Origin of the sequence: Halalkalibacter urbisdiaboli (assembly GCF_002156385.1) — a bacterium.
GTDB lineage: Bacteria > Bacillota > Bacilli > Bacillales > Bacillaceae_D > Halalkalibacter_A > Halalkalibacter_A urbisdiaboli.
This window is the reverse complement of sequence record NZ_MVJM01000001.1, coordinates 1042182-1099828: the sequence shown is the minus strand read 5'-3', so window position 1 is coordinate 1099828 and position 57647 is coordinate 1042182. Positions and strand designations below refer to the sequence as shown.

At 35.7% G+C, this 57647-nt stretch carries 65 protein-coding genes and 1 riboswitch; of the genes, 51 read left to right on the top strand and 14 right to left on the bottom strand.

The features are described 5' to 3' along the window. The first annotated feature begins 12 nt into the window (after window positions 1-12). The 15 genes from B1R93_RS05575 to B1R93_RS05510 all read left to right on the top strand — a co-directional run bounded on the left by B1R93_RS05575 (window position 13) and on the right by B1R93_RS05510 (window position 10578). Entirely contained in the window at window positions 13-717 is a 705-nt protein-coding gene (locus B1R93_RS05575) for an SAM-dependent methyltransferase (RefSeq protein ID WP_088102957.1), read from the top strand. A 195-nt stretch (window positions 718-912) separates the two neighbouring features. Then, on the top strand, window positions 913-1074 hold the full coding sequence (locus B1R93_RS22660; RefSeq protein ID WP_133058606.1) for a DUF4083 family protein: 162 nt from the start codon (window positions 913-915) through the stop codon (window positions 1072-1074). Between the two features lie 538 nt (window positions 1075-1612). Next, complete coding sequence (locus B1R93_RS05570) at window positions 1613-2116, top strand: hypothetical protein (RefSeq protein WP_088102956.1); 504 nt, start codon at window positions 1613-1615, stop codon at window positions 2114-2116. Window positions 2117-2303: 187 nt separating this feature from the next. Continuing rightward, complete coding sequence (locus tag B1R93_RS05565; RefSeq protein WP_088102955.1) at window positions 2304-2741, top strand: VOC family protein; 438 nt, start codon at window positions 2304-2306, stop codon at window positions 2739-2741. A 611-nt stretch (window positions 2742-3352) separates the two neighbouring features. Continuing rightward, window positions 3353-3730 (top strand): hypothetical protein, encoded by a 378-nt coding sequence (locus B1R93_RS05555; RefSeq protein WP_088102953.1) that lies wholly within the window; start codon window positions 3353-3355, stop codon window positions 3728-3730. 577 nt (window positions 3731-4307) lie between these two features. Next, complete coding sequence (locus tag B1R93_RS05550) at window positions 4308-4868, top strand: cysteine hydrolase family protein (RefSeq protein WP_088102952.1); 561 nt, start codon at window positions 4308-4310, stop codon at window positions 4866-4868. 132 nt (window positions 4869-5000) lie between these two features. Continuing rightward, window positions 5001-5372 carry a DUF4181 domain-containing protein gene (locus tag B1R93_RS05545; protein ID WP_088102951.1) on the top strand — a complete coding sequence of 124 codons (372 nt, stop codon included), beginning with the start codon at window positions 5001-5003 and terminating at the stop codon, window positions 5370-5372. A gap of 178 nt (window positions 5373-5550) precedes the next feature. Continuing rightward, entirely contained in the window at window positions 5551-5712 is a 162-nt protein-coding gene (locus B1R93_RS22655) for a DUF4083 family protein (protein ID WP_133058605.1), read from the top strand. 115 nt (window positions 5713-5827) lie between these two features. Next, a complete protein-coding gene (locus B1R93_RS05540; RefSeq protein WP_088102950.1) occupies window positions 5828-6442 on the top strand; it encodes a Type 1 glutamine amidotransferase-like domain-containing protein in 615 nt (204 codons plus the stop codon). 479 nt (window positions 6443-6921) lie between these two features. Continuing rightward, complete coding sequence (locus tag B1R93_RS23185; RefSeq protein ID WP_207634119.1) at window positions 6922-7152, top strand: hypothetical protein; 231 nt, start codon at window positions 6922-6924, stop codon at window positions 7150-7152. A gap of 137 nt (window positions 7153-7289) precedes the next feature. Continuing rightward, the gene (locus tag B1R93_RS05530; protein ID WP_088102948.1) at window positions 7290-7775 is read left to right on the top strand and encodes a peptide ABC transporter substrate-binding protein; all 486 of its coding nucleotides are present in this window, start codon (window positions 7290-7292) and stop codon (window positions 7773-7775) included. Window positions 7776-8228: 453 nt separating this feature from the next. Continuing rightward, a complete protein-coding gene (locus B1R93_RS05525) occupies window positions 8229-8765 on the top strand; it encodes an RNA polymerase sigma factor (RefSeq protein ID WP_088102947.1) in 537 nt (178 codons plus the stop codon). Beyond that, complete coding sequence (locus tag B1R93_RS05520) at window positions 8749-9483, top strand: hypothetical protein (protein WP_088102946.1); 735 nt, start codon at window positions 8749-8751, stop codon at window positions 9481-9483. Before B1R93_RS05525 ends, B1R93_RS05520 begins: the two co-directional genes overlap by 17 nt. A gap of 130 nt (window positions 9484-9613) precedes the next feature. Continuing rightward, window positions 9614-9931: a lipoprotein gene (locus tag B1R93_RS05515; protein ID WP_088102945.1), complete on the top strand. Its 318-nt coding sequence runs from the start codon at window positions 9614-9616 to the stop codon at window positions 9929-9931. Between the two features lie 83 nt (window positions 9932-10014). Then, the gene (locus tag B1R93_RS05510; protein WP_088102944.1) at window positions 10015-10578 is read left to right on the top strand and encodes a GNAT family N-acetyltransferase; all 564 of its coding nucleotides are present in this window, start codon (window positions 10015-10017) and stop codon (window positions 10576-10578) included. Between the two features lie 266 nt (window positions 10579-10844). Here B1R93_RS05510 and B1R93_RS05505 read toward each other — a convergent pair whose 3' ends face one another. After that, window positions 10845-11411: a TetR/AcrR family transcriptional regulator gene (locus B1R93_RS05505; RefSeq protein ID WP_088102943.1), complete on the bottom strand. Its 567-nt coding sequence runs from the start codon at window positions 11409-11411 to the stop codon at window positions 10845-10847. Between the two features lie 208 nt (window positions 11412-11619). Between B1R93_RS05505 and B1R93_RS05500 the strand changes: the two genes are divergently transcribed. The 7 genes from B1R93_RS05500 to B1R93_RS05470 all read left to right on the top strand — a co-directional run bounded on the left by B1R93_RS05500 (window position 11620) and on the right by B1R93_RS05470 (window position 21376). Then, window positions 11620-13620, top strand: a complete 2001-nt coding sequence (locus tag B1R93_RS05500) for an efflux RND transporter permease subunit (protein ID WP_088103415.1) — start codon at window positions 11620-11622, stop codon at window positions 13618-13620. 2 nt (window positions 13621-13622) lie between these two features. Beyond that, window positions 13623-15446, top strand: a complete 1824-nt coding sequence (locus B1R93_RS05495; protein WP_088102942.1) for a coiled-coil domain-containing protein — start codon at window positions 13623-13625, stop codon at window positions 15444-15446. A gap of 262 nt (window positions 15447-15708) precedes the next feature. Further along, the gene (locus tag B1R93_RS05490) at window positions 15709-16344 is read left to right on the top strand and encodes a TetR/AcrR family transcriptional regulator (RefSeq protein WP_088102941.1); all 636 of its coding nucleotides are present in this window, start codon (window positions 15709-15711) and stop codon (window positions 16342-16344) included. Between the two features lie 103 nt (window positions 16345-16447). After that, window positions 16448-17362: an ABC transporter ATP-binding protein gene (locus B1R93_RS05485; RefSeq protein ID WP_088102940.1), complete on the top strand. Its 915-nt coding sequence runs from the start codon at window positions 16448-16450 to the stop codon at window positions 17360-17362. A gap of 6 nt (window positions 17363-17368) precedes the next feature. Then, a complete protein-coding gene (locus B1R93_RS05480) occupies window positions 17369-18205 on the top strand; it encodes an ABC transporter permease (RefSeq protein ID WP_088102939.1) in 837 nt (278 codons plus the stop codon). 58 nt (window positions 18206-18263) lie between these two features. After that, window positions 18264-20597: an ABC transporter permease gene (locus B1R93_RS05475; RefSeq protein WP_088102938.1), complete on the top strand. Its 2334-nt coding sequence runs from the start codon at window positions 18264-18266 to the stop codon at window positions 20595-20597. 11 nt (window positions 20598-20608) lie between these two features. Further along, the gene (locus tag B1R93_RS05470; protein ID WP_088102937.1) at window positions 20609-21376 is read left to right on the top strand and encodes an ABC transporter ATP-binding protein; all 768 of its coding nucleotides are present in this window, start codon (window positions 20609-20611) and stop codon (window positions 21374-21376) included. Between the two features lie 63 nt (window positions 21377-21439). On the opposite strand, the gene B1R93_RS05465 is transcribed toward B1R93_RS05470, so the two are convergent. Next, the gene (locus B1R93_RS05465; protein ID WP_088102936.1) at window positions 21440-21568 is read right to left on the bottom strand and encodes an IS3 family transposase; all 129 of its coding nucleotides are present in this window, start codon (window positions 21566-21568) and stop codon (window positions 21440-21442) included. Between the two features lie 430 nt (window positions 21569-21998). Between B1R93_RS05465 and B1R93_RS05460 the strand changes: the two genes are divergently transcribed. From B1R93_RS05460 to B1R93_RS05425, 8 genes are all read left to right on the top strand, one after another. Next, entirely contained in the window at window positions 21999-22445 is a 447-nt protein-coding gene (locus B1R93_RS05460; RefSeq protein WP_088102935.1) for a hypothetical protein, read from the top strand. 1 nt (window position 22446) lies between these two features. Continuing rightward, window positions 22447-22671, top strand: a complete 225-nt coding sequence (locus B1R93_RS05455; RefSeq protein WP_088102934.1) for a helix-turn-helix transcriptional regulator — start codon at window positions 22447-22449, stop codon at window positions 22669-22671. 128 nt (window positions 22672-22799) lie between these two features. Beyond that, window positions 22800-23159: a hypothetical protein gene (locus tag B1R93_RS05450; protein WP_088102933.1), complete on the top strand. Its 360-nt coding sequence runs from the start codon at window positions 22800-22802 to the stop codon at window positions 23157-23159. Next, window positions 23156-23866 carry a DUF2306 domain-containing protein gene (locus B1R93_RS05445; protein WP_088102932.1) on the top strand — a complete coding sequence of 237 codons (711 nt, stop codon included), beginning with the start codon at window positions 23156-23158 and terminating at the stop codon, window positions 23864-23866. Before B1R93_RS05450 ends, B1R93_RS05445 begins: the two co-directional genes overlap by 4 nt. Before the next feature lie 537 nt (window positions 23867-24403). Continuing rightward, window positions 24404-24483: riboswitch (cyclic di-GMP riboswitch) on the top strand. Between the two features lie 165 nt (window positions 24484-24648). Beyond that, window positions 24649-26157: a GGDEF domain-containing protein gene (locus tag B1R93_RS05440; RefSeq protein WP_088102931.1), complete on the top strand. Its 1509-nt coding sequence runs from the start codon at window positions 24649-24651 to the stop codon at window positions 26155-26157. A 235-nt stretch (window positions 26158-26392) separates the two neighbouring features. Further along, window positions 26393-26719, top strand: a complete 327-nt coding sequence (locus B1R93_RS05435; RefSeq protein ID WP_088102930.1) for an antibiotic biosynthesis monooxygenase family protein — start codon at window positions 26393-26395, stop codon at window positions 26717-26719. A gap of 149 nt (window positions 26720-26868) precedes the next feature. Further along, entirely contained in the window at window positions 26869-27546 is a 678-nt protein-coding gene (locus tag B1R93_RS05430; RefSeq protein ID WP_207634136.1) for a GntR family transcriptional regulator, read from the top strand. 273 nt (window positions 27547-27819) lie between these two features. Continuing rightward, window positions 27820-28374 (top strand): hypothetical protein, encoded by a 555-nt coding sequence (locus tag B1R93_RS05425; protein ID WP_088102928.1) that lies wholly within the window; start codon window positions 27820-27822, stop codon window positions 28372-28374. A 40-nt stretch (window positions 28375-28414) separates the two neighbouring features. Here the strand turns inward: B1R93_RS05425 and B1R93_RS05420 are convergent, their stop codons facing one another. Then, window positions 28415-29020: a hypothetical protein gene (locus B1R93_RS05420; RefSeq protein WP_088102927.1), complete on the bottom strand. Its 606-nt coding sequence runs from the start codon at window positions 29018-29020 to the stop codon at window positions 28415-28417. 120 nt (window positions 29021-29140) lie between these two features. On the opposite strand from B1R93_RS05420, the gene B1R93_RS05415 reads away from it, so the two are divergent. After that, window positions 29141-29347 (top strand): DUF1657 domain-containing protein, encoded by a 207-nt coding sequence (locus B1R93_RS05415; RefSeq protein ID WP_088102926.1) that lies wholly within the window; start codon window positions 29141-29143, stop codon window positions 29345-29347. A gap of 226 nt (window positions 29348-29573) precedes the next feature. On the opposite strand, the gene B1R93_RS05410 is transcribed toward B1R93_RS05415, so the two are convergent. Further along, window positions 29574-29921, bottom strand: a complete 348-nt coding sequence (locus tag B1R93_RS05410; RefSeq protein ID WP_088102925.1) for a DUF4363 family protein — start codon at window positions 29919-29921, stop codon at window positions 29574-29576. Window positions 29922-30002: 81 nt separating this feature from the next. Here B1R93_RS05410 and B1R93_RS05405 point away from each other — a divergent pair, with 81 nt between their 5' ends. After that, a complete protein-coding gene (locus tag B1R93_RS05405; RefSeq protein WP_088102924.1) occupies window positions 30003-30866 on the top strand; it encodes a DUF421 domain-containing protein in 864 nt (287 codons plus the stop codon). A 23-nt stretch (window positions 30867-30889) separates the two neighbouring features. Here B1R93_RS05405 and B1R93_RS05400 read toward each other — a convergent pair whose 3' ends face one another. After that, window positions 30890-31681, bottom strand: a complete 792-nt coding sequence (locus B1R93_RS05400) for a potassium channel family protein (protein ID WP_088102923.1) — start codon at window positions 31679-31681, stop codon at window positions 30890-30892. Between the two features lie 38 nt (window positions 31682-31719). Next, window positions 31720-31941, bottom strand: coding sequence for a hypothetical protein (locus B1R93_RS05395; RefSeq protein WP_088102922.1), 222 nt, complete (start codon window positions 31939-31941; stop codon window positions 31720-31722). Between the two features lie 155 nt (window positions 31942-32096). Here B1R93_RS05395 and ilvD point away from each other — a divergent pair, with 155 nt between their 5' ends. From ilvD to B1R93_RS05360, 7 genes are all read left to right on the top strand, one after another. Then, window positions 32097-33788, top strand: coding sequence for a dihydroxy-acid dehydratase (ilvD, locus tag B1R93_RS05390; protein WP_088102921.1), 1692 nt, complete (start codon window positions 32097-32099; stop codon window positions 33786-33788). A gap of 401 nt (window positions 33789-34189) precedes the next feature. Next, entirely contained in the window at window positions 34190-35905 is a 1716-nt protein-coding gene (locus B1R93_RS05385) for an ABC transporter ATP-binding protein (protein ID WP_088102920.1), read from the top strand. A gap of 375 nt (window positions 35906-36280) precedes the next feature. Further along, entirely contained in the window at window positions 36281-37369 is a 1089-nt protein-coding gene (locus B1R93_RS05380) for a rhamnogalacturonan acetylesterase (protein ID WP_088102919.1), read from the top strand. A 233-nt stretch (window positions 37370-37602) separates the two neighbouring features. After that, window positions 37603-38127 (top strand): DinB family protein, encoded by a 525-nt coding sequence (locus B1R93_RS05375; RefSeq protein WP_088102918.1) that lies wholly within the window; start codon window positions 37603-37605, stop codon window positions 38125-38127. Between the two features lie 84 nt (window positions 38128-38211). Then, window positions 38212-38787, top strand: coding sequence for a nucleotidyltransferase family protein (locus B1R93_RS05370; RefSeq protein WP_088103414.1), 576 nt, complete (start codon window positions 38212-38214; stop codon window positions 38785-38787). Between the two features lie 380 nt (window positions 38788-39167). Then, window positions 39168-39698 (top strand): hypothetical protein, encoded by a 531-nt coding sequence (locus tag B1R93_RS05365; RefSeq protein WP_133058604.1) that lies wholly within the window; start codon window positions 39168-39170, stop codon window positions 39696-39698. A 114-nt stretch (window positions 39699-39812) separates the two neighbouring features. Beyond that, window positions 39813-40262 (top strand): hypothetical protein, encoded by a 450-nt coding sequence (locus B1R93_RS05360; protein WP_088102916.1) that lies wholly within the window; start codon window positions 39813-39815, stop codon window positions 40260-40262. Window positions 40263-40815: 553 nt separating this feature from the next. Here B1R93_RS05360 and B1R93_RS05355 read toward each other — a convergent pair. Genes B1R93_RS05355 through B1R93_RS05320 form a run of 8 tightly spaced genes read right to left on the bottom strand, consistent with a single transcriptional unit; the run spans window position 40816 to window position 46332 of the window. After that, a complete protein-coding gene (locus B1R93_RS05355; protein WP_088102915.1) occupies window positions 40816-42372 on the bottom strand; it encodes a proton-conducting transporter transmembrane domain-containing protein in 1557 nt (518 codons plus the stop codon). A 2-nt stretch (window positions 42373-42374) separates the two neighbouring features. After that, complete coding sequence (locus tag B1R93_RS05350) at window positions 42375-43841, bottom strand: complex I subunit 5 family protein (protein ID WP_088102914.1); 1467 nt, start codon at window positions 43839-43841, stop codon at window positions 42375-42377. Between the two features lie 22 nt (window positions 43842-43863). Further along, on the bottom strand, window positions 43864-44199 hold the full coding sequence (locus B1R93_RS05345) for a sodium:proton antiporter (RefSeq protein WP_088102913.1): 336 nt from the start codon (window positions 44197-44199) through the stop codon (window positions 43864-43866). Window positions 44200-44201: 2 nt separating this feature from the next. Next, on the bottom strand, window positions 44202-44924 hold the full coding sequence (mbhE, locus tag B1R93_RS05340; protein ID WP_088102912.1) for a hydrogen gas-evolving membrane-bound hydrogenase subunit E: 723 nt from the start codon (window positions 44922-44924) through the stop codon (window positions 44202-44204). A gap of 4 nt (window positions 44925-44928) precedes the next feature. Further along, entirely contained in the window at window positions 44929-45162 is a 234-nt protein-coding gene (locus B1R93_RS05335; RefSeq protein ID WP_088102911.1) for a Na(+)/H(+) antiporter subunit B, read from the bottom strand. A gap of 14 nt (window positions 45163-45176) precedes the next feature. Continuing rightward, window positions 45177-45512 carry a monovalent cation/H(+) antiporter subunit G gene (gene mnhG, locus B1R93_RS05330; protein WP_207634118.1) on the bottom strand — a complete coding sequence of 112 codons (336 nt, stop codon included), beginning with the start codon at window positions 45510-45512 and terminating at the stop codon, window positions 45177-45179. Beyond that, the gene (locus B1R93_RS05325; RefSeq protein ID WP_088102910.1) at window positions 45505-45768 is read right to left on the bottom strand and encodes a monovalent cation/H+ antiporter complex subunit F; all 264 of its coding nucleotides are present in this window, start codon (window positions 45766-45768) and stop codon (window positions 45505-45507) included. The genes mnhG and B1R93_RS05325 overlap by 8 nt, the downstream gene beginning before the upstream one ends. Window positions 45769-45825: 57 nt before the next feature. Next, window positions 45826-46332, bottom strand: coding sequence for a Na+/H+ antiporter subunit E (locus B1R93_RS05320; RefSeq protein WP_165763735.1), 507 nt, complete (start codon window positions 46330-46332; stop codon window positions 45826-45828). Window positions 46333-46848: 516 nt separating this feature from the next. Between B1R93_RS05320 and B1R93_RS05310 the strand changes: the two genes are divergently transcribed. From B1R93_RS05310 to B1R93_RS05260, 12 genes are all read left to right on the top strand, one after another. Next, window positions 46849-47844, top strand: a complete 996-nt coding sequence (locus B1R93_RS05310) for a hypothetical protein (RefSeq protein WP_245308196.1) — start codon at window positions 46849-46851, stop codon at window positions 47842-47844. Between the two features lie 309 nt (window positions 47845-48153). Then, window positions 48154-48639, top strand: coding sequence for an SMI1/KNR4 family protein (locus tag B1R93_RS05305; RefSeq protein ID WP_088102906.1), 486 nt, complete (start codon window positions 48154-48156; stop codon window positions 48637-48639). A gap of 148 nt (window positions 48640-48787) precedes the next feature. Next, entirely contained in the window at window positions 48788-49381 is a 594-nt protein-coding gene (sigZ, locus tag B1R93_RS05300; RefSeq protein WP_088102905.1) for an RNA polymerase sigma factor SigZ, read from the top strand. A 75-nt stretch (window positions 49382-49456) separates the two neighbouring features. Next, entirely contained in the window at window positions 49457-50056 is a 600-nt protein-coding gene (locus tag B1R93_RS05295; RefSeq protein WP_088102904.1) for a DUF2703 domain-containing protein, read from the top strand. A gap of 224 nt (window positions 50057-50280) precedes the next feature. Then, window positions 50281-50679 carry a hypothetical protein gene (locus B1R93_RS05290; RefSeq protein ID WP_088102903.1) on the top strand — a complete coding sequence of 133 codons (399 nt, stop codon included), beginning with the start codon at window positions 50281-50283 and terminating at the stop codon, window positions 50677-50679. Between the two features lie 367 nt (window positions 50680-51046). Continuing rightward, window positions 51047-51802, top strand: coding sequence for a DUF3891 family protein (locus tag B1R93_RS05285; RefSeq protein WP_088102902.1), 756 nt, complete (start codon window positions 51047-51049; stop codon window positions 51800-51802). A 605-nt stretch (window positions 51803-52407) separates the two neighbouring features. Continuing rightward, window positions 52408-54174, top strand: coding sequence for a methyl-accepting chemotaxis protein (locus tag B1R93_RS05280; RefSeq protein WP_133058603.1), 1767 nt, complete (start codon window positions 52408-52410; stop codon window positions 54172-54174). 279 nt (window positions 54175-54453) lie between these two features. Beyond that, a complete protein-coding gene (locus B1R93_RS23775) occupies window positions 54454-54918 on the top strand; it encodes a hypothetical protein (protein WP_342587503.1) in 465 nt (154 codons plus the stop codon). A 24-nt stretch (window positions 54919-54942) separates the two neighbouring features. Beyond that, window positions 54943-55311, top strand: coding sequence for a phosphotransferase (locus B1R93_RS23770; RefSeq protein WP_342587515.1), 369 nt, complete (start codon window positions 54943-54945; stop codon window positions 55309-55311). 274 nt (window positions 55312-55585) lie between these two features. After that, window positions 55586-55936, top strand: a complete 351-nt coding sequence (locus B1R93_RS05270) for a PadR family transcriptional regulator (RefSeq protein ID WP_088102900.1) — start codon at window positions 55586-55588, stop codon at window positions 55934-55936. Further along, window positions 55923-56747 carry a permease prefix domain 1-containing protein gene (locus B1R93_RS05265; protein WP_088102899.1) on the top strand — a complete coding sequence of 275 codons (825 nt, stop codon included), beginning with the start codon at window positions 55923-55925 and terminating at the stop codon, window positions 56745-56747. Before B1R93_RS05270 ends, B1R93_RS05265 begins: the two co-directional genes overlap by 14 nt. 235 nt (window positions 56748-56982) lie before the next feature. Next, on the top strand, window positions 56983-57647 hold a 665-nt coding region (locus tag B1R93_RS05260; RefSeq protein ID WP_133058622.1), incomplete at its 3' end, for an SAM-dependent methyltransferase.

The following is a 57647-nucleotide window of genomic DNA, read 5'->3' as shown; positions in this document are numbered from 1 at the left end:
AGGTGAGTATAGTTGAGTAGAGTTGAGAAGAGTACAAAGTTAGATTTAGAACGAATTGTTTTTATTGGGAGAACCTTTGAAGAGTATTTGGATATGTTCTCGCTTTCAGAGGAAGAACTACAAGGAAAGAAAATACTCGATTGTCCAGCAGGAGCTTGTTCATTTACTGCTGTTGGAAACGAATTAGGTTTAGATGTAACAGCATGTGATATTGCATATTATCATTCGGGTGAAGACTTAAAAAATAAAGGTCTTCAAGATATTGAACACGCAATGGAGCATATGGAAAAAGCGAAAAATAATTATAAATGGGATTATTTTAATAATGTAGAAGGTCTTAGAAAACATCGTTTAAGAGCCTTGCAAGATTGTACCAACGATATGAGGGAATCCAGCGAAAGATACATTCCCGTTACTTTACCTTCGTTACCATTTAAGAATGCAGAATTTGATATTCTTCTTTCGGCACATTTTTTATTTATGTATGCGGATAGATTAGATTATCAATTTCACATCGAAACGCTTAATGAGTTATTGAGGGTTACGAAAGAGGAAGTTCGTATTTTCCCTTTAGTTGATTTAGAGGGAAAAAGATACGAGCATTTAGATAAAATGATAAGTTATCTGGCTGACAACGGCTGTACAGTTGAAGAAGTGGAAGTACCATATGAATTTCAGACAAATGCTAACTCGATATTAAAAATTAAAAAAGGTTAGTAAAGAAAGGGGCAACGTGGAGGCGTTGCCCCTTTTTAAAAATACCTCTTAATTGAGCTAACGGGGGCGTTAGCAGAACAGAGTTGACGCTTCTTCAACTATTGAGGAAGGTTAAATTATTACAGAACTGAGGGTAATTATCCGAAATTCTTTAATAAAATATGTTAAAATTTAGGTCGTTACGGAGGTGATTATATGGGAACTGCGATTTATCAAATAATAGCTATTTTAATTCCTATTTCGATAATTCTTTTAGTTGCATGGTTTATTCGTTCATCCATAAGGAAGAGTAAACAGTTAAAGAGAATGGAACAAAAATTGAACGAAATCGCAAGCAGTAATACTAAAGAAAATTAGCATTATTCAGCAAACGGGTGCGCTACTTTAACAAAGACTAGCGCCTTTTTGTTTTTGTGCTAACGGGAATACTCTTACGATAGGGTTTGCCTTTACTTAAAAATGCTTTGACCTGACTTACACCTTTTGAAACATTCAGGCCTCTGAGAGGGCGCTGAAAAACCTTGGTTAAGTAACTCAAAGAAGAAGTAATGGCTTCGCACGTTGCACGCCTTGCTACGAAAAAAACACTCGTAGCAAGGCTCTAAAAATCGGGCAACGGCTACGCACATTTCATAAAGGTCACTGAAAAAGGAAAAACCACTCTTTTTCAGTGACCTCGCCAATGACTGGATTCATAACTAATTTCCTCGTAGATTCGACTTGCTGTACCCCTAAACCTTCTTGCAGTATCATAGCTTCGCTTGTTATACGAGATCCGAGTCCCAACCAGCCTTAAACGCAATTTTTACAGAAGTTATTCGATTAACGGGCAGAATACTTCAATAAGGAATATGGGCTTTTATGGTAAAATTCTCTTAACAAAGGGGGAATAAAATTGAATAAAAAAAGGAAATTACTATTCGGAATTTCAATAGGTTTTAATATAGTACTCGTCGCAATTGTAGCATGGGGAATTATAAAGATGAACTTCGTAAAGGAGCAAGTTCTTGTTACAGAAGTCCAAAATAATTTAGTAGAATTGGAAGGTTTAATTGCTAACCAGAGTGAGGATAATTGGTCTGAACCTAACTTGGTTACAACTGAATTAGGAGATGTGTTAAACGGAATTTGGCTTGGAATGACTACTGGAAAGCAGTTAGGAACGCTTTCTAAAAGTGACAAGGAAATTCTTGAACAGTTGTATTCCAAATTAAATCAATATCCTAATGATGAACTATATAATTTTGTTGATTTAACCGAAGAGGATAAAAAGAATTTTGAAGACCTACGGGAAACACTTCGTGAAGTTGGATTAGGATTAAATATTACTATAAGTGCCAATATGGATTCATTTATGAGACAAGCAGAGGCATTAAATGAAAAGATTGAACCCCATTAAATTAACATATACTTGATATTGTGCTAACAGGGTGCTTTAGTTTAACAAGCTAAAAATAGCAATCATAATCATTATCTTGCTTTTCCACAATCGAGCCAGTTTGTTGAAGAGGAAAACTATTAAGCAATCGAGAAGACATTTTAAGGAGATATAAGTGATAAACTTAGGAACATAGGAGGTATGGGATATGAAGATCCATCGAATAGATCATGTGGGTATAATCGTCAATGATCTTTCTGCCGCGAAAGCGTTTTTTCTTGACTTTGGCCTTGAAATGCTAGGGGAAGGAGAAGTGGAAGGCGAGTGGGTGGAGCGGATAATAGGGCTTCAAGACGTTAAAGTGGACGTTGTAATGTTACGAACGCCAGACGGTGACACGAATATAGAACTAGTAAAATTTCACACGCCATCAGATGAAAATGGCATACAGCGTCCGTTGGCAAATACTCTTGGTATCCGGCATATTGCCTTTGCTGTTGAAGATATTGAAGCCCTTGTTACCAAAATGAAAAAGAAAGGCGCAGGACTTATTGGTGAGATAGAAAACTACGAAAACGCTTATAAATTATGCTACGTGCGTGGGCCAGAAGGAATTATTTTGGAATTGGCGGAGCAAATCAAATAAATTAAGGGTAATTCATAGTATAGGGTAACTTGTAATCAAAGTTGTTCAACAATATTAATACTATCTAATAGATGTTCCATTAATGGAGTAAGACTTTCCAACAATACTGGATATATATGTTATTATTGTTTCAGATTGTGAAGAAATGTACTTAAGTAAACGGATGCTATTCTTCAAGAAGAGAATGGCTTTTTCTTATTGAAGTAACGGGGGCAGATTTGCACAAGAAGTCGCTGTTGCTCTGTAAAAAAAGGAAAATGATGGTAAGCTATAGGGGCGGGATAATAAAAAGGTTTAGGGGTGATAATTTGCTTTTGAAAAAAGCTACGAAATACGATGATTTAATTGCTTTAATGTTATCGCTTATATTTGCACGACTAATAGGAAGAGATATTTTAGGTTTGACAATCGATTTAGATAATATCTTTTTTTCAAGTTTATTGGTGTTGTTGTTTATAATTGTATTTTACTTTGTGACAAGAGTAATTATTTCATTGCTTATAAATTTTGCAATTAAATTTGTTAAACACTAAATCTTTTGTGTTGAACTATCGGGTGCAAGAATTGAAAAGACGATTATCAAACTGATCGTCTTTGTTTGGGGGGATTAGATGAAAAAATGGTTAATAATTATTGGTGTGTTGATTGTAATCTTAGGTATTGTTGCTGTTGATAGTAAGTTCTATTATCCTACATTACCTATTGAATCTGTGAGTAAAAAGGAAGTTTTAGAATCCTTGAATGATACATCACAAGATATTGTGAAAATAGCTGAAGAAAATGGTTATGAGTGGTATATAACACCAGAGAAACAAGGAAAAGCACATGAAAATTTAAAGAATATGATTAATAGCAATGGGTGGCAATTTCAACAACAAGAAGGTAGTGGCTATTTTTTTGAAAAAGGTGATAATACACTAATTGCAACAACACAAATGTGGACAGGAAATTATGTTATTGTAAAAATCCCAAAGGATTGGAAAGAGTAACTATTTATTGTTTGTGAAGGATTGTACCTAAACTAAAGGGTGCTTATATACAGTATCAGCAATAAAACGTTGATGCGGTGCGCGCTTTATCATTGTTTACATGTATCCATAGATAAGCGTTTAAGGACTTGACTTGGAGCCTCTATGGGTACGATTTGAAAGGCGGGAAGCCGTTGTTTCATCAGGCAACCATCCTATCATACCCACCTCTCCAAATAAAGTCCTGCCATTGTTAACGTTGAATACTATAAATACTTACTGAAGATAATGTTTCTACAAAGATAGTAAAATGACATTTTTGTTTCATTACTTACGTTAAATACGGTGGAAAATCATACTGTATATAAGGGTGCTTTGTTTCAATAAGGGAGCAAGGCTTTGTAAAGATAACTAAAGGTAATATAACAATAAAAAATAAAAGGGAGAAGGGGAGGTATGAATCAACACAGGTCTTATCTTATAGGTTCTTTGTTAATTTTGTCAGGTACAATTTTGTTAGGTATTATGCACTTAGTAATTGCAACGTACATTCCTAATATGAGAGGTTGGGGCAGCCCTAAATGCTAGGGGGAATCTTATGGAGGACAAGAAAAAGGCTTTAATTATAGTCGATGTACAAAAAGCTTTCGATGATAAGAAATGGGGAGAACGAAACAATCTAAATGCAGAAGGAAACATTAGTAAGATACTACAATTGTGGAGAGAAAAAGGATGGTTAGTAATACATATACAGCATACTTCTGATAATCCTAATTCAGTGTTTCATCCTAAGAATAAGGGGTTCACTATAAAAGAAGTCGTTGAACCTATTTATAAAGAAGTAATAATAAATAAAAAAGTAAACAGTAGTTTTATTGGTACAAATTTAGAAGAGCTTCTAAAAGTAAATGAAGTAACAACAGTTGTAATCACTGGTTTAACTACACCTCATTGTGTATCAACAACGACAAGGATGAGTGGTAATTTAGGGTTCGATACATACCTGATATCAGATGCAACAGCTGCCTTTGGCATGAAGGACCAAAATGATACATATTATGATGCAGCAACTATTCATAATATATCTCTAGCTACTTTGCACGAAGAATTTGCCACAATACTTACAACAGAGCAATTGATAGACGAGTTTTTTAAATAGATTTATGTTACTAAAGGGAGCATTCCTTCAACAAGGGATGCTCTTTTATCTGTTAATAAAAAGGAAATTAATGTTAAACTAAAAGAGCAGGTTAATTAAATTAAAACACTTAAGATAGCAAGGGGGAATTAGGTGAAGTATGTAGTATTTTTAATAGTTCTACTTATTCTGATGCTTTTAATAGAAAAATTAACAAACAAGATACTTGGAGTACAAAAGAAAAAGGTTTCGGAAACACCTGGTAAAATAATCGACAGATGGGGTAGAGGTATTATACTTGTCATCTTCTTAAGTGCATTATGGTTTGTGATTACCAACGATTCAGACAAAATTCTGAAGTTGTTTTGGATGACCTATCTAGCATTATTATTAGGTTTCCAGGCGATTATGGAATTTATCTATATAAAGGATTCAAAGCAATATATCAGTACAACTATATTACTAATATTAGGTCTCATTATAATTTACAATATAGAATTTTTATTAGGATGGATTAGTAGTTAGTAACTCAAGAAATGAAATATTGTGAACCATTGCACTTAAAGTAAAGGGGGCGTTAGCAGAACAGAGTTGACGCTTCTTCAACTATTGAGGCAGGTTAAAGTATTACAGAACTGAGGGTAATTCTCCGAAATTCTTCAATAAAATATGTTGAAATTCAGGTCATTACGGAGGTGATTATATGGGAACTGCGATCTATCAGATAATAGCTATTTTAATTCCTATTTCGATAATTCTTTTAGTTGCATGGTTTATTCGTTCATCCATAAGGAAGAGTAAACAGTTAAAGAGAATGGAACAAAAATTGAACGAAATCACAAGCAGTAATACTAAAGAAAATTAGCATTATTCAGCAAACGAGTGCGCTACTTTAACAAAGACTAGCGCCTTTTTGTTTTGTGCTAACGGGCGGGAATGTTGTAGTAGAGAAAATAAAAATATAAAAAGGGGTAAGTAAAATGGCTAATATTTTTTTGACTTCAAATGGTTTCTATACAGACATGATTAAAAATGAATTCTTAACGGTTCTTAATAAGCAATTGCCTAATCCTAAAGCTGCTATCATAACAACTGCTTCCCCACAGAAAGAAAATAATAGATATGCAGTCAAGGCTAAAAATGATTTATTTGGAATGGGAGTAAAACAGGTAGAATTTCTTGATATTGAATTTGAGGAAGTAAAAAAATTGAAACAGTATAATATCATTTATATTAACGGAGGAAACCCATTTAGTTTACTTTATCATATGAAAAAAAGTGGGGCTGACATAATATTAAAGGCGTTATCAAAGCAGAATACAATATTTATTGGAGTAAGTGCTGGTGCAGTTATTTTAGGACCAAATATTGAGGTGGCTAATCATTTTACCCCCCTGATGAATACAACTGAAGTGAAAGACTTAACAGCATTAAACAAAACAGAAAAGGTTATTTTTCCTCACTATGACAGAGAAGATATTTTTAAAGACAACTCTGGTAAAAGCATAGAAGATAGATTGATGGAATTTGAAATAACTAAGCAAAGTTCAGTTATCATACTAAAGGATGACCAATACTCATTGATAAACGTATAGGGTGCTTTTTCACTAGCGGGTGCGTTCCTTTAACAAGGGACGCATTTTTATGTCAGTGAAAAGGAAATTAATGTTAAACTAAAGAGGCAGTTTAATGGAAGAAGAGCTAAGGAATTTGTGGAATATTTGTATGAGAAGGGTGTTTATAGTTGAAATTATTATTTTCGATATTCTTCGTATTCTTAATGATTATTTCAGGTTGTAGTAACGTAGCTGATAATACAAAAACACAATTTAAAACTTTATAACAAGCAACATTAAAAAGTGATGTACCATTAGCTAATGTTTTTCATACTGAAGAAATGGATGAAACCGCATTCTCTCTTTACCAATCTCCAAATGGATATGGAGTTCTTCACTTTTCTAAAAAGGATGATGGTTGGGATTATCAAGGGAGTTCAGGTTTTATGTATGCTGTTGACACTGACATAAAGCCTTTTTCTTTTAGTCAATCAACGTCGCATAAAGGGGAAGCTTCTTTGGAAAATGAAAGTTTCTATACAACGGTATTTTTAGGAGAAGTAGCTGACCCTGAAATTAGTAAAATTACAGTTGAATATGACAACACTCAAAAGGACGCAATTTTAATACAAAATAAGGAGAGAAAGTTTTGGTATCTTTTATCTGAACAGGATGATGGTAATGAAAGGGTAGGCATGGTTTCTGCTTATTCTTCCGAAGGAGTATTGCTTTATCAGAAAGGAAAATAATTTATTACGCTAACGGGTGGAATTGCTCAATAAAGGGTAATCGCTTCTTGTGCTAAAGAGGCAGGATTAGTTCAAGAACAAGTATTTTAAAACGTAATTTTAAATAACATCGTCTATATAGTAAAGGATGGGTAAATTTGAAGTTTAAATATTTTAGCATTCTATTTATACTGTCGGTATTGCTTTCTGCTTGCGATACTGGAATAGAGCCAAAAGAACATTTAGGAGAAATATATAGTGTTGGATTGGACTCTATAATGGAACAAGATGAAGCATTAAGTAGTGATATGGAATATATAGCTATTGATATGAGTAATTTTGAGGAAGTAGATGAAAGTGATAAAGAAGAAATTATAAGCTATTTCAAGGAAAAATATAAAGTTGAAGTAATGGATGCTACTTTTGAACAACTGAAAGAAAAGGGATTATATAATCCAGATACGATGGTTTTGGATGGCGTACTTCTTAGAATAGAAAAAGTTGATTTTAAGTTTAACAACAATATATTTTTTGAGGGTTCCAAGTATCGTTCAGGGGATGGGGCAGTTGGAGTAGAAGTTACAGTTCATTATAAAGATAATAAATGGAAATCCAAAGAAGTGAAAATGACTTGGATTAGTTAATTATTATTGTGTTAACGGAGTGCGTTAGCAGAACAAAAGCAGACGCTTCTTCAACTATTGAGCAGTTTAGTGTTAGAAGTAGAATAGCTTATTATTGCGTAGTTGACTACATACTGCGCAGCAAGAAACGTCTTTAGTCTTTATGAAAAAAATTTACCTTTCAAGTAAAGGTGTTCTTTTTTATAAGTGTTAAGAATTTTTGAATTACTGATAAGTCTCCAACTGGATATTTATGTTAAACTTTATATAAGTTAGTGAAACAGTGTACTAAAGTAACAGTGCAGTTTAGTGAATTAAAAGATTACAAACTACAAGTTGAAATTTTATAAGATGTATAAAAGTCTTGAGTAATAACTCTCAAGATTTTTTTATATTGGTCTTTATCTTATAAAATCGCAACATTTACATTTTTACTACGTCTAAATATAGAATGTAAGAAAAGGGGGATCGATTGTGTCAAGTGAAAAACAAAGAGAAACGGATATTTGTGATTGGTATGTTAGGTACGGGGATGCTATTTTTAAATACATACTTATGATGATACAAGATTATCAACAAGCAGAAGATTTGACTCAGGAAACATTTCTTAAAGCATACAGGTTCTATGATAATTTCAACCATCAATCAACGAGAAAAACATGGCTTTTTAGTGTGGCTCGTAACTCAACAATAGATTATATGAGAAAAAGAAAACCTCTTCAATTAATCAAAGAATTTCTATTATTTTCAAAAAAAGATGATTCACCATTACCAGAAGATGCTGTAGTAATAAAAGAAAATGTACAAGAGTTATACGAGGTGTTAGGAAAAATGAAACCAAAATATAAGGAGGTTATTATCCTTCGAAAAATTAAAGGTTTTAATATAAGAGAAACAGCCGAGATATTAAATTGGTCTGAAGGAAAAGTTCGAACAACCTTATTTCGTGCGATGTCAGAACTTCAAACACGAATGATTAAGGAGGGGTTTCCAAATGAAAAGACCATTTGATGATGAATCAGAGGTTAATAATAACTTAAAGAAAATGGAAAGTAATATCTATTGGAATCAAAGCCGAAAACAAAAAGTGGGCTATTCTATTCAAAAAGAAATTCGTAATACTCCTCTTTATAAAAAAAGAAAAAAGAACATGGTCTATTTAACAAGTTTGGCTGTATTTGTAATCATTCTATTTATCGGATACCAATCAACTTTTACTAATATTTCCAACAAAAAAGCGAGTGAAACGCATGAAAGTATTAAAAGTACAGACGAAGAAAACGATTTCGAAACAAGGGAACTTATTCAGGGTCTTAAAGCTGCACAAGAGCAAGTTTCATTTAAGATCATTTTACCTGAATTGAATTTAGTACCTTCTTCAATAAGAGAAGAAAGTTCAATTGAGGTACGGAATTACGGTGTTGATTATGTCGAAGAAAATACAAATAATGAGAACCTAGAGGAGTTGAATGGAGTTCGAACAACATTTGGCAAGGGAAGGAAACACATTATAATTAGCCAAACATTTGATACTGGTAGACCACCAGATATTAATGAATTAGAATTATTAGATATTACAGGTGCTGAAGCATATTTAAAACCTTCAGAATTTGGTGGACCTAATAGAATATACCTTTGGAAAGATAATTTGTATTTTAACATTAGTGCCGTTGAAGTATCTGTTGAAGAGTTAGTTGCTATTGCTCGATCTGTTTCTAGTAGTAAATAAATAGGGGGCGTTTGTTCAACAGCAGGAAGGTTATTCAAGTAACGGGGGTGTTTCTGTAACGGCAGAGGATCGCTTTTTTGCTAACGTGGCATTTAGTGACAGAGGGACACCTGAATATGGGGGGAATGCATTGAAAAAAACTTTAGGTTGGTTAATTCTCGTTATATTTTTGCTTGCGTCTTGTGGGGGAAATGGACCATACACATCGACAGCTTCGATGTTAATCGTAACGGAAAAAGGTCATTCAAGTGACTACAAAGAATATTGGATTAAAGCTTATAACCCAAACACTCAAACAAAAGAGGAAGCATTTAAGATTATAGTTCAAGAAGTGATGGTTTGGAACTTAATTGAGGTGAATAAAGAGTATTTTTCTACTTATGCAAAAGAAGATGATAAACCTTGGATTTTAGAACAAATTGAGCATAAAGAAATTGAAAAAGATTAAAGCGTTTAAAAACTACTTCAACAAAACGAAAGACGGAGTTGTCGTTTCGGAACCTTTGCTTATTGAATGGGGGTGTGAAACTGATGGAATTTAAGCGGTTAGAAGGAAAAAGAGTTATTTTAATTCCTCTAGAGATGGAACATAATGAACAATTATTTCAATGTGCCAAACAACCGGAAATATGGGAGTTCTTACCTAGAAAAATTAATTTAGAAAAAGATATGGAAGAGTTTGTTTGTACAGCCATTCAAGGTCGAGAACGTGGAGAAGAGTTTCCATACGTTGTTTTTGATAAAAAATTAGACAAAATCGTTGGTATGACAAGATATTTAAGAATTTCAAAACAAAATAAAAACTTAAATATTGGATGGACGTGGTATAGTTCAGAAGTTTGGAGAACAGGAGTTAATACCGAATGTAAATATTTATTATTACAGTATGCTTTTGAGAGCTGGCAAGCAGTTCGTGTTGAAATCATAACAACCGCAAACCATATTAGGTCCCAAAAAGCGATTGAACGTATAGGGGCAAAAAAAGAGGGTGTTTTAAGGAAAAAATATAATGGGATAGATTATGTCTTTTATAGTATTACTGATGATGATTGGAAAACGGTAAAAAATCGTTTGGAAAGTTTCATGGAAGGTTGAATAATTTATTCTTTTTAGAAAATAAATAAATTCTCTTATTAAGTTAAAGGGTAGCATGAGTGGAACAACTGGAGTTGTCGTTGAGGCAGTTCCTTCTTGTGCTAACGAACAAGGGCACTGAAAACGGTTGTTTTTCAGTGCCCTGTTAAAGACCTGTCTTTAGATTATGTATTGGCTTTTCATAAGCAAGCAGTGCAGCCAAAAAAGCGGAGATATCTAGTAATTGAAACGATGAATGATGAAGCAGGAGAACCGTCCCCTAATTCCTACACCACCCCTAAAAGCCCCTTATGGATAAGACTGTTAATCATTTCAGCTATTTCCTTTGGGGATTTGTCCATGCCGTTATTGAGCCAACGTTTGATCACATGAATGCACCCATTAATGATGAATGTGCTTATATACTCTGAGAGCTCCTTATCAAATTGCTCTACATCTCTCCAGTTTTTCAGGAAGAACTGATGGGCAAAGTCCGTCGCTTTTTTCTGGAAGGTTGTGTCGGTTCTTTCGTGTAAGAGCGTTTTACACACTTCTTCAATGGAAGCGAAGTACTCGACTAAATCTTGAATCATGTGAAGCTCGTCTTCTTCTTTTTTATACGTGTACTGATTTAAATACCCCGCCATATCCTCGATAATTTCATCTTCTATTTTGTTAAGCAAATCAAATTGATCGGTGAAATGAGAATAAAAGGTTGACCGATTGATGTCGGCTAGTGCGCATAGTTCTTTCACGGTAATAGAGGAAATGTCTTTTGTTTTTAATAGTGTCATTAGGCTATCTTTTAACATCATGCGTGTGTATTTTTTTCGTCGATCGATTTTGGAACTCATGTTATGTACCTTCTTTCTTGACCATTTTCCAACATAATTTCGTCATGTGTTGGAGAACCTACACATTTTAAACAACTGTTTGTTGATTAGACAACACCGTGTCAATATAATGATAGGGGGAACATGAAAAAAAGGCAAGAGAGGGTGAGTGGAGATAGGTATTGCAGCACGAATCATAAAAAATAAAAAGGCCGTTGCTATTACGTTTATGGTGTTAACGGTGCTCTGTGCGTTGGCATCGTTAACGGTATCGGTCAATTATGATATGACAGATTACTTGCCTGAGGATGCGCCTTCAACGACTGCAATGGAAATTATGGAGCAGGAATTTGAAGGAAGTGTCCCAAATAACCGAGTCATGGTCTATGATGTCAGCCTTCAGGAAGCGCTTGTTTTTAAAGAAGAGCTTTCTGCCATTGATGGGGTGTCGGATGTCACATGGTTGGATGATGCGATTGATATAAAAGAACCGTTAGAAATGGCGGATCCAGAGGTTGTTGAAACGTATTATAAGAATGGCCACGCCCTTTATTCATTCAGTATTCGCGATGGAGAGGAAGTCGCGATAACGACTGAAATTTACGAGTTAATTGGTGAGGAAAATGCGATGGCCGGAGAATCACTCAATACGGCGACGCAGCAAACGATGACGGGAAAAGAATCAATGTTTGCGGCGGCATTATTGGTTCCGATCATTATTATCATTTTAGTGTTATCGACCAACTCGTGGATTGAGCCTGTGTTATTTTTAACAGCCATTGGTGTTTCGGTGTTAATTAATATGGGGACGAATATGTTTCTTGGGGAAATCTCCTTCGTTACGCAATCCGTTGCGCCAATTTTACAGCTTGCCGTTTCATTAGATTATGCGATTTTTCTCTTGCATCGTTTTGACGATTATCGAAAGAAAGTAGCCGATCCTCATGAAGCGATGGAGCTTGCTATGAAAAGCTCCTTCTCGGCGATTGCCGCGAGTGCCTCAACGACCTTTTTTGGGTTTATGGCGTTATCATTTATGAACTTTGAAATTGGCTCAGATTTAGGGATTAATCTAGTAAAAGGGATTCTATTAAGCTTTTTAAGTGTGATGGTCTTTTTACCTGCACTCACGCTTCTATTTTATAAATGGATTGATAAGACGAAACATAAAGCCTTCGTTCCAAGCTTTTCAAAAATTGGAAGTGCGGTCGTAAAGGTTCGAATTCCAAGCTTACTTCTCGTCTTTCTGCTTATTTTCCCAGCCTTTTTAGCGCAAAGTCAGACGGATTTCACGTATGGGATTGGGGAGCAGCCGGAAACGACTCGCCCCGGAAGTGATTTACTTAAAATACAAGCGCAGTTTGGGGAGAACACGCCGATGGTGTTACTCGTGCCAAAAGGGGATATCGCGAAAGAAGAGAAATTGGTTCAAGAGTTAGAGAGAATCGAGAATGTATCGAGTGTGATCGCTTATACGAATACGGTTAGTGCCGCGATTCCCCCAGAGTATGTGGAGCCATCTGTGATGGAGCAATTTTACTCTGAACATTATAGTCGAATCATCCTACAAACGAAAACGAAAAACGAGGGAGACGAGGCGTTTCAGTTAGTTGAACACGTTCAAACGACGGCTGAAGCTTATTATGGTGAAGATGTGTACCCGGTTGGAGAAAGCGTAACATTGTATGATATTAAGCAAACCGTTCAAAAGGATAATAAGTTAGTCAATCTATTGACGGTGGGAACCGTTGCGCTCGTCCTTGCTGTCACCTTTAAGTCGATAGCGATTCCAGTAGTTCTGCTTCTTACGATTCAATCGGCGGTTTGGTTGAATTTGTCCGTTCCATATTTTACGGACACGTCCTTAGGCTACGTTGGTTATCTATTAATTAGCATTATTCAACTCGCCGCAACGGTCGATTATGCGATTTTGCTGACGGATGCATATGTCGAGGATCGCAGGGAAATGTCTGCCCTTGCAGCGATTAAGAAAACACTTAATGAAAAGGTGTTCTCGATTTCGATATCGGCTGCGATCTTATCGAGTGTCGGGTTTATCTTATGGATGACCTCGTCGAATCCAATGGTCTCCTCGATCGGCTTGTTGCTTGGAAGAGGAGCGCTGCTTGCGTTTATTTTGGTTGTCTTCTTCCTGCCAGCGATGTTACTCGTTTTCGATAAATGGATTAGGAAAACAACATGGAAAGCTAATTTTTATAAGGAGAAATGATGATGATGAGAATGAGAAAGTTTCTACTTGTGTTTGCAACGATAATCATAGTCGCGCCGTCATTTCTTGTATCGGCAGCTTCAACTAACAGCACGTCTGGGGAAAAGGGTTCCGAACAAAAAGGAGAAATTTCCTCCAAGGATGAAGTGGTCTATGCCAATCTTAGTGCCACTGGTGAAAGACAAGAGATGTATGTCGTCAACGTGTTAGAGATAGAAAAAGCGGGAGAAGTAATCGATTATGGTGAGTATACAACGCTAAAAAACTTAACCGATGTTTCACCAATTGAGCAATCAGATAGCGTCGTGTCATTAACTGCGCCTGAGGGAACGTTTTATTATCAAGGGAGCTTAGCTGATGTTGCTTTGCCTTGGGATATTTCCATTTCCTATTTATTAGATGGAGAAGAAATCGCTCCTGAAGCGCTTGCTGGAAAAGACGGGCATGTTGAGATACACATTGCAACGACGGAGAATGAAAACGTCGACTCTGTCTTTTTTGAAAACTATTTATTACAAATTTCTCTTGCGCTTAATCTCGATCTCTACAGCAACATTCAGGCTCCAGATGGGATGCTAGCCAATGCAGGAAAGAATAAGCAAGTGACGTTTACAGTGATGCCAGAGCAGGAGGCAACGTTTGTGCTTGAAGCCGATGTGATTGATTTTGAGCTTGAAGGCATCAATATAACGGCTGTTCCGTCTTCAATGTCGATTGACGCACCAAATATTGACGAAATGACAGGAGACATTCAAACGTTAGCTGATGCCATTCAAGAGGTTAATGATGGGGTTGGGGAATTAAATGACGGTGTGTCTGACCTTAACAATGGCGTAGGTTCATTACGTAACGGTTCAACGGAATACAAACAAGGAATGTCTACTGTCGCGGCATCGTCTTCTGAATTAGTGAATGCATCAACGAACATTAAGCAAGCTCTTGAATCGATGAACCAATCGTTGAGTGAAGGCTCACCAAATATGAACGTGGATGAGTTGCAACAATTACAGGAAGGACTTGTTCAACTTTCGGCCGGACTTCATGAAACGTCAAAAGGCTTAGTTGTTTTAAACGAAAACTATGCCACGGCGTACGGCGAATTGAATAAAGCGATGCAGGCAATTCCTGATTATACGATTACAGAGGAAGACATTCAGCAGTTATATGCGAGCGGTGCAAACGAGGCGGTACTCAATCAATTAATCGAAACATACACGGCAGCTCGTACGGCAAAAGGAACGTATTCCGCTGTAAAAGAAGGCTTTGATGCCGTTACCGTGACATTAGAGCAAGTACATGGCGCTCTTTCTGAAATGGCAACGAATGTTGATACGATGGCAGAAGGACTTTCCACTAGTTTTGAACAGATGAACATAGCTGATTCATTGGCACCATTACAAGAAGGAATTAGTAGCCTTGCCTCTAATTATCAAGCGTTCCACTCCGGTTTAGTCGATTACACGGGGGGAGTCGGCAAATTATCAAGCTCCTACGGTCAGATGCATACTGGGATCGTCGACTTGTCTCAAGGAACAGGAGAATTAGAAAATGGGGTCAGCCAACTTCATGACGGTACAGAAGAACTCTATGAAGCTACGAGTGATTTACCAGAGCAAATGAAGGAAGAGATTGATCAGATGCTAGCTGAATACGATAAATCTGATTTCGAACCCGTTTCCTTCGTGTCACCGAAAAATGAAAACGTCGATTCTGTTCAATTTATTTTAAAGACAGAAAGCATTAAAAAAGAAGAAGCTGAAGAGACCGCCCAAGCGGAAGAAGAACCAAAAGGATTTTGGGCGAAATTGATGGATTTATTTAAGTAAATAACAAGGTATTCACTAGTTTAACGTCTTCTCACGCATGGTGGGGAGACGTTTTTTTAAACAGTGAGGGAATGTAAGTGTTTAGTCATACACCTCAAAAATAGCATGGAGCTACATTATCGGAACTGTAAAATACGCAGAGTGCTTACAGATCCAAACTAAAAAGGAAAAAAATATAAAAATTTATCTTGACTCTATAAATTAATCCATGATACCTTTATTTTATAGACTGACGGTCGGTCTATGATGTAGGAGGGGTCGTATGAGAATTTCAAAAAAACCTGAAGAACGACGAAAAGAAATTTTAGATGCTGCTGAAAAGCTTTTTACCACAAAGGGTTATTCTAAAACAACTGTGAATGACATTCTTAAAATGGTGGGAATTGCAAAAGGGACGTTCTATCACTATTTTCAATCTAAGGAAGAAGTGATGGATGCCATCATTCAGCGTTTTATCGATTATGGAGTAAAAATGGCAAAGGAAATTGCTTCAGATCCGAATCTTAAAGCTTCTGAGAAATTATTTAAAATTATTATGGCGCAGAAACCTGATACGGGGAGAAAGGAGGAGATGATTGAGCAGTTACACCAAGTAGATAATGCAGAAATGCACCAAAAAAGTATCGTGGAATCTATTCGTCAATTAACGCCCATATTAACAGAGGTGGTTGAACAAGGGATAGAAGAAGGTGTATTTACCACCGCCTACCCAAAAGAAACGATCGAGTTTTTGCTAGTGTCTTCTCAATTTTTATTTGATGAAGGTATTTTCAGTTGGGAGCCGCATGAGCTTATGCAAAAAGCGATTGCATTTGTTCATGTGGTGGAAACAACACTAGGAGCAGAAAAAGGAAGCTTTCATTATCTTGTGCAGATGATGGCGGAAAATGAAGGATAAAGCAGTAGTGCGATGTTTCTTTAGCAGAAATGTTCAATAAGATTGTCCAGAACAAAAGTCTTGGCCCCTTTTCGATATTCTAAAAGAAGGAAGGTAATGACGAATGGACCAAATGATTGTTGTGAAGGATTTTGTGAAAAAGTATGGAGGCTATACAGCTGTTGACCATGTTTCCTTTGAGGTAGAAGGTGGAAGTATTTTTGCTTTTTTAGGGCCAAATGGTGCTGGGAAAAGTACAACAATCAACACGTTATGTACGATTTCAGAGAAAACATCAGGTACTTTACTCATCGACGGAAAAGATGTCACTCGTGAGAAGGATGAGGTTCGTAGCGTCATCGGTGTTGTTTTTCAAGATTCCACGTTAGATCAAAAAATGACGGTTGAAGAGAACCTCAAAATGCATGGTCATTTTTATAAGTTGCCGCGAAGCAAGATGAATGAGCGGATTAACTTTGTATTAACTTTAGTAGATTTACTGAATTGGAAGAAAGCAATAGTGAACAGTTTATCAGGAGGCATGAAAAGACGAGTTGAAATTGCCAGAAGCTTGTTACACTTCCCGAAAGTATTGTTTCTGGATGAGCCAACGACAGGTTTGGATCCGCAGACGAGGGCAAATATCTGGGAGTATATCAAACGGCTGCAAAAGGAAAAGAAGATGACAATCTTCTTAACCACTCATTATATGGATGAAGCGGAGATTTGCGATAAAGTTGCCGTAATGGATGATGGTAAACTGATTGCCTATGATGAACCGTATGCATTAAAGCAACGATATACAAAGGATAAAGCGTATATCAAAACCAGTGATGAGCGGAGTCTAGAATCTTTGTTAACGGCCTATAACTTGATGTTCGAGAAGAAAAGAGATGGCTATGTAGTAGAGCTACGACATTTAGCCCATCTACTAGAAATCATTAGCCAACATAAAGGAGCGATTAACGATTTAGAAATAAAAAAAGGAACATTAAATGATGTGTTTCTTAAAATGACAGGGAAGCACATAAGGGGGTAGCGATACATGCGGGTAATTACAGCATTATGGTTTAGACACGTTACATTATTTATGAGAAATCGTGTACAGCTCATCCTCATTGTCATTATGCCATTTTTCTATTTATATTTGTTAAGCACGATTTTTCAGAGTGTTTCTATTAGCAACCCCGTCCATTATGTGTTGGCGGGCATTGTGATCATTGTTGTTTTTCAAACATCATTAAATATCTCAACCTCAACAATTGAAGATATTGTTTCAGGTTTTATGAAAGAAGTGTTAGTTAGCCCTGTGAAAAGGATACAGATCGCGTTCGGTCAAATTTTAGCCTCGACCACAATTGCGACGTTGCAAGGTATGATTATTCTGTTCGTAGGATTTTTTATCGGGATGAGATATTCATCTATTATCACACCATTTGCAGTGATCGGTTTGATGATTTTTGTAGGTCTCGTATTTTCGGCTTTCGGATTATTTTTGGCGACTGTCGTAAAGAGTTCTCAGACCTTTCAGGTAGTTTCAGTAGCTGTAACCATTCCAATTACTTTTTTGTGTGGCGTTTATGTACCACTGAACTTGCTTCCTGATGGATTGCAGTCGATCGCATTATTGAATCCAATGACATATGCAGCAGCATTTTTTCGAGCACTCTGCTTAGAAAAGCTGTCTTTACCAACAGATGTCTTAATCGACGAACAGCTTGCCTTTCAAATCGGCCACTTTGTTATTACCCCTCAAATTAGTCTGGTCATCGTTTTGTTATTCGGACTATTATTTCTATTTCTCTCAACAGCTATCTTTTCAAAAGTAGATTTTACTCGAATGAATCGCACCTCAAGTAATAAAGATATTTTCCAACAATGATGTTAAAACTGGAGCATCGAAAAGGCAGGACTTTTAGGAGAAGGAGAAGGGGAATAAAATGTTATTGAAAATAGTAAAGAAAGACTTTCTCAAAAATAGGATTATCACGATCGGGTTGTTTATTTTCATTTTCCTATCAGCTTTACTTATTGTTAGTGGTGCAACTATCATGACCGAACTATCAAATTCTATACATGGTTTGTTTGCAAAATCAAATGCTCCACATTTTGTTCAAATGCATGCTGGAGACTTGGATCAAGACTCCATTGATGAATTCGCATTAAGTCACAACTTGGTAAAAGATCAGCAGACTGTCGAGATGGTCAATATCCATGGAACAAATATAGAGGTGGAAGACGGTCCTTTAACAGACCGAAATACTGTCATGGATCATTATTTTGTTAAACAAAACCGTTCCTTTGATTTCCTGTTGAACTTAGAAAGTGAGGTTATTGACGTTTCACAAGGAGAAATAGCCGTTCCGATTTATTATATGCAGCAAAAGAATATACAACTTGGTGACAATTTGACCGTTTCCCACCAAGGGATTGAGAAGGAATTTACCGTTGTGGAGTTTGTACGAGATGTGATGATGAACCCGTCCATCATTCATTCAAAGCGCTTTGTTGTGAATGAAGATGACTTTGACATGCTTAAAACGAGCTTTGGAGACGTTGAGTACATGATTGAATTTCAACTTACTGATTTAAGCAAGCTGAAAGAATTAAGAAATGCGTATCAATCAGCTGATTTGCCGATGCAGGGCCCGAGCATTGATTATCAATTGTTTCAAATGCTTCATGCGATTACAGATGGGATTGTGGCTGCAGTCATTATGCTAGTCAGTCTTTTGCTGATGATGATTGCCCTTCTCTGTTTGAGGTTTACCATTATCGCGGCTATTGAGGAAGACTACAAAGAAATCGGTGTATTAAAGGCGATTGGGATTCGACAAGGCGATTTGAAAAAACTATACCAGTTCAAGTACATCTTTTTAGCAGCGATGGCGTGTATAAGCGGGTATATCGCTTCATTACCACTCAGTCAAATGTTTACAGCGAATATGATGTTATATATCGGTACAGCCCCGAAAAGTAGTTTACTGCATATGATCCCCTTATTAGCCATGATCTTCATCTTCTTCATTTTCGTACTGAGCTGTCATTTCATTCTTAGAAGGTTCAATCATATATCAGCCGTGGAGGCTTTGCGTTCAGAAAGTGTTAGAGAAACCAACAAATTTGGAAGCATGCTAAAGCTTCATAAGAGCAGAGGAATGAATGTGAATACGTTCCTTGTGTTCAAAGATGTTTTAGGACGATTAAAGATGTATAGTCTCATATTGTTTGTGTTCTTTATTTGTTCCTTTATTATCATTATCACGGTAAACTTTCTCAATACGATTCAGTCTTCGCATTTCATTACTTATATGGGGATTGAGAGAAGTGATATCCGTATTGATGTGCAACATACGGAGAATGCCGTAGAAAAATTTAATGATGTGATCACATATATTCGCAACGATACCGATGTTGAGCGGTTTTCACCGATTATTACAAGCCAGCAGCAGGTCGTCAATTCAGATGGAGTCCATGAAAACATCATGGTTGAAACGGGGAATTTTTCAATTTTTCCTTTGGCGTACTTAGAAGGGGATGCGCCGACAAATGAACATGAGATTGCCTTATCCTATTTAAATGCTCAGGAGCTAGAAAGCAGAGTTGGCGCGCCTATCCGGCTAATCATTGATGGTCAAGACAGAAGGATGATTGTTAGTGGGATTTATCAGGATGTGACCAACGGTGGTCGAACAGCAAAAGCATTATTCCCTATTAATCCTGAAACCGCCCTTTGGTATGAAGTTAGTTTGAATGTCAAACCGCATATTTCTATTCGTGACAAGATAGATGAATATGCACGGTCTTTCCAATCAGCAAAAGTGACAGATATGGAGGGGTACTTAACCCAGACGTTAGGAAATACGATTGAGCAGCTGAGCATAATAACAATGATAACCGTTCTGATTTCCCTATTTGTCGCAATGCTCATTACATCCTTTTTTATGAAAATGCTAGTCGCCAAGGATTATGACCAAATGGCAGTGATGAAGAGCATAGGATTTTCAACGAAGCATCTTCAAATCCAATATGTCTCCAAGCTATTGATCATACTAGGGGTCGCCATAATAACGGGAACGATTTTTTCAAACACGATTGGTCAGAGTCTGGTGAGTGCTTTATTTTCATTTATGGGCGCTTCCAACGTGAAGTTCGTAATCGACCCTGTTCAAGCTTATATTGTTTACCCACTGATGTTAATGAGTGCTGTGGCGATAACAACGTTGCTGAGCATTACCTCAATCAAACAAATCCGAATATCTGATATAAACTAGGAGGGAATGACATGGAGATGATCTTGGAATCGAAGCAGCTAGGTAAAACGTATGAGATAAGTAAAAATAATCAACTTGAGGTACTTAAAAGTGTCGACCTGCAAATGAAAAAGGGCGAATTTGTTTCTGTGATGGGTCCATCAGGTTGTGGTAAATCAACATTACTCTATACGATTAGCGGTATGGATCGCATGACAGCAGGTAGCGTTTTTTTCGATGGTCAGGAATTATCAACGCTTTCCGAAAAAGACCTATCTAGCATACGGTTGAATAAAATGGGCTTTATTTTTCAGCAAAGCCACCTCCTAAAAAACTTATCTATTATCGATAACATCATTTTATCCGGTTATATGGCAAAAAAGTTTAGTCGAGAGCATATCTACAAAAGTGCTATTGAATTAATGAAAAAAACAGGTATTCTAAATCTAGCTCATCATGACATTACGCAGGCTTCAGGTGGGCAATTACAAAGAGTAGGCATCTGTCGCGCCCTTATTAATCAACCTGATATTCTATTTGGTGACGAGCCGACGGGTGCATTAAATTCAAAATCTTCTAATGAAATTATGGAGATACTAGCGGATATTAACCACTTAGGGACGACGGTTCTATTAGTCACACATGATGTGAAAGTGGCAGCAAAATCAGAGCGTGTCCTTTATATGGTGGATGGCCAAATTGTCGGAGAACAACAACTAGGAAAATTTAAGAATAAAAATTATGACAAAGAGGCAAGGGAAGAAAAACTATCTAGATGGTTGAAAAAAATGGACTATTGAGGGAAGCAGGGAAGTAAGGGGATGAACTGTACCCCATAAAATGGACAGTTAATAAAAAGAGACTTAAGCAGCTAGTAAATGACCTCGGTATTGAGCCGGGGTCATTTTCATTAATCCCCATTGGTAACGATGATTATTGTATTCTTGTATGAACTCATTCACTTCGTGCTTTAATTCTGTAAGACAAATCATTAAAAAGCTCGAACAAATTGCAAATGAAAATTAATATTAATTAATACTTAGGAAAAGGGGGATTTTGCCCCCTTTTTTTTGATGCTAACAATCTTCAACTCTTATGAAAATTTAAAAGCGCTACCCTTCTAGAAATAAGACCCACTTTAATCGTTTTTAAAAAACGGGTTAAGGTTAGTGGCGTTAGAGTTTATACGTTTACGTATGTAAAATAGCAAAAATGGAAAAAGGAATAAAAGATTTGAGGCTAGTGCAAGGGAGAAAGCTATTTAACCCCTGACCAGTTGCGTCCCCATGAAGGCCGGCACATGGACTATTAGGCTGTGTCCGGCCTATTTATGTAATTTATACTTGACTTGATGTATAGTTTATTTTACATTATGTATATATAAATTTACTCTATGTAAAAAGGAGTATACAGGAGGTAAACATGACCTATCAAGAAAAGAAGAGCATCGTATCACTGATCAGCACAATCATTATTTTCGGAGCTTATTGTGCATACATGTATCCGCAGTATCCCGATGGTTTACAGGATTCAACGGAAACTTTTCGTTTTTGGGGTTCCTTCGTTCTCATCTTGACGTTGGTTTCCATTGTTGCGCATATCGTGAACAGCATTGCTTTCAACATCGTCTTCCGAATAACGACGGGAGAAAAGGAACCATCCTTTGCAGATGAAATGGATAAAATTATTGAACTGAGATCATTTCGAAATTCTTTCTTTGTGTTTGTTCTTGGTTTTCTTCTTGCCATGGGATCGCTGGTGATCGAACAGCCGTTACAGGTGATGTTCGTGACCCTGATCATCTTCGGATTTATCTCAGATGTGACCGGTTCTGTCACAAAACTTTATCACTATCGGAAAGGAGTCTAATATGAGCAAAAATCTTGTCGGCAATCATATCAGAAAATTACGCTTCAACCATGATGAAATGACCCAGCAGCAATTAGCTGACAAGGTAGGCGTAACAAGACAAACCATCGTGGCTCTAGAAAAGGGAAACTACTCCCCATCTCTAGAACTGGCTTTTCGTATTGCTAACGCCTTTAACTTACCTTTGGAAGAGGTATTCTTTTATGGGGACAACACAAAGCAGTAAGAACTAAGATTGTTTTTGCTTTACCGTTTATAAATTAATAAAAAGAGGGCGGTAAAAATGGAATTAATTCTTGTCTTTAAAGTGGTTGGTACTGCAACTTTTTCTCAGAAGCCAGATTGGAGAGCAACATGAAGATGACAGCCTCGAATCTCATCCGTTGGGGAGGTTTAGCAGCTATGGCGGCAGGGATCCTTTTCATAGTCATTCAGCCGATTCTTCCACCTGAAAATCTTTCGTCAGTAACTACCGGTGCATGGGCAATTATCCACTACTTGACCATCGCCATGTCTCTCTTCGGCCTGATCGGCATTGCTGGGATTTACGCCAGGCAAGTGAAAGAGGCTGGTTGGCTTGGTTGGGATATGCGCTCTGGTCTGAACGGCGAAAGAAAGCCTCGTAACCCTTACCCGGCCCTGTCCGGTATCTTCGGAATGCGCTATGAAACGCATACAGCACTGCGTAAATTCGTTCAAGGAGCTGAATTATGAAAACAAATGTCTATGATGAAGATCAAGCCCCCGATGTGCCTCAGCATAATGATATAGGGAAACCTAAGCCTCAGAAAACGAAAGCGCCGGCAAAAGCAGTTTCGTCAAAGTGGCTCATCGCCGCACTGCTCGTGCTGAGCGCCGTTCCGATCGTCGCAGGGGCCTTACGTCTAACCGAGTTAGTGGGCGGAGCGGAAATCACGCCGGCCAACGCACGGTTCTTTGCGTCGCCCCTGCCGGTGGTGTTGCATATCCTGACCGCGAGCGTATATGCCATCCTGGGCGCGTTCCAGTTCGCAACCGGTTTCCGTCGGCGCAGGCCCAGCTGGCATCGCGCTGCCGGGCGGCTCCTGGTTTCATGCGGACTGTTGGTTGGGCTTTCAGGGCTGTGGATGACCCTGTTCTATCCCCGCCCGGATGGCACCGGTGAGTTGCTTTATGTATTGCGGCTCCTGTTTGGGTCCGCCATGGTTGTGTCCATTATCCTCGGCTTTGCCGCGATCCTACGAGGGGACGTGAGCCGGCACCGTGCATGGATGATTAGAAGCTATGCGATCGGGCTTGGTGCTGGTACCCAGGTTCTGACCCATTTGGCCGGGGTATTGATCATTGGCCCACCGAGTGAGCTCAGCGGAGCGCTATTAATGGGTGCGGGTTGGGTGATCAACCTCATCGTGGCCGAATGGGCTATCCGCAAGCGTTCATAATGATGTATCCATCGAGTCATCTAACAATCAACTGAAGGAATATTTAGCTGAATTATGTTCTTAACTGGCTGCCGTATCGGTGAAATCGTCTCTCTCGACAAGTTAAAGCATTCAAGTTGTTCCAGGAATTCGAAAGAGAAGTATAATAGTTCCCGCGGATTCTTCATAGTAAATAATTCTCCTATTCTACTTATAGAAAAGAAAGACATCTTGTAAGGAAATATCGAGATGTTTTTCTTTTTTTCTGGACTTATTCATCAACCATGGCGCTTTGGTAGTTTGGACTTAATGGAACACTTAAATCAATAATATGCATAGTATCTCTCCCATTTAGTTTGATATTTATAGCTATTTTATTACAATGACATTATTTGGAATCGTTTTTATTGAAGGTAATAACAGAGCTTTGATGAGATTTAAATAAGTTAAAGTGATATAAAGGACTATTGACGAGTTTGTGAAAGCATCAAAAAAGTGGAGGATGCGAACGAATAAAGATTCGGACCTAGTAAAAATGTAGTATAATAATACTAATTAAATAGTATTTGGAAAACTTTGCGAAAGCATAGGACGCAAAGCCACGGGTTTAAACACAGCATGACAGCCGGGTTACAAAGAAACGACTAAGTAAACTGCTGTAAATGAAGCCACTGAAAAAGTTCTAGAAAGGCGCACTAGGAAGCAGCAATGGCTTCGCACGTTAGGTGAGTTAATGAAGCAGGTTTAGGAATAGGTTTTAAGTTTTTTTAAAGAGAACATTATAAGTGGGGGAGGTGATTTTTTTGAAGGTAGTATTGTACTCTGTATTGTACCTGATTCCCGCATGTATCTTTATTTTTATGGCAGGCATGATTTATAGTCATAATCGTTATAGTGCTAGACATATCACATGTAGCCTATTGTATGTGTTCTCATCAATGTGGTTTTTCGGTGTGTTCACTTCTTTGATTATTTATCCGAAATACTTTAACACGATTAGTATTTATTGGGTGAATGGGTCGATAGCCATCGGCGCATTATTGTCTCTACATCTTTGGTTAATGAATGCAAACATGTACAAGAAGAAAAATGGGAAATATCTTAAACTTTTATTTGTCCCAGGCATTGTGATGTTAATGACATTACCTTTTGAATCATGGATGTTAAACGGGAATGCCCATTCATTAGAATCGAAGTATATCCCTGGAACCGGATTATATTTGCTGTGGTTGGTTGATTTTTCATATCTTTCAATTGTCATTATTTTAACAATACTTGAAATCAAAAAAGGAAATAATGCTGCAAAGTTATGGTTAAAGGGAATCGGAATCTATTTTGTATGGACAGCAGTTACGTTATCAGTAGCAATACTTTTCCCAAATACGAGTATCGCCAACTTTTTTTACTTTATCATGCCGCATGGCTCTTTATTTTGGGCAATTGCTATCTTCATTAGTATGTCAAGATTCGATTATTTATCGTCATACGAGAGACGGTATAATATTTTATTTCAACGGTCACCTCTTGGAATCCTCATGATCGATGAAGAAGCGATCGTTCATGAGGCAAGCCCACAAGTTCCTCGCTATTTAGGTGTGACAAGGGAGGAGCTTATTCAATCATCCTTACTCTCGTTTTTAAGTGGAATCGACGAGAAAACGTTTATTGAGGAGCATCAAAACGTATTTAAACAACAACTTAAATTGGAAAATGTTGAACTATCTTTTGTAAATAGATTAGGAAAACAGCTAACGTTATTAGTTGATTCCGATTTTATTATCGTAGAAGGAAAAACGCTACAGTTTGTGATGGTAAAGGACATTACGGAAACGAAAGTCAAAGAGGAGAGAGTACAGTATCTCGCTTACCATGACCTATTAACGGGCTTGTCAAATCGTGCTGCATTCGAAAAACAAATAACTGATTTATTAAGCAGAAAAGAGATGTTTAATCTTCTATTGCTTGACTTAAACAAATTGAAGCAGATCAACGATACATTCGGACATCAAGCTGGCGATCATGCTATTCAGCATATTGCAAATGTTTTAAAAGAAGTAACTAAAGGTAAACATCATGCTGCGCGATTAGGGGGAGACGAATTTGTTCTGTTGCTAGATGTTGGGGAAACAGAACAAATGATCGAAAACATTCAACAAAAGCTTGCCATACCATTGAAGCTTTTTAATCAAAAACAAATACGTCTATCTGCTAGTATCGGTATTAGTTGTTATCCTCACGATGGCGAGACAATAGACGAATTATATAGTGTTGCTGACAAACGCATGTATGTAGAGAAGCATGGTGCTAAATAGAGACGTGCTACAAACTGAAGGCTGTGCCAAAAGGGGAAAAAACCCTTTTGGCACAGCCTTTTGTATGTTCCTTAAATCCGCTTTTACAAAATATCGTATCTCGAAAATCGTGTGTGTACCTGTTAAGAATGTAGATAAGATTTTAATAGTTAAGAGTTTAATAAAAAAAAGCTACAGTCGTTAACCGCAGCTTTAAAGGGGGAATAGTTATAGTGTTTCCCATTATCGATTAAATATACGTAGATTCCTAGACTTTTTAAAAATACTAATTGAACAACAGCCAGGCGTTGTTGATCTAAGTGTATTAAAGAAAAAACAAAGAAGAGGAGACGAGGAAGTCATTATCATGATTCGCTGGGAATCAGAAAGTGATTGGAAAGCGTGGGAAACGAGTGCTGCTCACATAGCGGGTCACCGTGCTAATCGTGGAAAACCGAAGCTAGAGTTTAGTGTAGATAATCATCAAGAAGTTTATCACATGGGTGGCCACAAGAAGTATGTAGAACTAACATTACGCTCATTTGTGAAAGGGTTTTTTGATGTTTTAATAGAGGAAGGATGAAGATTACAGCATAGAAAGGAACACCGATACATACATAGTGAGAGGATAAACAGAATGTTCCCCATTGCCTTGAAGTCTGAGCAAAATCACAATATAATGTAATTTTAACTACCATACTAGTATTAAAAACTTTTAGTGGGGTGACTATTATAACTTCATCGAATACTCATATTAAAGGTTCAACACGTGATTATGTGTATCAAATAATTAAAGAACAAATCATTAGTTCAGAATTGAAACCTGGTGCGAAGATTTCTGAAAAAGAGGTTGCTGTAAAATTAAATGTAAGTCGTACACCAGTTAGGGAAGCATTCTTAAAATTAGCGCAAGAGGAGCTTCTAGCGATTATTCCACAAAGCGGAACAATTGTATCACCGATTGATTTAAGTATTGTAGAAGAAGGTCGGTTTATCAGGGAGCATATTGAGAGGGCGGTTGTTAGGGAAGCTTGTGAAAAGTTTGATGAAAATCTCTTGTTTCAATTAGAGACGAATATAGAGATGCAGAGGTTTTGCATGGAAAAAGGAACGCATCAACGCTTATTTGATCTAGATGAGGAGTTCCATAAAATTCTGTTTGATGGCTGTAACAAAAGTCGTTCATGGAGAATGGTTAGGCAAATGAATTGTCATTTTGACAGAGTTCGAATGCTGCGGCTATTATCGAACCTCGATTGGAAGGTTGTGTTTAATCAGCATAGGCAGCTTTTCGAAGCGATTTCGTCTAAAAATCCAGACCGGGCAGAAGAAATAATGATTCAGCATTTGAAGTTAGTCATTGTAGAGAAAGAGCAATTGAAAGAGCTTTATCCTGATTATTTTAAATAACCTCATAATCTGCTTAATAGCAGAACTCACGTATATGGAGGAGTTTAGGTTAGATAATTAGTGCTGGAGATTAAGCGTTTGTCACAAGGGCACTGAAGCAATGTGCGAAGCTATTGTTGCTTCCTAGTGTGACTTTCAAGGGTTTTATCAATGCCCTTAATATCACATGTTTTTATAAATGTTGCACAAATTAAAAAGTGTCTCATGGTAATTGATTACCTGTGAGATGCTTTTTTTAATATAAGAGCCAGGAAGCTAAGGTGGTAGAGGGGAATGAAAATCATCTCATTTATGCTCATTAATCTATTGTTAGCAACTGTAACTGTCGATTTTTCCAGTGAAAGAACGACAGTGGAAGAGGTTAAGGACGAAGAACAAGCTCAAGAAGAACGTGTATCGAAAATAATTGAGCAGGCCCATGAACAGTTAAATGATATTGTTGGTTTTGGTAGATATCGCGCATTTGAAGAAATGTATAAAGAACGGGAAACGTATTGGGAGAAGGAAACGAATCGTTTATATACGAATGCCAATCAGATTGAGAACATTATTGAATTGGCGCATCCAAGCTACCATCATGACCTTAAAAATTTTGTTATGATTACTCGTTATGCTGTGGAACATTATGATTTTAAGTCATTGATTTATTCCCATCGGATTATTCACGATCTTGATGCGATCTTTAATCAAAAAAACAAAGAACTATACGGTGCAACGAAAGTAACAAAAGAGCAAGGGAAATCAGCTGAGCATTACGAAATTCATGTTTTAGGAATAGTAGAAAAGGTAAAGAAGGACCAAGGTGACATGATTGAAGCTAAAGCTTAAAATCGACCCAATCGTTTGTTAACCAAATGGGGCGGTATCTTTAACGTCTTAGTATTTTATAGATAATATTTATACATAAGTCAAAGAAAAATAGGATTCGCCAAATGTAACTAACGATATTCAATAATGGCGATTCAAAAAAACCAAGATGAGGGTAGGTCAGCGTTTTTATTATCATTTCCGGTTTAGGTTGGAAGAGAGAAGAATTCACGATAAACCAGAGTGTATGGAATAAGGAAAAAGCAACGAGATGTATGATAAAGAGTTGGCGTCTTTTATGGAAAAATAGCCTTTCGTCGTCTGAACGGTTTCTTCGAATACGGTATTTATACCGATCATCTATAAAGAATTTTCGCTTTATATAGTTATCAAGACGCTGAAAATCTCCACTACCTAATGTAATGGCATAAACAATAAAAAGGAGAATGACCGCTTGGAAGAAAGAAACAGAACCAGTGAAATAGTAATTTATAGAAACGAGAAGGGTTTGAAAAAGTGTACAGAATATAATAAAGGCTAAACACCATGTACTAAGCTTGTTGAACTTAAAACGGTAACGAATAATAAAGAAGGAGAAAGTGGCAACCCATGTTAATCCTTCTGATAGAAAAAAAAATAACCAACTATGGGCGTAGAGAAAAGTCATCGAACATTCCACCTCCTTCAAGAGAAATGTATGTCCAACTGAACGTAAATATGCTCTAGCTAAGACGAGTTATGATTTCTTATTTAAAGGAGAAACTAAACAAAAAGGAGGATGGCGGTTATGACGGTAGCTACCCAAGTTATGCAAGCATTAGCAAATGCGAAAAGTGTTCAAGCGAACTTTGAAACATTTTCCGAACAAACGAAGGATGAAGTAGCTAAACAAAAGTACGCTCAAGCTGCATTAGAAATGCAGCCACTCATCGAAGGGTTAGAAAAACGGATGGAACAAATAGAGATGGAAGAACCACAGTTTCGAGGTCACTGAAAAAAAAGGGAAACCCGGAGGCTACTGAAAAACCAAAGAAGAAGTAATGGCTTCGCACGTTGCACGCCTTGCTATGAGAAAACCACTCATAGAAGGGCTTTCAAAACCAGGCAACGGCTCCGCACATTACTTAAAGGGCACTGAAAAAAAAGGGAAACCCACCCTTTTTTTTCAGTGCCCTTTTGGCACAGCCTTACACATTTTATGCTTTTGAGACAACCCCTTGTTATAAGTTATAAATTAACTGTAGACGATGTTTGATGTGACTCAAGGAAATTTTAGATTCTAACTCCTCTTCACCCTTTAAACTCTCCTTTAATGAAGCGATCTCTAACTCAATTTCTTTATAATCATCGAGTGCACCTAATAACTGTAATTTCCACTTACGCTGTTCGTACTCCTTTTGAAATGCTTGAATGTTTAACAGAGCGTCTGTCCATGCCTCTTCCTCGACATGGTGTTGTAACTCGGTTATCGATGAAAATAAATGATGATCCTTCTCTGACTGAACGATATTACAGCCTGTTAATAAAAATAAAGTCGTTATGATTAGGACTAATTGTTTTCCATTCACACGTTGTCACTCCTACTTTTATGTATGCATAGTGTTAGTTTGCCCAATAATGTAAAAAGTACGTCAAAAAGGGTGAAGTAGATGAATGAATTAACGCTCGTAATAATCCGCGGTCTCGCCGGATTTATTTTAATGCTAATACTCGCAAGGTTAATGGGAAAGAAACAAATAACGCAAATTACCTATTATGAATACATAGTTGGAATATCAGTCGGGAGTATTGCTGCGGAATTAACGTTTAGTTCCGAGATTCGGATGTCAAACTTTTTAGTCGGTATGGTTCTGTGGTCATTACTTCCAATTATTATCTCAAAAATAGAATTGAAATCCTCTAGATTTCGCGCCCTCACTGAAGGGAAACCAACAACGCTAATAAAGGACGGGAAAATTCTTGAGAAAAATTTAAAAAAGGAAACATTAACAGTAGATGAAATGATGATATTACTCCGACAAAATAATGTTTTTAAGCTATCAGATGTGCAAACGGCAACGATGGAGAAAAATGGTCAAATTTCTGTCATTAAAAAGAGTGAACTACAGCCTCTAACACGTAAGGACATGGGGATGGTTGTTGAGAATGAAACCGCACCATGTCTTGTTATTATTGATGGTAATCTAATGGAGAAAACATTAACTGATTATGGTTATACAAAAGAATGGCTTTTCGGAGAAATTACTAAACAAGGAGCCAAAGATTTTAGAGACGTATTTCTTGCCCAAATTGATTCAAAGGGGAATGTTTATGTCGACTTATTTAATGACACGATTAAAATGCCGCAAATTAAACAAAAGCTGTTAGTAGCTGCAAACATTAAACAGCTTCAATCGAATCTCGTTAACTTCTCCCTTCAAACAGAAAATAAAGAAGCAAAGGAAATGTATCAGGGGTACGCAAAGCAGATGGATCACTTAATGACTGAGATGGCCTCTTACTTAAAAGAGTAGACGGTTATCTTTCATTTTTGATGTTATGGTTGAGTACGAAGCGCTGTTGATGCCATTAAATCAGTAAATGGTTTAGTTGATAAAATAAACTCATCGACAAACTCTTGATTCGTATTTGAAATATGGTCTTCGTCTAAAATTTCAGCAATCACTTTAGCTGTTGTTTCATGTTGATTAGCTAAATGCTTAATGGTAGAAGCAATTAATAATGTTTTTCCATCCTCTGACGTTTGATCAGCGGGATAATCAATCGCAAAAATACAAATAGAATCTGCTTTTAAAATATTTGCTCGCTCAAGAGTAGCTGATTTTGACGGGTTACCTTGTACGTAATGAATTTGTTTATGATTCATAGGAGAATTGCTCATTTGGTCAATTAGAACGATGTTAGCTGAGGGGTTTTGCCTTAAAATACCCTCAATCGTTTTTTTCGTTTTTTGAGACCAGTTAATCATAACGAGATGATGTTCTCCTTGATAGCCCATGATTTCGGCCTCCCTCATTTCTTCATAATTATTAAGTAAATCAATCCATTTCGCTATCATAATTGCAAAAAGGCCTACTCCGCAGAGATAGAGGATGACAGTATACAGCTTTCCGACAACCGTTTTAGGGATAAAATCACCAAAGCCTACTTGGGAGACCGTAGTCATAACAAACCAAAACCCGTTAAAAGGAGTTTTGAATTCCTTTGGCTCTAACCAATACATGATAAACCCACTTAAAATGATAAAGACAATACCGAATATGATTAATTTCCAATGCTCAATATTGATCGATTTTTTTAATACTTTCTTAATAAGACCTACTAACATTCGAATTTCTCCTAAGAACTTATTTTTTTAACCAATCATTAATCACTGTCACCGATAACATTGACAAGGGGCTGCCCATGTAAGTTTTCGATGTCACCGACTTCTTCGTCATGACGCTCGGCGCTATTTCGTATGTCAAGAATCATTTCTTCTGGTGCACGATGTTCGTTTTGTAAAACGACCCAATTTGTTATTGTCTTTTCTTTTGAATCATAAACAGCATATTGCTCCTTCTCTTTGATTAACCAAAAGCGTTTCATATTTACCACCTCTTTCGTATTATTTCACTTTAATAAATCGCTATTAAAGGTAAAAAGTGTAAAATAGGGTTTCGAACTAAAATGTCCGATTAATGGTTAAAGTCCCACGTTTTGTGGAACATAATAAATAACTACATAAGAAGGAGAGTGTCATTATGGGAGAAGAACATAAGGATTTGCGCATTCGTAGTATTGATATAAGTGAAGGAGAAAATCGTGCGCCGAATCGGGCGATGCTTAGAGCAACGGGGTTTAAGGATGAAGACTTTAAAAAACCAATGATTGGAATTGCAAGTACGTGGAGTGAAGTAACTCCTTGTAATATTCATATCGACAAGCTTGCGCTAGAGGCAAAAGAAGGTGCCAAACAAGGTGGAGGCTCTCCGATTATTTTTAACACGATAACGGTTTCTGACGGTATTTCAATGGGGCATGAAGGCATGCGCTATTCATTACCAAGTCGCGAGGTTATTGCTGATTCAATTGAAACTGTGATGGGGGCTCAACGTCTTGATGGTCTTGTAGCAATTGGTGGCTGTGATAAAAATATGCCTGGGTGTATGATTGCGATTGGTCGACTTAATGTTCCTGCTGTATTTACATATGGTGGGACGATTGCACCGGGAAAATCGAAAACGTGGGATGACCTAGATATTGTTTCTGTCTTTGAAGCCGTTGGGAAACGAAGTGCTGGCAATATGGATGATGACACGTTTAAAGATATCGAGTGTCATGCTTGTCCAGGGGCAGGCTCCTGTGGGGGAATGTATACAGCTAATACGATGGCATCAGCGATTGAAGCAATGGGGATGAGCTTGCCAGGAAGTGCATCTAATCCAGCTGAATCACCAGATAAATTGGTAGACTGTAATAATGCCGGTGAAGCTGTAGTTGACCTGTTACGAAAGGGCATTTACCCGAAAGACATTATGACGAAGAAGGCGTTTGAAAATGCGATTACCGTTGTTATGGCACTTGGCGGTTCAACGAATGCCTTTCTCCATCTATTAGCGATCGCTCATTCAGTTGATGTCGATTTAAGCTTGGACGACTTTGACCGAATCAGGAAAAAGGTTCCTCACCTAGCTGATTTAAAACCGAGTGGTAAGTATGTTATGCAAAATCTCCATGAGGTAGGGGGCGTTTCAGCTGTCATGAAATTATTGCTCGAGAATGGGCTCTTACATGGAGAGTGTTTAACTGTTACTGGAAAGACCTTGGCGGAAAATTTGGCGGAACAGCCATCATTAAAAGAAGGACAAGAGATTATACGTTCCTTTGCTAATCCAATCCGTGAAAGTGGCCCACTTTTTGTGTTAAAAGGCAATCTTGCGCCAGAAGGAGCCGTTGCAAAAATGTCTGGCTTGAAAGTGAAGAAAATGACCGGACCAGCAAAGGTGTTTGATACAGAGCCAGAAGCAACGGAGGCCGTTTTAAATAACGAAATTAACGAAGGTGATATTGTTGTCATTCGGTATGCTGGACCAAAGGGAGGTCCGGGTATGTCGGAAATGCTTTCGATTACAGCGATTATCGTCGGGAAAGGCTTAGGGGAAAAGGTAGGCTTAATTACGGATGGACGTTTTTCCGGAGGAACGCATGGATTAGTCGTCGGACATGTTGCGCCAGAAGCGCAGGTGGGGGGACCAATTGCTCTTCTTAGAAACGGTGATATGATTACAATTGATAGTGAAACACAGGAATTAAACGTTAATGTTACTGTAGAGGAGATGGAAGCACGTTTAAAAGAATGGACTGCCCCACCTCTTAAGTACGAAAGAGGAATTTTAAACAAATATGCTAAATTGGTTTCATCTGCTTCTAAAGGAGCCGTGACGGATTTGTAATAACAAGAAACAAAAATTTAATTAAACGTTTGTTTAAAATACAAAAGGAAAGCCGAGGATGCCTAGCTCCTCGGCTTATTATTTCTATTTCAGTATTAAATAAGTTAAATAAATCAATGATAGGATTCCAGGGTTTCTTAACTTTTTTACTGTCATGTTGGTTCCCTCCTAAATGGTTTCATTTGATTAATTAAATACTAACATGTATTTTATTTACATATTTAAAAATGGTAAGGAAATATAACAGGGAAAAACGACTGAAAGGCGTAGTTGATGTAATTCATCGTACAACTTATAATGGTAAATGATTCTCATTATTATCGAGTTAATTTACACATCGTTTATGGATGTCTTTAGTTCAACATCTTGAGACCTGACAAAAGAGAAAGAAGGAATTAGATATGATTCGGCGTTTTTTTTCGTATTACAAACCTTATAAAGGTTTATTTTATTTGGATTTTAGCTGTGCCATTATTGCAGGACTACTCGAATTAGGGTTTCCTCTTGTTGTTAACGTATTTATAGATAAATTGTTGCCTAGTCAGGATTGGACGCTCATTACATGGGCTTGTATTGGTTTACTAGTTTTATATAGTGTTAATGCCGGTCTCCAATATGTCGTGACGTATTGGGGTCACATGCTCGGTATTAACATTGAAACCGATATGCGCAAAAAGCTGTTTGAGCATATTCAAAAGCTATCCTTCAATTATTTTGATAATAATAAAACGGGTCACTTGATGTCGCGGTTAACCAATGATTTGATGGAGATTGGAGAAGTGGCTCACCATGGACCAGAGGATGTCTTTCTCGCGTTTATGACCTTGTTTGGTGCATTTTTTGTGATGCTGTATATCAACTGGAAAATGGCGATACTCACGTTTTTAGTTATCCCGTTCCTCATTTGGTTAGCGATTTATTTTAATAAAAAGATGACGGGAGCATTTCGTAGTTTGTTCAAGGATATTGCTGATTTTAATGCAAGGGTAGAGAATAATGTTGGTGGGATTCGTGTCGTACAAGCTTTTGCGAACGAAAAACATGAGAAAGCTCAATTTGCTGTAAATAACCAACGTTTCCGTTTGACCAAATTAACGTCCTATAAAATTATGGCGCAAAGCGCATCGTCGAGCTATCTAGTTATGAGGATAGTATCGCTGTTTGTTCTCGTTTGTGGTACGTATTTTGTCATCAGAGGAGAGCTCACTTATGGTGAATTTGTAGGATTTGTCCTTTTAACAGCCGTGTTATTCCGACCAATTGAAAAGATTAATGCCGTCATTGAAAGTTATCCTAAAGGGATCGCTGGATTCAAGCGATATGTGGATCTTCTGGATACGGAGCCTGATATTCAGGATGCACCCGATGCAATCGAGGTCGAAGAAGTAACCGGAGATATTCGTTATCAAGATGTTTCGTTTGGATATGAGAATGGGGCCTCCATTCTAACTAATATTGATTTGACGATAAAGCCTGGTGAAACGGTAGCGTTTGTTGGCCCTTCAGGAGCAGGGAAGACAACGCTTTGTAGCCTACTCCCTCGCTTTTATGAAGTGACCGCTGGCAGCATTACGATAGACGGTATAGATATTCGAAACATGAAAATGACATCACTTCGCAAACAAATTGGAATCGTTCAACAGGATGTCTTTCTATTCTCCGGAAGCCTTCGTGAAAATATTGCTTATGGAAAGCTAGAGGCAACAGAAGAAGAAATATGGGAGGCGGCAAAACGGGCGCAGCTAGAGGAGTTAATTCAATCACAGCCTGAGGGGCTTGATACGATTATTGGTGAGCGAGGGGTCAAGCTTTCAGGTGGGCAAAAGCAGCGCTTAGCGATTGCCCGGATGTTCTTGAAAAATCCACCAATTCTTATTTTAGATGAAGCAACCTCAGCTTTAGATACAGAGACAGAGCTTGCGATCCAACAGTCTTTACGAGAGCTGTCTGAAGGACGGACAACCCTTGTCATTGCACACCGATTAGCAACGATTAAGGATGCTGACAAAATTGTTGTCGTCACAAAGAATGGCATCGAGGAGCAAGGGAGTCATCAAGAATTGCTAGAGAAAGATGGTTCTTATAGTAGACTGCATCAGGCGCAGTTTGGAGTGTAGAATAACTAAAGTCTCAAAAGGGGGATGAATCCCTTTTTGAGACTTTTTGTTGAGGAATTTCCGCGTGTCGCTTGTGTTGAAGTCAATTTCGAAAACGAATTAGAATGTTTTTAATATGCGGGTAATCTACTGGGCATGTTTTAAAATGTATACATGTTCCTGTACTGAGTTGGACTGATGTGTTCAAGTTTCTTAAAGACAGAGCAATAATAGTTTACATATCTCTAGTTTTTAAACAATGATATCGGTTATTTTGATTATGAAAAGCGTATATATTTGTTATTATCATTATGAATCAAAACATTTGAAAAATGACCAACGTGTAGAGCCATTGCTACCATTTATGTTGATAGATAAAAAGGATAGGTGATACCTATGACATCATATACATTCAAATTTGGTGAATACAGAAAGAAACAGGATGAAACTTTTATTTCAATGGAAGCGCTCTATAACCGTGTACTAGGTTATGGATTTTTTACACCACTTGAACGTTCGAAAAATGAGGATGATAAACAATTTCCGGGTGATTTCGCTTTATCTCCGCGTCCTTCTTTTGTCGTGAAGGTGGCAAATGGAACATATAAGGTAACAGTAGTAGTCGGAGACGAAAAACGTCCAGCACATGTGATAATAAAAACAGGTGCTGGAAGACTTGTATTAGGGGAAATTAAAACGGAGCCCGGCCAGTTTAGGAAAGAGACATTTGCTTGTCACGTAGATGATGGGTATTTTAAGATAGCCTTTTTAGGAGAGGCTCCCTATATAGATTATGTAGAACTAGAACTAGTCGAAATGCCAACGATCTATTTAGTTGGGGACTCAACTGTAACCGATCAAGCTGCAGCTCAATTTCCATATACAGGATGGGGGCAGGTGTTTCCAAAATATTTATCAGATAAGGCAGCAGTAGCTAATTATGCGCGCTCAGGTCGGAGCTCGAAAAGCTTTATTGATGAAGGACGCTTAGACACCATTTGGGAGCAGATAAAGCCCAATGACTTTTTAATGATTCAGTTTGGGCATAATGACCAAAAGCCAGATGAGCGTGGAACAGAGCCTTTTTCTTCGTATAAGAACTATTTAAACATTTATATAGATGGTGCAAAACAAAGAGGTGCAATTCCAATATTAGTTACCTCGATGCATCGACGAACATTTGATCATAATGGGCAAATTATTGATACCCATGGTGAATATATAAAAGCTATGAAGGAGCTTAGTGTTGATGAAGGTGTGGAATTAATTGACTTGCATGAAAAAAGCAAGCATCTATATGAAAGATATGGTCCAGAACGTTCAAAGGACTTGTTTATGTGGGCAAAGGCTGGAGAATTCGAGCAGTTTCCTGAAGAGCTGAAAGATGATACTCATTTCAATCTAAAGGGAGCAAAGGAAATCTCTACGTTAGTTGTAGAAGAAATTATTGAGAGAAACCTATCTTTAAAACATTTTTTACGATAAATCGTCTCGAACAGCTAAATAAAATAAAAGGAAAAATAGTACAAGAAGTAGTAGTACATCCTCTAGAATGAAAGAAGAATCTATTAATGATTTTTGTAAAGGTGTCAACGTTTTGGAGGAGGGTTGTTTAAATTTTGATTGTGGAATATAATGGGATTTTCATAGAATGATTGATATTATCAGGTTAGCTTGAACATGGCTTATCAGTAAAAAAGTGAGGAGGAAAAACTGAGATGCTTTACGATTTACAAGGTGAAGCAAATATGTCACCAATTGTAGGAATATTATATTCCACTGTGAAAGAAAATAGCCAACGACTTAAAGTTATCACTAATGGCATGTCTCTAGAAGAAATAGATTACAAGGGACCGAATAACAATATGAATAGTACCGCTCAATTAATCAAACATATCATGTATGTTGATCTGAATTGGGTGTTCAGAATAAAAGGACAACCACTTCCTGATGCTCTAAAAGAACAATATGGACCTATGATAGATACAAATAATAGGCTTCCGATGGTCAAAGGGAAGTCTTTGAACACACTCATATCTGAATATGAAGGTGTTATAAAAATGTTGAAAGATACATGTACACAATTAACAGATGCTGATCTAGACAATGTTGTCACTTTTGGACATGAAAATGAAAAGCAAGCCACCATTCGATGGGGCCTATGGCATATGGCTGACCATAACCGCTATCATCAGGCTCATATTAATCAGCTTAGAAAATGGTATAAAGGAAGTTTACTTTAAAAGAAGGCCAATGTTTATGCTGAGCTAACAAGGCATCGCTTGTTTCACTAAGGCGGCAGATACTTTAAAAGGAGTTCATTCATGATGATAAACGAGGAAGACATACTTGCTCTTATTAGAGAAGATAAATGGATGATGGATATATTAAACACTGTAAAAACTTTACATTTGCCAGATTGGTGGATTTGTGCTGGATTTGTCAGGTCAAAAATATGGGATGAATTACATGACTTTAGTATAAGGACAACGATTCCAGATATTGATGTAATCTTTTTTGAGCCTTCAATTATTGATGAATTAGTAGAAAAGAAACTCGAAGACAAACTAAAATCCCTTACTCCAACTATTCCTTGGTCAGTTAAAAATCAAGCAAGAATGCATAGTAGAAATAAGGTACCTCCTTACACTTCTTCTGTTGATGCGATTTCAAAGTTCCCAGAAACAGCTACAGCCTTAGGGGTAAAGATAGACGAGCAGGACAACCTTATTTTAGCAGCACCTTGTGGAATTAGTGATGTTGTCAATTTAGAGGTGAAGCCAACTCCTTACTTTTCAGAAACTAAAGAACGATTGAAGATATACGAAGAACGCATAACAAAAAAGAATTGGAAATCAATATGGAATAAATTAAAAGTATATCACATTAAAAGTTCTTACTAAGAAAAAGGGTGAAAGTGAAGGAACTTGTCGTAACGGGGTGTTCCTATTGTTGTTGTCATATATTAGACAATATAATCAACCCCTAGAAAGCGCCCCTACTACAGGGACGCTTTTTCTTTGTCTTTACCACACGCATAAGGAAATTAATGTTAAAATTTAAACGGCGTTATTCAAATAACGAAGCAGGACTGTTGAACAAATTTAGAAGGAATATAAGTAGGGTATTTACTTAGTTTTTGGGAATTATCGGGTTTTATATTAGGTTCTTTATTGATTTGTACATGCTAATTAAAAAAGGAAAGGCATGATTTTTATTCAACGAACGGGTAGCGTTTCTGCAACAGCAGCAGGAACGTTTTCTCACTAACGGAGCACTGTAGTTGAAGAAGAAACATTTTATTGATAATAATCGTCTTTATTATAAAGGAGTGGTTAGTTTGAAGCTCAAAGCGTTTGAAATGGTTATTTGGTTGTTTATCGTCTTAGTGGTGGTTATTTTTTCAGCAGGATGCTCCGTTACAGAGTTAGAAGGTGATACACCACCAATACCAAGTGTTACTGTTGGAGAAGAAAACATTGAAGTTGTACGAGCATCCTATTGTTGGAATACTGGTTGCGTTGACTATGCTGGACCTCCTGAGATACTAGAGGGAAAAGTACCATTTCAAGTACAAAAAGGTGAAAATATTAAAATCCAATTTGATTATGAACCAAAGCCATTTAGTATTTCTGTATCAAGAATGCTCGACACAGACCAAGAATGGGTAAAGGATGAATTAGTCAATGGTGTACTTACTGTTCCAAATGAAGAAGGTATATACTATTATGATTTTTTAGTAAATTGGCACTCAGAAGATGGTAAGTATTCATTAGGGGATTCCTTTTATGCTTTTGCGATTGAAGTAAAATAATCTTAGCGACTGTTATTAAGCTAAAGGGTGCATTTCTTAAACTACGGATCTTATTGAAGTAAATGGTAGGTTATTTTAAACAATTCTATAATTTGGAATGCGGAGGGGGAAAGTATGAATAAAAAATTAATTATTTTATTTATGGTTTTATTAATAGTTGGGTGTAGTAATAAACCTGACATTACAGTAGAGGATATTGAAAAAATACAATTAGAGTTAGTAGAAACTCAAACTATGGAAAATGGAACTGAATATCATATTAGACTTTTAAACGGTAGTGACTATGTAATTAAACAAAATACTGTTCACTTCGAATATCCGATTAAATTAGATAATGGGATAAAAGAAAACAATTACAAGATTGAAGCAATCAATAACAGGCTTAATATACAGCCTGACGAAGAGGTTATGCTTTATGTATTTGCCCCTTTTGAGGGAATGCCTGAAAAGGGAACATTAGCTATGGATGAGCCAAGTGTTATGGTAACGGGTTACTTAGAAGAGGTAAATGAAGAGTATATGTTTTCTAAAGGTGGGACTTTAACTTTAAATCAGTCAGAATAAAATAATCTTTAAAAAGGGAGCATTATGTAACAATGATATTGTTCTTTCTTCAACTAACCTACCAAGAGTAGTTAAAAAAGACAAAAAGACCAAACAAATAACGTTGCTTAGACTTCTTACTACGAATTTGTCTTTGGGATTTGATTATCTTTAGCTAGTCATTTTATTAAGCCAATAACACCTCTTATAGATAAAATAGTAAAGGATAGAGATTTTCTTAGAGGGTAATATAGGGTACAAAACAATAGCAAGAGAAATGGGGCACAACATAGTTCAGGAGTTTACATTTTAACTTCCTTTTCCTTTTATGATTAAGTTTTAAACTTATTTATCTAATCATGTTGGTATAATACCAATATTAAAACAAAACAAGGAAGGATATGGGTTAATGAAGTTGAAGGATTATAGTGAATTTTGCCCGCAGTGTAAATCCGATCGACATGTCCTTTCTGGTTTTATTTCTACGTGTCCATCAAATCAGGTATAGGTCAATTGGTATAATTCACAGTTGTATAATGTTCAAATCTATATTCATCATAACAGTAGATGGATATTAAAACACTAACAATAACAACAGAATGATTAAAGTGGTAGTTGCCCATAACAAATATTTATTTAAATTTCCGTCATGATAGTTACTTAACTCATAGCCTGTAGTTACAAATATTTTAGCGATTTTACGATACATATCATAATATAGAAGTCTCTCATAGTTCTTCACTAAATATTTCTTAAATAAAATAAATATAGGAATTGACCAGAGAAAGGGCTGAATTCCACTTAACATATGTTTTATATCGAAATAATTAATATCTACATCAATATTAGTTAAATTTCCCAACAAAAAAGGATTAAGACCAATCAATATCATCATAACAGTTAAAAATCCCAATCCTAACTGCATGCTGATGGCTGGTTTTTTAGCTAAGTTCATATTACTATTTTTGAAAAATGCATAATAGATAAATTTTAAAAACATTAAAGAAGTCCCAAAACTCATCAGGTTCAAACCCCAGGTTAATAATGGTTCCTGTATCGCTTCTTTAATAATGGTTTTACTCATATATCCATTAAAAAAAGGAACTCCAGCTATTCCCATAAAAGCTACCAATGTTGCTATAGAAGTAACAGGAAGTTTTCTGCCCATGCCCCCTAAATTTTCAAAACTGTCCTTTCCTGTGGTATAAATGACAACTCCCACTGCCATAAATAATACAGTTTTATATAATATGTGATTAACCAGGTGAAACATAGCTCCAGCTATTCCCGTAGCAGTACCAATACTAATACCAATAATCATAAAACCAACCTGGGTTATTATGGAATAGCTCAAAAATTTACGGACCTGGTTTTGCCTTAATGCCATTACAATTCCAAACAACGCCGAAATAAGACCGGCATAAGCCAAAATATTTATCCCGGACAGTAGACGGCACATTACATATACGCCCACTTTTGTCGTATATATTGACAAAACGACTGCAACATAAAATGGAGCTTTGCTGTAAGCCAATGGTAGCCAAGTATGGAAACCCACAAAGGCCAGCTTAATTGCTACCCCAAGCATAAAAAAAGGGATTCCAGCATCTATAGCATTCAGAGATAAATTACCTGTAGCCGAATACTGTAAAAATATCCCCCATAATAAACTTAAACCTCCTGCCACCTGCATTAGAAAATAATAATACCCCGTTTTTTTAGTTAAATCACTTGCCATTATAATAATAAAAGATGAACTGATTGTCATTAATTCCCAGAAGACATACAGAGTAAACAGATCACCGGAAAAAACCACGGTCAGGGCACTACCGATAAACACAAATATTAAACTTAAAATAATTCGGGAACATATATTAATGGAATAAATTACAGCAGCTAGGCCAGCGACAGCAAAAATTAACCCTGTTAATTTACTGATACGATCTACTTGAAAAGGAACTAGAGTAAAATGGAGAAAATCGACCTGAAAACGATAACCAGGCATTAAATAGAACGTAACAATCAGGGCTCCTGTAGTAATAAGGAAAGATAGGATGTATTTTATTTTATTATTAATGGGCAAAAGTAATAGTAAAGCCCCTGCTATATATAAGAAACCTGGAGTAATCATCTTCAACCCCCTAGTAATATTCTTATGTATTCCCCATTATCCAGTAAAAAGTTCGGAATTTTATTAATTAGACTTAAAGGTAATGAGGGGACTAGACCAAATACAATACATAAACTGCCCAGAAAGATAGTCGGTAATCGTAAAGATAAACCTGGTTCTTTTATTTCGATTGTTTGTTCGGTTTTTGTATATAATTTTACAATTACTTTTGAATAGTACGTTAAAGATAAAAACGTTCCTACCAGAATAAAAAAGGCAGCATAAACAAAACCAGCTTCTAGAGCTGCTTCAACAATAAGCCACTTACTGATAAACCCATTGAAGGGAGGCAGGCCTACTATTGCAAGGGAAGCAACCACAAAGATAAATGAAAGTATGGGGAATCTATAACCCAGCCCTTTAATATCTTCTATATCAACAGCGTTTAAACTATAATAAAAAATTGCTAAAACTAAAAATAAAGTCCCTTTCATTATTGCGTGATTTAAAATATGGAAACTTCCACCAATTAATCCTCCTTCATTGCCCACAAATAATCCGATTATGATATACGCTACCTGAGCAATACTGGAATACGCAAGAAGCCGGTTTAAATTTGATTGCTGAAAGGCTAAAAAATGAGCAATAATAAAAGAAATGACTCCCCAGAAAACAACAAGATTTAATATTCCACTTTCATCCAGAAATTCAATTCCAAACATAATATATAATACTTTAATTAATGCATATACAGCAGATTTCATCACCAATCCCGAAGATAAAACATTATAAGGGATAGGGGAAGCTTCATAAGCATCTGGTAGCCAGGCATGCAGAGGAATTAACCCTATTTTTATTGCATAACCAAAAACAAAACAGGCCATAACTGTACTTTTTATCTTAAAAGGGATATCTTCAAATTCCAGAGATATTTCCGCCATATTTAGCGTTCCAGTTAAATAATAAGTTAAGATTGTAGCCAGTAAAATAAAAAAGCTCCCAAATGTAGACATTAACAAATACTTAAAAGTACCTTCTAATCCTTTTTTAGACTTTTTTACCGCCACCAGAGCACAAGAACTCAGAGAACTCACTTCTAGAAATACATAAAGATTGAATAAATCAGCAGTAAGAACCATTCCTGCAATACCGGCTATCATTAAATATGTAAGAATAAAATATTTATATTTACTAATTTTGATAAATTTCAGGGAAAAAATAATAACAGGTAAAAATAAAATAGCTATTATTAACAAAAACATGGTGGAAAAAGGATCCACCATTAAATTTATTCCCAAGAGCCCCCAATCACCAATACTGTAAACTTTTGGGGGATAACTATTAGTAATAACTAAAATTAATAAATATAGATAAATGATCGCACTACCAGTTACGAGAGGCATAAAAATCTTTTTAAAATATAACTTAGATATTCCAAGAAAAAATGCGGTTAATAAAGGTAAAATGATAATCCAGACAGCCACTTCCATTATTACCCTCCAAAGAGCAAAATTATCCTCTCAATTTTCGAACCTCATCAATGTTTAAAGTTCCATATTTTTTATGAATCTTAATCACCAACGCCAGCATAACAGCTGTAACACTTGTCCCAATAACAATTGTTGTTAAGGCCAGTGCCTGAGGGATAGGATCAACTACTACTTCATATTGCTTGTCTAAAATAGGCGCAGTTCCACCCGGTTTATAACTTACCAGTATTAATAATAAAATCAAAGAAGATTCTACAATAGTAAATCCAATAACAATTTTTAATAAATTTTTCTTGGTAATGATCGTATAAATTCCAAGACAGAACAAAATGATTACTGAAACATATGGTATTTCCAATATTATTTCTCCTTAATCAAACTATTGAAAATGATCGCCAGACCAGCTCCTACTTTTATACCAATCATTAAATTTAAGTAAGGTATTAACCCGGCACTAATCAATTCCCCGCTATTTCCTAGGTCAAAATTGGCTTGTCCGTTGGCCAGAAAATTGCTTCCAGTCAATACTGCGAGTAATCCCAGTAAAATAAAACCTATGGCTCCTATATTCTCTAATAACTTTTTTTTGGCAGGTTTGAATTTAAATTCAGAAAATTCAACACCATAGGTAACTGTCAATAGAATGGGAACTATAGACAGAACAACTCCTCCAACAAAACCCCCGCCAGGAGTAAGATGACCAAATAATACTAAATACACTCCTAAAACTGCTAAAAAAGGAATGAGAAATGTTGTAGTTTGATAAACCAACATTGTAAATTTAGTACCCGGCATTTTAGCTTTTATTACGGGAACCAGAAAAGCTAAAATAGCAGCAGCTGTTAACAGCACAGTTGCTTCACCCAAAGTATCAAAAGTCCGGTAATCATATAGGACTGAAGTAACTAAATTTATCGCCCCGGTTTCCTGTACCCCTTCAGAAATATAGTATTCAGATAAATATCTTTTACTATTGCTATCAAGATTATGTATTTCATAAAAGATAAATAATAAGAAAATAGCCAGCAATACAACAAGGCCTATTTTATAGAGTTTTTTAAACATCTCATTCATTCTACTCATTTCGTCAATACTCCGTGTGATTTATAGTAATTACAAAAAAAACAGTAGTTAAGCCAGCAGCAATTACCGCTTCAGCCATAGCAGGACCCGGAGCCTGGAGAATTACAAAAATAACGACTAGGATAGCACCGAATATCGGGAGGGCAATAACTGAGGTTGATATATCTTTAGTAAATACCATAAAAAATGCAGTAATTATTAAAAATATCATTAACATATTCAATATAATATCAATCACGACTTTACCTCCAATCACTCCTCAATGTCGTTTTTTGCAATTGTTTTGGGTATGATATTAAAATTGTTAGAAAAACTGGCGATGAGATGAATGGCTATCGGATTAGTGACTAATAAAAAAATGATGATTACAATTAGTTTTAAAGAAACAAAGCTACTTCCTTCCAGAACGATACATCCCATTAAAACTGAAATACCTCCGGCCATTAGGCATTTAGAGCCAGCATGTAACCTAGTATACAAATCAGGAAAACGAATCATTCCCACAGCAGTACTTAACAAAAAATAAATACCTGTTATTAAAAATACATAAACAAATATTTGTCTGAAAAAATGAATTAAATCAATCACCAACTCCTCCTTTCTCTGGTTTTGTAATGTTTTTCGTGATAACTAAAACATTAATAAATAAAAACACCCCATAAACTAAAGCCACATCAATAAAAATTTTTCTGTCAAAATAAAAACTTAATAAAACTAAAACTAATAAAAACATTACACCTATAGAATTCATAGCAATTATTCTATCAGGTACACTGGGACCTTTAATTACCCTATAAAAAGTTAAAATAGCGGATAAGACAATTGCCAGTATGAAATAAAGCACGAATATCACACTCCACATTGAATAAAAAACATAAAATAATCAGGTACTTATACTGAGTTAATCAAATAGTTTAGCTATCAAATTCTCATGTTTACGGATAAGTGCTTTCTTTACTTCTACTTCATCTTCACTGTGCACATCGATCCAGTGAATAAAATAATTTCTATTTAAAATATCGAAATCCAATGCAAGGGTCCCTTGAGTTAATGTAATAAAATTGGCTAAAATGGCATGACTGTTTTTATTTTCAAGAGATGTTTTTAATTTAACTATTCGGGGAGAAAATGAAGGTTTAATTTCAAATGCATGTCTGGATACTCTGAATGCAGATAAAAATACATCATATATAAAAGCACTGATCACCAAAAATATGTAATATATTTTTAAAAAAAATTCTTTCGTCCCATATTTCAGTTGTACTGATCTATGGACATTATTTGCTAACATAAGCGATATAAGAGAACAAATTATAGTACCCAACAAAAATACCTCGATATTTACGCGGTCTGCCAAAACAAACCATAATGCCAACGTTTGAATAAATATTAATAATTTTTTCTTCAAATTATGTACCTCCACTTTAAATGTAGCTAACACAGTTGGAATCAATGGAAAACATAGTTAGTAATCTTATTATCACCATTTGATGAGTTATTATTATGAAGATATTTAAATTCTAAGGATCAGGAGAAATCCAATGCGGTATTTTAGTTTTTGGGGCATCAACAACTACATAAAGAAAAGGAATACGTAGAGCATATAGGGAATGGCAAAAGGCAGATAACCAGTAAGAAAGCGAACAACAAGCAAATTTGTTTAATGAAAAGGTGCTTATACAAAAAAGTGATTGCTGCACAGTACAAGGATACTACGCATTCAAACGACAGTAATCGTTAAAGTATGTGAAGAAATGTACTTAAACTAATGGGGGCGTTCCTGCAATTAGACAGGGACGCTTTTTCTATGCCAATGAAAAGGAAATTAATGTTAAACTATAGGAGCAGGATAGTTGAACAAGGAAAATCGTTTTAAATGTTATGATATGCACGAAGTCGCAAGAAGGTTTTACGTTAAAAAGGAGTGGTTGTTTTGGTCACTACTGAAGTATGCGAAGCCTGTAAGATAAATCTAATAAGCGTTGTTGAGGAATCTGATGATGAAAAACAACCCTACAGGCTTTGTCTGGAGTGTCGTGATAGATTAGTAAAATATTCTCTTAAACCTATTGAGTGGTATAACTTAGCGGTTATTCATTCTCCAAAGAAATTCTTATTACACGATGATTTTTATGATGATGGAGAAGCTACTCAACCAGAAGAAGAAGTATATGTGTCTGATAATGATATGGCACCAACACTAGAAAGTGTTAAAAATGATTTGGAATTGTTGTTGGATTTTTCAATTACGAGATGGTTCCTTGAGGATGAGGTAATATATGCTCTGAACCAGCATGATAAAGTTTCCCTATTAAATTCTGTCAAATATCGATTTTATGACACTGTAAATTATGAAGTAAAATCAAGAATGTTAGAAATAATAGCTGATGTTCTTGGTGATGTTGCTTCTGATTGGGTTAGAGAACTTTGGGATAACTACGATGATAATTTCTTGATTCAATTATCTTGGGCAACATCAAGTAGTTTGCCTACGAAAGAAGGTCTGAAATACATTTTCGAAAAATTACAATCTTTAAGCGATAAAGAACTAAGTATGTCTGTATTTTCGTGTTTGCACAGATTTCGCTCAAATGAAGTGCTTGATTGGATTGAAAACAACTGTATGACGTTTCATGATAATTGGGGGAGATTAGCGGCTCTATGCTTTCCGACTTGGGAGAGGATGAAAGCATGGTTAGCGAAAGGACGACCTCTTAGCTTGGTGGCATTAGACACAATGGCTAAATGTGCAGCAATAGGTAACGACCCATATATTGAAAGGTTCAATCCGAAAATAATTATGACAAATATGAGTGAAATTAACACTGTGTTAGACAGATATTACGATAACGATGCTGTACCTCGTGTTAAGAACAAAAGAGAAAGAATTTTAAACCATAAAGAGGTTATTTTTGAGTAAATTCAAGGCAACCCAATAAGGCTGTTTTTTAGTAAGTTTGCTAATGAAGTAATAGAAATTTATTCTGTCTAGAAAAGGTGTAGTTTTCTATGTGAAGTAGGAATTATACTTCACTAACGGGAGCATTTCTGTAATAAAGTGGGAATGCTTTTTCTTTTTTTAAAACATAAAAGGAAATTAATGTTAAAATAAATATGACGTTGTTAAGCTAAAGGGTCAAATTTAGTTGAAGAAGGAAATGACATAAATACAGGGGAACATTATACTTAGGCTGTCTACATTTTTTTTATGAAAAAGGAAGGAATAAGTATGGAACTTCAACTTTTGATTGATAAAGTAAAAAACTTCTCAAACTGTGTAGTTCATTCTCATTCAGGCTATCCAGTTGTAGAAAAAAGTCATCTATTACCAAACGATTTATATGAATTTTATAAAATATGTGGTGGGATTGACTTATTTATTGACTGTGATTATAGGATAACAATCGTTCCTCCTAACGAGTTTGTACTAGCAAACCCTCTAATAATAGGTGAAAAAGCTGAATATGATATTTCTTCAAATTGGTACATAATTGGTCGTGATGGTAATAACGATTACTTAACAATTGACCTTAATAAGTCACGTTTAGGTAGATGTTATGATAGCAATTGGGAAATTCACGGTGTAGTTGGTAGTTGCCCTATAATCGCCAATTCCTTTACGGACTTATTAAATCGGCTAGTAATGAATAACGGTAACCTTTGGTATTGGCTTGAAGATGATTTTATCTCTCTTGGAGATGCATATGATGAATGAAAGGCTTGTTGAGCTAACGGGTGCTTAAACGGAATAACTGGAGTTGTCGTTGCGGCTACTCCTTTTGTACTAACTAACAGGTTAGTTTAATAAAGAACTATTTACATATGCTAATTAATCTAATATAAAGTTTAAAATATCAAAGAGGGTGTTTGAAATAAAACAGATTAATATTGAACAAATTTGGGAGGAGTTATCATTCTCTGTAATGAGATTCATTAGGGAGCGTGTTTCCAATGAACAAGATGCCGAGGATATTCTTCAAAAAGTGTTTATAAAAATTTATAACCATTTATCAGATTTAAGTGAGCAAAAAAATCTTAATTCTTGGATATACCAAATAACAAAAAATACTATTATTGATCATTATAGAAGCCAAGCTAAAAATCAAACTATGTTACATTATGGGGATAACAAAGAGATACTTCATCCTGAAACTAATATAAATAACGAAAATGAAGTAGTTACTACGTGGTTAAAGGAGTTAATAGAACAACTACCTAAAAAATATAAAGATGCACTTATCTATGTAGAATTAGAACAGCATACCCAAAAGGAATTAGCAACTAAATTAGGTTTATCCCTTTCAGGTGCTAAATCAAGAGTTCAACGTGGTAGGGAGAAGTTAAGGAATATACTTTTTGAATGTTGCCATATAGAGTTCGATAATTATGGTAATATCCTTGATTATGATGTAAATAAAGGAAATTGTTCTTGTCGTGAAATTAAGGAAATTCAATAAAAGATTTGCGTCCTTTTTAAAAAACCTCCGTCTTTATAAGTGAAAGAATTATTTAAGAAAAGAGGAGGTTTTATAATGTCAAACTGCCAGAATGACAAAGCTAGAAGCTCAGATACTTGCGACTGTAACAATGATGAATCGAAAAGAATCATTGTAGAACAGGAGAAAAAACAATTAATTATTGATTTTATGTACATTGACCTTCAAGTATGTACTCGTTGTCAAGGAACTGAGAAGAGTCTAAAGGATGCGGTAAACGAAGTATCTAATTTGTTAGAAAACATTGGCTATGACGTGGAAGTAAATAATATTTTGGTTGAGGATGAAGAGCAAGCAAAGAGTTTGAAATTTATCAGTTCACCAACTATTAGAATTAACGGGGAGGATATCCAATTAACGATAAAAGAAAGTAACTGTGATACTTGTGGTACACTAACGGGTTCCAGTGTTGATTGTCGTGTGTGGATTTATGAGGGTAAGGAATATAATGAAGTTCCAAAATCACTTATTATGGATGCTATTTTAAAGGAAGTTTATCGTACTGAACAGAATCTATTGGGAGGTAAAAAAGAATCATATGTCCTTCCTGAAAATCTAAAACGTTTTTTTGCTCGTAAGCGAATACACATTGAACAATGCTGTATTCCTAATGAAGGGACAAATGAGTGTTGTTAAATAATGACATTTAAGCTAAAGGGTGAGATGTTTCAATAACGAAGGATCGCTTTTTTTGATAAAAAGGTTTGTGAAGAATTGTACTTAAAGTAACGGGGGCGTTGATCCAAGAAGGGTTAGCGCCTTTTTTGTAGAAATTATTCGGCTAAAGGAGCAGTTTTCTTTAATAACACTTTTTTAATCGGGGACAATACCAACTGAATTTAAAAGTCAGAAGGGGTTATATGAAAAGTCTTTTTTGGTTCTTAAAAATTGCAGTATATATGGGATGTTATCTTTTATTTACAACGTATTGGAGACATTATGGCTGGTGGTTCATAGTGGTTATTGCACTTATATTAATTATATCTGATATTTTTCTTACTAAAAAAATTGAATATTACGAGAGAGAGCAAACATTAGAAAAGTATCCTAGATTAAAGAATATAAATGAAGGACAAAGCATTTCAATTGTTCTTAAAAATGGAGACAAATTAACGAACGTAATATACTTTTTATTAGATAATGGCAGAATTTATGTGTACGATGCATCAAATCTATATGGTAAACAAGAAAAAAAGACTAAAGATATGACTTCAATAAAATTAAAAAAGATAAAATCAATTATGGTAGTCGATGAATAATTATGTTTTTGTTTAACTTACGGGTAGCAAGAGTTTAATAAGAGGATACTGCAGCCTTTCCAATCAGCATAACAAAACACGGTCTCCTTTATTCAAGAAAATAATATAATTTACTAGTAAAATGATTTCAAATTAATTCAAGCAAGAATAACTCTTAGATTGCTAATTTTTATAAATCAATTATCGGCGTGGTTGTTTAAAAATCATCTAAAGTTCTTCTTAACTAATCACGCCCCCATGGATTATGTTCTCAGCTTCTCCCCGACTATACTTTGTTATAAAGTCGATAAGGAGGATATTATAAAGTCTAACAAATAAGTTATGTTGTAAAATGGTATTTCCATTTTGTTAATTTAGGGGGGGAATTATGATAATTTTAGAAACTGGGGACTACTTCAAAATGACTACCCAGCATGATCATTCGATTTTTTCCGGGGAACTTGCAAAGCATCTTGAAGATAATTTATTTATAGACGCTGAATATAAAGATGCAGTCATACTAGCCATAAGAGAACATGATCGCGCCTGGATTAGATTGGATCAAATGCCAATATGGAATGACCAAAGAAATATACCATTTTCTTTTATGGATTACCCGCTTTTCCCAAAGATATCTATGTACAGCAAAGGTATTGATGAAGTAGAAGAAATGAATCAATATTCAGCTTTGTTATGTAGTATTCACTACACTTCCTTCGGACACATTCGTAAATCTAAACACAAGGATTGTGTTGATTACATGAAAAATGAGTTTACGAGACAAAAAAAGTTGAAATCAAATTTACATAATCCCAACGAAGAAATGATTAAAAAGCATTTTAAGTTATTACAGTTGTTCGATGAACTTTCACTTTACGTATGTTTAAATGAAGAGGGTACCTCTAAAAGCCACGAACACCCTTGGTATGTAGAGGGTTTTGAAACATTGATAGATGGTCAACGTTATTATGCTGAGTGGAAAAGTAGAGCTGAAATCAAGATAGAGCCTTTTCCATTTACAGATGAATTTGATATTACTTTTAAAACAAAATATATATCAAAAGATTTAAGAGAAAAAATTGGTATTAACTCCGCATATATTGATACTAGTTATACGCTAAATAATTTTAAAATAGTACGGTGATATAAAATATAAAGAATCCCTTCTTAATTAAAAGTAATGTGAAGTGGTACTTAAGTTAATGGGTACTTTGCTTCAATAAAGGGCAAGGCCTTTTTCTTATTTAACAAACGGATGCGTTCCTACAACAGGGACGCTTTTTCTTTGTCTTTACCACACGCATAAGGAAAGTGAGGTTGAAATTAAAAGGTGTTATTCAATTAACGGGGCAGAATAGTGAAAAAACTAGGCGTTCAATTTATGAAACGACTATTTGTTATAAGACAGCTTTCATTCTATTGTCAGTAACTGCTTGTAATCAACAATCAGATATTGATATGAGTGAAACTTTGGGTAAATCCGAAGATTACTTTAGACAATTAGGGAGGAATTTGTGGTGCACCCCAAAAGTTAGAGTAAGAATTTAATTTTTTGGGGTCACATCAGACTGTTTGCTTCTTTTTTATTATTTGGCAGTATGAATGGAAGCAGAGAACCGTCCTTGCGCTTCCACAAATCCCATTTGTCGATAATTGACGAATGCTGTAATATTATCTATTATATTATATAAGAACTAGTATTTTAGAATTAGGAATTTCATTTTAATACAGGGGGGGGAAGTGTTATCTATGAAAAAGATAATATCTATTAGAACAAAGCTTGGCTTGTTGTTAGCAATACCTATTATTATCTTCTCAATTATTATTGGTTACAACCTATTTTCTGAGAAACAGACAACGGACCAGTTAATTGAAACACTTTATGAAGATACTTATGTGAGCGCCACCAATTTAATACAGGCAGATCGTGATATGTATCAAGCAGGTGCGGAATTTTCTAATGTGCTATACATTAACGAAGAGCAAGAGCAGCAAGAGCAATCTTTTAAGGAATACACGGAAAATGTAAATCAAGTAAAAGAAAGAGTAGCCCATGCAAAGTCATTAATTGAAACAAATGCATCCTTTACAACATTAAAACATGAGGATAGTAATCTCACTATGGCGGAACTATTTACTGAATTCGAAACGAATTTTGCTGAATGGGAAAATGTATCAAGTGATTTAATGATTCAAGCGGAGACGGAGGACGTAGCTACTAATGTAACTCTTAGAACAAATGTTGAAAATAGTTATGAGTTATTTGAAAAAGCTAGAACTAATTTGGATGAAGTTGAACAGCTTATTGATGAAGATGCTAAACAATTGATTGATAGTCTTAATCAAAAAAATCAGCAAAAGTTTATTATTAATATAGTCGTCTTACTCGTAGTTATCATCTTAATAAGCATCTTTGGTTCACTATTCATTTTTAAAACAAATAAATCAATTAATAGTATTGTAGAGGTTTCGGGAAAAATTGCAAATGGCGATCTAACTAGTTCACCTCTAAAAGTTCAATCACGAGATGAATTAGGGCAATTGACCGAAACTGTAAACGTGATGAACGAAAATTTGAACAAGTTAGTAAGATCAGTTGATCATTCTGTAGTAGAAGTCGTTGATTCATCAGCTGGCATGAGCGCAACATCAGAAGAGGTAGCTGCATCGATTGATGAAATTGTTCATTCTATTGATGATATCGCTCAAGGTGCTTCTAAAGGTGCACATGATGCGGAGCGTACTAATCAAAAAACAAAAGATTTATCAGTTCAAATAGAAAGTGTTAAGGAGAACACGGCTACTATGCTACAACAATCACAAGTGGCTGAACAAGCAAGTCAAAAGGGTATTTCACAAATTGGATCCCTCAGAGATACTTCTAATCAAACAAGTGAAGTTTTAGCTGAAGTTAGCACTGTCATTACTCAATTGACTTCAAAAGTTAAGGACATTGAAAGTGTGGTTGATGTCATCAATGGACTTTCAGACCAAACCAATCTATTAGCCTTAAATGCTAGTATTGAGGCCGCGCGTGCAGGTGAACATGGTAAAGGCTTTGCCGTTGTTGCTGACGAAGTAAGAAAATTAGCGGAACAATCTTCAACAGCAACGTCCGAAATAAGATCGACGATTCAAGTGATTGTGAATGAAGCAAACAATGCTTCAAAAGCAATAGAAACAACTGAAGCGATCTCGATCAAACAAAAAGATTCTGTTACGGACACAGAGCAGGTTTTTCAATCTATTAATGATTCAGTACAAAGTATTATCCAATCAATAAAGAACATAGACAACGGTGTAACCAATATGAACGAGCTCCAGAAGGAAGTACTATCAGCGATTGAAAGTATTTCTGCTTTTACAGAACAATCTGCTGCTTCCACACAACAGGTTTCTGCTTCAACAGAAGAGCAATTAAAAGCAATCGATCAGGTTGCTCAATCCGCAGAAAAATTAAGTGAGTTAAGCGAAGAGTTAAAAACATCTATTAAACAGTTTAGTTATAAAAATTAAAAGATGTGGTGCACCCCAAAAGTTAGAGTAAGAATTTAACTTTTGGGGGTCACATCAATTCAAATTCCTTCCCCTTTATATCTAAAAATCCGTGGAGTCATTTTTAATGGTCTTACCTTGGAGATAACTTCAAATGCTTACCTATTGCTAACGTTCCTACAACAGGGACGTTTTTTCTTTGTCTTAACCACACGCATAAGGAAATTAAATTAAAAGGTGTTATTCAAGTAACGGGGCAGAAGAGTTGAATAAGGTCTTATTTGAAAGTAGGTAGAAATAATGAATATCGAAGAGATAATTAAAGAACTAATTTTCAATAAAATAATTCATAATGAACCAACAGAATATAAACAATTAATTGGGGGTACTGTCAGTGAGTTGTATCTCCTTAAATTTGATGGTTTTAAATATGTAGTTAAGTTAAATGAACCAAAAGTTATTGAATCGGAGGCGAAGTTTCTAAATTATTACAATGAATCAAATTTATTACCTAAACTTCTATACGCTGAACAATCATATAAGTATATAGTTTATTCATATATAAATGGTTCTACCAATTATGATAGAAAGAATAAAAAGCAAATGCTCAAGGTACTTGTGCAAGGACTTCTAAACAATTATAAGTCCTCTCCTAATGATTTTGGTTGGGGATGGGCGGATCAACCAGTGGATACTTGGCAGAGTTTTCTTATGGATGAAATTATTGAAACAAAGAAGATTTTAGATTCACGATTAGATATTTAGGAATATAACTTCGTATATAACCTCATCAAAAAAACTACAAGAGATAGAAAATCATACTTATTGCACGGAGATTGTGGAGTACATAATTTCATTTTTAATGATGGGGAGTTATTTGGTGTAATCGATCCAATTCCTGTAATCGGAGATCCTATTTATGATTTAATATATGCCTTTTGCTCTTCCCCAGATGATTTGACAAAAGAAACCATAGATTCAGCTGTTAGTCAATTAATGATAAAAAAAGAAAAAAACATTCCTTTTTTATATGAAGAAGTGATTATTGGCTTATATCTTAGGTTAGGGACTTGTATTAAACATCATCCGCATGATTTTGAGGAATATCTAAAAGCCTGGTACTACTGGAAGGATTTAATCATGAACGTAGAATTATAAAATATTTTTCTTTAAGTAACAGAGGAGATAAAAATTCAAATAAAATAAGTAAAAAGGTAGTCAGTTAATTGAGAGTAGCGACATTTAATGTATGGAATAATAACGAGACATGGACTATACAACAATGATCTTTAACAAACGGGGCATTACCGCAACAAGGGTAATGCTTTTTTCTTTAAGTAAGTGGTAGTTTTTTTATTTTATGATATTTTTTGAAGGAATACCTTGTTTTATTAGGTAATATATTTTATAGTGAGTTAGGAGGTGGGTAAATTTGGAAGTGAATAAAGAGGTTTTAAAAGGTCACATTGATACATTGATCCTGTCGTTATTACATACAAGGGATATGTATGGTTATGAGTTAGCGAAATTGGTTCGAGAAAAAAGTGAAAATCAATTTGAATTAAAAGAAGGCACGCTTTATTTGTCTTTAAAGCGATTAGAAAAAAATAAATGGATTTCTTCTTATTGGGGTGACGAGCAAGGACTAGGTGGAAGAAGAAAATATTATAAACTCACACCTTTGGGTGAAGAAGGCTTTGAAGAAAAACGTAAGGAATGGGAGTTTGTTAAAAACATGATTGATTCATTTTTAGAAGGGGGCGAAAAATATGAAAAAAATTGAAGCATTTGTTGATGAGGTTTACCATAGTGTCGGTGGAAATAGAGAAGAAATTGAAGAGTTAAAATCAGAAATGAAAAATCATTTACTGGAAGCTGTTCATGAGCTGAAAAAAGAAGGAAAATCGGAACAAGAAGCAATAGAAATCGCCATTGAACGATTTGGTGGGGAAAAAGAAATGCGTTCTGTTGTCGGTAAACTGTTTAATGCACAAAAAATGTTTGCAAAATCTGTTCTATACTGTTCCGTAGTATTTCTTTTATTATCTTTATCAATTTTTGGTTTCGTTTGGCAATATGAAGAACAACATTCACACGAACTTTCTGTAATTGCTACACAGATAGCAGACGAATTAGAAGGCAAAGAAGTAGTTTCTTCAGAACTGGAAAAAGAAGTAGCAAGATTAGTAGAAAGTACGGATTTTATTTCAGAGGTTAGCATTTATAATTCAAAAAACATAAGAACAGAAGGCGAAAACTACGTTTCATATAATACAGATTTAATGAAACCAGATTATCAATACAAAAGAATCGTTTGGGCTCCCGAATGGCTAGCTCATGACTTTTACCCTTATGGAAATGGCGATAAAGAGTGGTATGTTGAAATGGAACACAGAAATTTTGGTACTTTTGGAAGTTATGTTTTATTAGTAGGAGTGGCAATCTATGCAACTTTGTTTACGATTTGGGCGACAATTAACGCGTATCAACATAGACGATTAAATGCTGGCTGGGTTATTGCTTTTGCTTTATTAAATGTTGTCGGTTATTTACTTTATGTTTTAGTAGGAAAAAGGAAAATAACGGCTCAATAATAGGATAACAGTAATAATATTATTCCTGTATTAATTCAACTAAAGGGCGATTTTTTGTTGGATTAAGAGAAGTAAACATTTAAGATTGTGAATATTTGTACTTAAATTAACGGGTGCGAATCTTCAACAAGAGGATTCGCTTATTTCTAGTACAACAGAAAGGTGAAAAAATGGTTACTATTACCAATTTATTGTGATAATATGAATGTAATCTTTTTAGAAGAGGTGAGTATAGTTGAGTAGAGTTGAGAAGAGTACAAAGTTAGATTTAGAACGAATTGTTTTTATTGGGAGAACCTTTGAAGAGTATTTGGATATGTTCTCGCTTTCAAAGGAAAAACTACAAGGAAAGAAAATACTCGATTGTCCAGCAGGAGCTTGTTCATTTACTGCTGTTGGAAACGAATTAGGTTTAGATGTAACAGCATGTGATATTGCATATTATCATTCGGGTGAAGACTTAAAAAATAAAGGTCTTCAAGATATTGAACACGCAATGGAGCATATGGAAAAAGCGAAAAATAATTATAAATGGGATTATTTTAATAATGTAGAAGGTCTTAGAAAACATCGTTTAAAAGCCTTGCAAGATTGTACCAACGATATGAGGGAATCCAGCGAAAGATACATTCCCGTTACTTTACCTTCGTTACCATTTAAGAATGCAGAATTTGATATTCTTCTTTCGGCACATTTTTTATTTATGTATGCGGATAGATTAGATTATCAATTTCATATCGAAACGCTAAATGAGTTATTGAGGGTTACGAAAGAGGAAGTTCGTATTTTCCCTTTAGTTGATTTAGAGGGAAAAAGATATGAGCATTTAGATAAAATGATAAGTTATCTGGCTGACAACGGCTATACAGTTGAAGAAGTGGAAGTACCATATGAATTTCA

Excerpts from the sequence above, each read along its gene's own strand:
- B1R93_RS22660 (WP_133058606.1), top strand. The coding sequence starts at position 913 with ATGGGAACTGCGATTTATCAAATAATAGCTATTTTAATTCCTATTTCG.
- B1R93_RS05565 (WP_088102955.1), top strand. The coding sequence starts at position 2,304 with ATGAAGATCCATCGAATAGATCATGTGGGTATAATCGTCAATGATCTT.
- B1R93_RS05555 (WP_088102953.1), top strand. The coding sequence starts at position 3,353 with ATGAAAAAATGGTTAATAATTATTGGTGTGTTGATTGTAATCTTAGGT.
- B1R93_RS05550 (WP_088102952.1), top strand. The coding sequence starts at position 4,308 with ATGGAGGACAAGAAAAAGGCTTTAATTATAGTCGATGTACAAAAAGCT.
- B1R93_RS22655 (WP_133058605.1), top strand. The coding sequence starts at position 5,551 with ATGGGAACTGCGATCTATCAGATAATAGCTATTTTAATTCCTATTTCG.
- B1R93_RS05540 (WP_088102950.1), top strand. The coding sequence starts at position 5,828 with ATGGCTAATATTTTTTTGACTTCAAATGGTTTCTATACAGACATGATT.
- B1R93_RS05520 (WP_088102946.1), top strand. The coding sequence starts at position 8,749 with ATGAAAAGACCATTTGATGATGAATCAGAGGTTAATAATAACTTAAAG.
- B1R93_RS05510 (WP_088102944.1), top strand. The coding sequence starts at position 10,015 with ATGGAATTTAAGCGGTTAGAAGGAAAAAGAGTTATTTTAATTCCTCTA.
- B1R93_RS05505 (WP_088102943.1), bottom strand. The coding sequence starts at position 11,411 with ATGAGTTCCAAAATCGATCGACGAAAAAAATACACACGCATGATGTTA.
- B1R93_RS05500 (WP_088103415.1), top strand. The coding sequence starts at position 11,620 with ATGGTGTTAACGGTGCTCTGTGCGTTGGCATCGTTAACGGTATCGGTC.
- B1R93_RS05495 (WP_088102942.1), top strand. The coding sequence starts at position 13,623 with ATGATGAGAATGAGAAAGTTTCTACTTGTGTTTGCAACGATAATCATA.
- B1R93_RS05490 (WP_088102941.1), top strand. The coding sequence starts at position 15,709 with ATGAGAATTTCAAAAAAACCTGAAGAACGACGAAAAGAAATTTTAGAT.
- B1R93_RS05485 (WP_088102940.1), top strand. The coding sequence starts at position 16,448 with ATGGACCAAATGATTGTTGTGAAGGATTTTGTGAAAAAGTATGGAGGC.
- B1R93_RS05480 (WP_088102939.1), top strand. The coding sequence starts at position 17,369 with ATGCGGGTAATTACAGCATTATGGTTTAGACACGTTACATTATTTATG.
- B1R93_RS05475 (WP_088102938.1), top strand. The coding sequence starts at position 18,264 with ATGTTATTGAAAATAGTAAAGAAAGACTTTCTCAAAAATAGGATTATC.
- B1R93_RS05470 (WP_088102937.1), top strand. The coding sequence starts at position 20,609 with ATGGAGATGATCTTGGAATCGAAGCAGCTAGGTAAAACGTATGAGATA.
- B1R93_RS05465 (WP_088102936.1), bottom strand. The coding sequence starts at position 21,568 with ATGATTTGTCTTACAGAATTAAAGCACGAAGTGAATGAGTTCATACAA.
- B1R93_RS05460 (WP_088102935.1), top strand. The coding sequence starts at position 21,999 with ATGACCTATCAAGAAAAGAAGAGCATCGTATCACTGATCAGCACAATC.
- B1R93_RS05455 (WP_088102934.1), top strand. The coding sequence starts at position 22,447 with ATGAGCAAAAATCTTGTCGGCAATCATATCAGAAAATTACGCTTCAAC.
- B1R93_RS05450 (WP_088102933.1), top strand. The coding sequence starts at position 22,800 with ATGAAGATGACAGCCTCGAATCTCATCCGTTGGGGAGGTTTAGCAGCT.
- B1R93_RS05445 (WP_088102932.1), top strand. The coding sequence starts at position 23,156 with ATGAAAACAAATGTCTATGATGAAGATCAAGCCCCCGATGTGCCTCAG.
- B1R93_RS05425 (WP_088102928.1), top strand. The coding sequence starts at position 27,820 with ATGAAAATCATCTCATTTATGCTCATTAATCTATTGTTAGCAACTGTA.
- B1R93_RS05420 (WP_088102927.1), bottom strand. The coding sequence starts at position 29,020 with ATGACTTTTCTCTACGCCCATAGTTGGTTATTTTTTTTTCTATCAGAA.
- B1R93_RS05415 (WP_088102926.1), top strand. The coding sequence starts at position 29,141 with ATGACGGTAGCTACCCAAGTTATGCAAGCATTAGCAAATGCGAAAAGT.
- B1R93_RS05405 (WP_088102924.1), top strand. The coding sequence starts at position 30,003 with ATGAATGAATTAACGCTCGTAATAATCCGCGGTCTCGCCGGATTTATT.
- B1R93_RS05400 (WP_088102923.1), bottom strand. The coding sequence starts at position 31,681 with ATGTTAGTAGGTCTTATTAAGAAAGTATTAAAAAAATCGATCAATATT.
- B1R93_RS05395 (WP_088102922.1), bottom strand. The coding sequence starts at position 31,941 with ATGAAACGCTTTTGGTTAATCAAAGAGAAGGAGCAATATGCTGTTTAT.
- ilvD (WP_088102921.1), top strand. The coding sequence starts at position 32,097 with ATGGGAGAAGAACATAAGGATTTGCGCATTCGTAGTATTGATATAAGT.
- B1R93_RS05385 (WP_088102920.1), top strand. The coding sequence starts at position 34,190 with ATGATTCGGCGTTTTTTTTCGTATTACAAACCTTATAAAGGTTTATTT.
- B1R93_RS05380 (WP_088102919.1), top strand. The coding sequence starts at position 36,281 with ATGACATCATATACATTCAAATTTGGTGAATACAGAAAGAAACAGGAT.
- B1R93_RS05375 (WP_088102918.1), top strand. The coding sequence starts at position 37,603 with ATGCTTTACGATTTACAAGGTGAAGCAAATATGTCACCAATTGTAGGA.
- B1R93_RS05370 (WP_088103414.1), top strand. The coding sequence starts at position 38,212 with ATGATAAACGAGGAAGACATACTTGCTCTTATTAGAGAAGATAAATGG.
- B1R93_RS05360 (WP_088102916.1), top strand. The coding sequence starts at position 39,813 with ATGAATAAAAAATTAATTATTTTATTTATGGTTTTATTAATAGTTGGG.
- B1R93_RS05355 (WP_088102915.1), bottom strand. The coding sequence starts at position 42,372 with ATGATTACTCCAGGTTTCTTATATATAGCAGGGGCTTTACTATTACTT.
- B1R93_RS05350 (WP_088102914.1), bottom strand. The coding sequence starts at position 43,841 with ATGGAAGTGGCTGTCTGGATTATCATTTTACCTTTATTAACCGCATTT.
- mbhE (WP_088102912.1), bottom strand. The coding sequence starts at position 44,924 with ATGAGTAGAATGAATGAGATGTTTAAAAAACTCTATAAAATAGGCCTT.
- B1R93_RS05305 (WP_088102906.1), top strand. The coding sequence starts at position 48,154 with ATGGAACTTCAACTTTTGATTGATAAAGTAAAAAACTTCTCAAACTGT.
- B1R93_RS05295 (WP_088102904.1), top strand. The coding sequence starts at position 49,457 with ATGTCAAACTGCCAGAATGACAAAGCTAGAAGCTCAGATACTTGCGAC.
- B1R93_RS05290 (WP_088102903.1), top strand. The coding sequence starts at position 50,281 with ATGAAAAGTCTTTTTTGGTTCTTAAAAATTGCAGTATATATGGGATGT.
- B1R93_RS05285 (WP_088102902.1), top strand. The coding sequence starts at position 51,047 with ATGATAATTTTAGAAACTGGGGACTACTTCAAAATGACTACCCAGCAT.
- B1R93_RS05280 (WP_133058603.1), top strand. The coding sequence starts at position 52,408 with ATGAAAAAGATAATATCTATTAGAACAAAGCTTGGCTTGTTGTTAGCA.
- B1R93_RS23775 (WP_342587503.1), top strand. The coding sequence starts at position 54,454 with ATGAATATCGAAGAGATAATTAAAGAACTAATTTTCAATAAAATAATT.
- B1R93_RS05265 (WP_088102899.1), top strand. The coding sequence starts at position 55,923 with ATGAAAAAAATTGAAGCATTTGTTGATGAGGTTTACCATAGTGTCGGT.